This is a genomic window from Thalassospira sp. CH_XMU1448-2 (assembly GCF_037027285.1).
Taxonomy (GTDB): domain Bacteria; phylum Pseudomonadota; class Alphaproteobacteria; order Rhodospirillales; family Thalassospiraceae; genus Thalassospira; species Thalassospira profundimaris_C.
Genome location: NZ_JAYMEA010000005.1, coordinates 173014 through 230684 on the forward strand (window position 1 = coordinate 173014; position 57671 = coordinate 230684).

Below are 57671 nucleotides of genomic sequence, written 5' to 3' on the forward strand. Positions count from 1 at the left end.
TTGAAGCCGAGATTGCGGTTGAAGGTCGCGATGCCTATGGCGCGCCAGAAGGTACTGGCACCACAGCTACGCTCAGCCCGGAGGCCGGCAAATGAACCAGTTCCCTGATCTGACAAGTTTCAGCCTTGAAGCCGTTCTGACCATCCTTGGCATGGCCGCCGTGACCTATGGCATGCGCCTTGGCGGGCTTTTGATGGCGGATCGTTTGCCACAACATGGTCGCTGGGCGCATGTGCTTGAACGTCTTCCCGGTGCGGTTCTGATTTCGGTCTGGGTGCCCAGTGCGCTGTCGGCAGGCGCCATCGGAATTGCCGGTGCGGCGGCAACAGTCGTTACCATGGCCCTTGCACGTAACCTGTTTGCCGCAATGGCAGTCGGGATGGTTCTGGTGGGACTTGGCCGATATTTCATCAGTTGATGGTCGTAGCCGTTACGCAGGCTGTTTGGCCAACCGGTTTAGCTTGAGGATAGAGAATATCTTTTCAAACAGCTGGTTGGCCCGTTTGCGCATGGTGCGATTTTCAAAGACGAAATACAGCATCATCGACAGAGCAAGCGTTCCGATCACAGCAATTGTAACGGCAAGTGCATCGCCAATTCCCGCATTGGTCGCCGCACGAATGATCAGCAGACCAATATTTTGATGAAGCAGATACCAGCTGTAAGAAATCAGACCAACCGGCCACAAGATGCTCAAAACCGGTAACCGTCGCGTTGCAATGACGATGATACCGACCAGCAACGTCACGGCGGCATATGGCACCACAACGTCATAAGCCCCGGTCGTAAAACTTGCGAGATACGCACAAACGGCAAGCAGGTAATAGGGGCGTTGTTGCGCACCTGAATTCTGCGTATGGGCAAAGAACAGCGCCGCCCCGATCAGGAACAGAATGATATGTTCCGGCCGGATAATCCGGTCGAAATGATCAATCCCGACCAAGCGCAATCCAAGTCCAAGCAAGAACAAGCCAACCATTCCGCCCAGAATGATCGATGGACGACGGCTGATGCAAAGCAGGAAGCCATAGATAAAGTAGAATTTGAGTTCGACGATCAGGCTCCAATAGACACCATCGACTGGTGGCATGGCGACAGCATTGAGAAAGAGCAGATTTCCCAAGGCCTGAAGAACGGTGACTTCCTTGCCAGGCAGACCGAAATAGCTGACCAGTGCAAAGGTCAGAAATACACCGGTGACATATGCCGGGTACAACCGCCCGAAACGCCGCCCCCAGAATGTCGCAAGTGATCCGGTCCGTTCGGCGGTCATGGCAATGCAATAGCCGCTGATCACAAAAAACAAATCAACGCCGAGCCAACCAAACTCGAACATCGGCGCGAATGACAATCCGGTATAGTCATTGGGCCAGCGACCCAGATAGTGGAATGCGACGACCATCAAAACAGCGATGGCGCGCAACCCGTCGATTGCCGCCATCCTGTTTTGGTGTGTCTGAACCGGCATGTTCATGCCTAGGCAGCGACCATATTCTGTTCGCGGGTGGCTTCGAATTTCAGGTTCGGCCAGTCGCGTTGCGTGGTTTCAAGATGCCAGGCGTTCCGCGCGATGAAGACAAGCGTCTGATCATGATCTTCAAAAAGGGCCGACTGGTTGGAATCGCGGAACTTTTTGATTTCAAGGGGATCATCACCGACGACCCAGCGCGCAGCATAGGCCGGGGTCTGTTCGAAATGCACCTTGATGCCATATTCGGCCGAGATGCGTTCTTTCAGAACTTCAAACTGAAGCTGACCGACCACGCCGACGATCCAGTCTGCGCCCATCATAGGCTTGAAGACCTGTGATGCGCCTTCTTCGGCAAGCTGTTCGAGTGCACGCTGAAGATGCTTGCCCTTGAGTGGATCATCAAGACGGACTTTCTGCAGCAATTCCGGGGCAAAGGCCGGAACACCGCGGAAGCGAAGATCTTCGCCCTCGGTCAGGGTATCGCCGATACGAAGCGTCCCGTGGTTTGGGATGCCGATAATGTCACCCGGCCAGGCTTCTTCCGCAATGTCACGTTCATTGGCAAAGAACAGCATCGGGTTATGCACCGCCATCTGTTTGCCTGCACGCACATGTTTAAGCTTCATGCCGCGCTTGAAATGACCGGAACACAGACGAATGAAGGCAATGCGGTCGCGATGGTTCGGGTCAATATTCGCCTGCACCTTGAACACAAAGCCCGCAACCTTTGGCTCGACCGCGTCAACCAGACGCGTTGCCGCTTCCTGCGGGCGCGGGGTCGGTGCGATTTCGCCAATTCCGCGCAACAGTTCACGCACGCCAAAGTTATTGACGGCCGAACCAAAGAAGACCGGCGTCAGATGCCCCTCGCGATAGCTTTGCAAATCAAATGGTGGGCAAATTTCGCGCACCATTTCGACTTCTTCGCGCAGCTTTTCCAGAAGGTAATCCGGGATCAGTTCATCAAGCTTGGGATCATCAAGACCTTTGATCGGAATGGCTTCCTTGACGACATTACCGCCTTTTTCCATGAACAGAAGCTGATCATTGACCAGATCGTAACAGCCATGGAAATCACGGCCCGAGCCAATCGGCCAGGTCACCGGCGACACATCAAGTGCCAGATCCTGTTCGATCTGATCAATCAGTTCGAACGAATCACGGGCTTCACGGTCAAGCTTGTTTACAAAGGTCGTGATCGGCACGTCACGCAGACGGCAGACCTCAAACAGCTTGCGCGTCTGGGCCTCGATGCCCTTCGCACCGTCAATCACCATGACGGCAGAATCAACTGCGGTCAGAACGCGATAGGTATCTTCGGAAAAGTCTTCGTGGCCCGGCGTATCAAGCAGGTTGAAGATGTTTTTTTCAAACTCGAAGGTCATCACAGCCGAAGACACGGAAATACCGCGATCCTGTTCGATCTTCATGAAGTCCGAACGTGCGCCACGCTGTTCCTTTTTCGCCTTCACCGCACCGGCCATCTGAATGGCCCCCCCGAACAGCAACAGCTTTTCGGTCAGGGTGGTTTTACCCGCATCCGGATGGGCAATGATGGCGAAGGTACGGCGACGCGATACCTGCTGGTCAATCATCGACATGGTTATCAACTTTAATCCGATATGAAATCTTGGCGCGCAATGTAGCGATTTTTACCGCTATTGCCACCGTGAATTCGTCATATCGGGCATGTATTGCCATGTTCAGGCCAGCCAAACCTGCGAAACAACCCCGATTGCAAACGATCCAGCCAGCGCATATGCCAGATAAAGGGCGAAAACCGGCTTCTTGACCAGCGCAAAGACCGCAATCGCCGCCGGGATCGACGAAACCCCGCCCGCCACCAGAAACGCCATTGCGGCCCCTGATTGCATACCCTGTGAAATCAGGCCCTGCATCACCGGAAGGGCGGCATAACCATTCAAATAGGCCGGAACACCAACAAGGGTTGCAATGGCAATCGGCCCGACACCTTCGCCACCAAGCAAACCGCTGACGCTTTCTGCCGGGATATAGGCAACCATCATGCTTTCAAGCAAAAAGGCAAAGGCCATCCATTTCCCCAGAAAGATTACATTGGCGATGGCCGATTTGCGGAACTTCATCACCCGTTCGCCATCCTGCCAGAATTTCCAGACGACATCCTTGGGGGCACGGACCTTCGCCCCGCCGCATCCGCCATTCCCGACCCCGTCGCGCAAGGGATCAGACAGGAAACCGCGTCCGACCAGCCACATGGTGACAAAGCCCCCCATCAGACCAAGGAAAATGGCAGAAACCAGCTTGATCACCGCAAAGTCGGTGCCCAATGTACCAGCGGTCAGAACGAACATCGCCGGGTCGATCACAGGCGACGCCAGCCAGAACGCCATAACCGGAGCAAGCGGAACCCCCATGGCCAACAGGGCAGCGATCAGCGGGATCACACCGCACGAACAGAATGGCGACAAAGCCCCGAAGGCCGCGGCGGTAAAGACCATCCGCACCGGATGCCCGGCAAAGGCGCGCGAAATCAGGTTATCCGCCCCGCTTGCCGTCGCATAGGCGGCGATCCCGATGGACAGCAGCAAATAGGGCGCGGTCCCGATAAAGGCATCAAGGGTAAAGGTGATACTGGGCACAAGCCGGGCGGGATCAAACAAATAGACCGCCAGCAATATGGCCAAGGCCGCCAACAGAACCCGGTCAATTTGACGGGCCGATACACCAATACGGCGAAGTTGCATGGTCAGGGCAGTCATATCTATATCCCTAGAAAATTGGTTATATTATCGCAAATGAAAGACCCGCGTCTGCAAGCCCCTGAATTACTGCTGGTTTATTCCGCCTCGGCGGCAGATGTCAGAACGGAAAGATCAACACCACTGCAACATTCATCAGCAATGAAGCCGACAATATTTTGCATCACATCAAAATCGGCGCGGTTGCGGGTTTCGCGGCCCTGCTTTTCCTGTGTCACCAGACCGGCCTGAACCAGCGTGCCCAGATGATGGGCCAGGGTAGATGCCGGAAGTCCGAGCAAACGACCGATTTCGCCAATATTCAATCCATCCCGCCCGGCCTTGACCAGTTGACGATAGATTTTCAGTCGGGCTTCATGACCCAGTGCGGCAAAGGCAGGTGCGATGTCTTTTTCTTTCATGCATTCATTATAACTATGCTTCTAGTTATTTAAAGATATTTTCCAGCATTCCTTAATGCACTGTATATATTGAATAATCCCCATACCTGTCTGTCGAGGACGGCGGATGACACAGAATTGTCACTTGTCTTTTCCCAGATATGTCGATATTTCCCGACATATGGACACAAATAACGCAATTACCGCGCTTGCCGCCTTGGCACAGGAACACAGACTGGCTGCTTTTCGACTGCTTGCCACGACCGGAGACACCGGCATGGCCGCAGGTGAACTGGCGCGCCAGATCGGTATCCCGCACAACACAATGTCTTCACACCTGGCGACATTGAGCAATGCCGGGCTGATCAGGGCGACACGTGACGGACGATCAATGATTTACCGGATCGTGCCCGAAGAAATGCGCGATCTGCTTGGGTTTCTGACAGATGACTGCTGTCAGGGGCGACCTGAACTGTGTGGGCTTTCTCCTGCGACCAAGGGCGATTGCTGTTAATCCAACCTGTCTTTGCAAAGGACGGAAACATGTCTGGCGGTACCTATAATGTGCTTTTCCTGTGCCGGGCCAATTCGGCACGCAGCATTCTGGCCGAAGCCATCCTGAAGAAGGAAGGGTACGACCACTTCTTTGGCTATAGCGCCGGATCCTATCCGCGTGGCGAGGTCCATCCCTATGCAAAGGAACTGCTGGCAAGTCTTGGCCATGACACGGATGCCTTTTCCTCCAAGGCGATGGAGGTCTATTCCGAACAGGACATCATCAAGTTTGATTTCGTGTTCACGGTCTGTGACGCCACCGCCAATGAGGATTGCCCGATCTTTCCGGGATCGCCGATGACGGCCCATTGGGGCGTGCCCGACCCGGCCGACGCCACCGGCAGCGAAGCCGAAAAACGTCTGGCCTTTGCCGATACCTATCGCATGCTGCGCAACCGGATTTCGGTCTTTACCAGCCTGCCATTCAAATCACTGGACCGGATGTCCTTGCAGCAGGAAATCGATAAAATTGGCCAGATATCAGATCATGAGGACGCATGAACAGCGCATCAGAGAAAAGCACCATGGGATTATTTGAACGCTATCTGACGGTCTGGGTCGCGGCCAGCATCGTTGTGGGCATTATTCTGGGCCAGCTTTTGCCAGATCAGTTTCAAGCGATTGGTAATCTGACCGCCTATGAGATCAACCTTCCTGTCACGATCCTGATCTGGTTGATGATCGTGCCGATGTTGATGAAGGTTGATTTCGGCGCCCTGCACGAAGTCCGCCAGCAATGGCGCGGCATTGGTGTGACGCTTGGCGTGAACTGGCTGATCAAGCCGTTCACCATGGCCGCTCTTGGCTGGTTGTTCATCGGGTTTCTGTTCCGCCCGCTTTTGCCCGAAGCCCAGATTGAAAGCTATATCGCCGGATTGATCTTGCTTGGTGCAGCACCCTGTACGGCAATGGTGTTTGTCTGGTCGCATCTGACCAAGGGGGATGCCAACTTCACCCTGACGCAGGTGGCATTGAATGACACGATCATGATCTTTGCCTTTGCCCCGATTGTTGCACTTTTGCTGGGCATCTCGGCGATTACCATTCCGTGGGAAACACTTACGATATCGGTCATCGCCTTTATCGTAATCCCTGTGATTTTCGGGCAGGCAATTCGCCGTCATCTGATGAAGGGCGGGATTGATCACTTCAACGCCTTTGATGCAAAGCTCAAACCGCTTTCGATGATTGCGCTGCTCAGCACGCTGGTCCTGCTGTTTGCCTTTCAGGGCCAGCAGATCATTGCACAGCCGATGATCATTGCCCTTCTGGCCGTGCCGATCATTTTGCAGACCTATTTCATTGCCGCAATCGCCTATGTCGCCAACAAGTTTCTGGGTGTTGAACACAGGATCGCCGCCCCGTCTGCGATGATTGGTGCATCGAACTTCTTTGAACTTGCTGTTGCCACCGCCATCGGACTTTTCGGGTTTTCATCGGGTGCCGCCCTTGCGACCGTGGTTGGTGTTCTGGTCGAGGTGCCGGTGATGCTGTCACTTGTCGCAATTGCCAACCGGTCGCGTGGCTGGTTCGCCCCGGCCAACCAGACCCCGAACATGTAACGGGCCATCAACAGCCTTGGAAATTTCAGGATAGTGATATGACCAGAAAAATTCGCGTTGGCATTAACGGTTTCGGGCGCATGGGACGGCTGGTTCTGCGTGCCGGATGGGGACACCCGAACCTTGATTTCGTTCATATTAATGAAATCAAGGGCGGCGCCAAAACAGCAGCCCATCTTCTGGAGTTTGATTCCGTTCACGGGCGCTGGACCAACCGGGTCGATTGTATCGATGATCAGGTGGTGATTGATCAGACCCACAGAATTTCATTTAGCGACAATCCGACACCGGGTGATACCGACTGGGCCGGAATGGGCTGCGACATCGTTCTGGAATGCAGCGGCAAGTTCAAAACACCCGAAACACTTCAGCCCTATTTTGATCAGGGAGTGAAGAAGGTGATTGTCGCCGCCCCGGTCAAGGAAGGCGCACTTAATATCGTCTATGGGATCAATGATGATCTTTATGATCCGGCGACCCATCATCTTTTGACGGCGGCAAGCTGCACGACCAACTGTCTGGCACCCGTCGTCAAGGTCATGCATGAAAAGCTTGGCATCGTGCATGGATCGATTACCACCATTCATGATGTGACCAACACCCAGACCATTGTCGATTTGCCACATAATGACCTGCGCCGGGCGCGCTCATGCCTGCAATCGCTGATCCCGACCAGCACCGGTTCAGCCACCGCAATCACCATGATCTATCCGGAGCTTGCGGGCAAACTGAACGGGATTGCCGTGCGTGTGCCGCTTTTGAACGCATCGCTGACCGATTGCGTGTTCGAGGTTGCGCGCGATACCGATGTTGAAACCGTCAATCGCCTTATGCGCGAGGCATCTGAAACCTATCTGGCCGGGATCCTTGGTTACGAGGAACGCCCGCTGGTCAGTGTTGATTACCTGAACGATTCCCGCTCATCGATCATTGATGCCGGATCAACCATGGTGATCGACAAACGGCAGGTCAAAATACTGGCCTGGTATGACAATGAGTGGGGATATGTCTGCCGGATGGCTGATCTCGCTGCCAAAGTCGCACAAGGCCTGTAAGGGGACAATTGATGTCGGCTGCAATCCGCAATTACGCGCTGGTGACCGGGGCCTATTGGGGCTTTACCCTGACCGACGGGGCGCTTCGGATGCTTGTCCTGCTGCATTTCCATGCGCTGGGCTATTCCGCGTTCGAGATCGCGCTTTTATTCATTCTTTATGAAGTCGCCGGGGTCGTTACCAATCTGGTCGGCGGTTGGGTAGCACAGGCACGCGGATTGCGCTTTACGCTTTATTGCGGTCTGGTTCTTCAGATCGCATCGCTTGTAGCCCTGTCGCTGACCAGTCCGGACTGGCTTCCGGCGGTTTCGGTCGCCTATGTCATGGGGCTTCAGGCCGCATCAGGTGTCGCCAAGGACCTGACAAAGATGTCGAGCAAATCGGCAATCAAGGTTCTGGTGCCTGCCAATGCCGAGGGGGCACTTTTCAAATGGGTTGCGCTTCTGACCGGATCGAAAAATGCCCTTAAGGGTGTCGGTTTTTTCATGGGTGGCGCCCTTTTATCCGGGCTTGGCTTTTCCGGTGCATTACTTGCCATGGCCGGTGGCCTTGCCATTACACTGATCGCGGTTGCGCTTTCGCTTGGCGATGCGATGGCAGGTCCGGCAGGCAAGATAAAGCCCAAATTCCGCGATGTTTTTTCCCGCGACCGCAAGATCAATGTCCTGTCAGCGGCACGGCTGTTCCTGTTCGGGTCACGCGATATCTGGTTTGTGGTCGGCCTTCCGGTCTTTCTGGCAGCCGAACTTGGCTGGAGCCACATCGAAGTCGGCAGTTACATGGCGCTTTGGGTTATCGGATATGGCTTCATTCAGGCCATCGCCCCAAAGATGCTGCGCGCGCAATCCCATGAACCCGATGGCAGAACCGCCCGGTTCTGGATTGCCGCCCTGATCGCGGTGACAACCGCAATTGCCGCCGCCATCGTTCAGGACTTCGCCCCGGAACTTGCCGTTCTTGGCGGCTTGCTGGTGTTCGGGATTGTCTTTGCGGTCAATTCGTCACTGCATTCCTATCTGATCCTTGCCTATGCCGAGGGGGACAAGGTCGCGATGAATGTCGGCTTCTATTATATGTCCAACGCCATCGGACGCCTGAGCGGCACCATTCTTTCGGGTATTGCCTATTACTATGGCGGACTGGTCGGGTGCCTTGTGACATCGATTGCGTTTTTGACCATCAGCTGGATCATCAGCGCGGCTCTTCCGACCAGAATGACCGCCACACCGCAGAGTTGAACAAAAAGTTCCTTCGCATATGCGGGATAAATATATGAAAAGACTCATTTTCCAGATTCACGAAAATTTAATCGCGCAAAAAATCGTGACAAGACACTGCATATAGGGGTACGATTCCAATTAACGGTCAATCACTGGACCGCAGGAGGAGTTCCCGAGTGCCGCGAAAAAGCGTCTTACAACGAGAATTTTCGCCCCCCGGATCGCACATGCAACATGCTGTGACCGGCGGAAACTCCTACCGCCACTTCCATCGCAAGATGAAAATTGAATGCGCGCCTTTCCATGACGGAATGGCGCGTTTTGCTTTTTTGGCACATTTGATGAGGTGATCGTCATGGGTAAGCGCGCAGCACGCCGTCGTAACCGTCCGCAACAGTCCGACAACAATGTCCATGAACTGTTCGATGAAAAGAACGCTGACTGGCACCCGCTTCAGGGGGAAGCCGCAGAACCGAAAGGACAACGCGATCAAAGCTACCGCCGCAACATCCGCCCGAAAAGTGAAAACCAGGCCGCACTGATGGAGGCCATTGATGCCTTCAACCTTGTTCTTGCCCTTGGCCCGGCCGGAACAGGTAAAACCTATATCGCAGTCTCCAAAGCTGTCGAAGCCCTTGATAAAGGCGATATCGGCCGCATCGTTCTGGCCCGCCCGGCTGTTGAAGCAGGTGAAAATATCGGCTTCCTGCCCGGTGACGTCGAAGCCAAGATGGCCCCGTATCTTCGCCCGCTTTATGACGCACTTAATGATCGCCTCGGAACCAAACGTCTGCGCACCTATCTTTCCGATGGCACCATCGAAATTGCACCAATCGGATATATGCGCGGCCGTACGCTTAACAATGCCTTCGTCGTCATCGACGAAGCCCAGAACTGCACATACGGACAGCTCAAGATGCTGGTCACGCGTCTTGGCTGGAATTCAACCATGATCCTGACCGGTGATCCCGATCAGACCGACCTTCTGCCGGAAATGTCGGGTCTTTCGGAAATGTCCGAACGACTTGAAAATGTTGAAGATGTCGCCTGCGTCCAGTTGCGTGACAAAGACATTGTTCGCCATCCGCTGGTTGCAAGCATGCTTACGGTTCTCTGAGTTCCGACACAGCAAACCAAAGAAGAAAAGGCGGGCCCGAAAGGGTCCGCCACTTTTTTGCGCCAGTGAAACTGCTATCGCCAACAAGGCAAACTCTTTGGCGCGTCCTAGCGCCCCATCGCGGCAATCTCGCCGCCCGAATTGGAAACGGGTATGTCATGCTGACCGGCACGCTTGGCGCGCCCGGTATGCCAGAATTCCGGATCCTCGGTATAGCCGCTGAATTCATCAAGATGGATGTCTTCGGGCGGCTCCGGGTGGATGGTGATATCAAGGTCAGGATATTCGGAACGGATGCTGTCCATCACCTGATGACAAATGGTGTGGGCTTCGCGCATCAACATGCCGCCATCCATGATCAGTTCGATCTCGGCAAAGCGATGCACACCTGATGAACGGGTCCGCAGACGATGAATGCCAATCACCGATGCATTTTTCATGGTCAGTTCAATGATGCGTTGGCTGTCGGAATCGGGCAATTCGGCATCCATCAGGACCTTGACCGAATTCCGCCCGACCTTGATCGCAGCATAAAGCAGGAAACTTGCCACCAGCGCGCCAATCGCCGGATCGGCCCAGGCAAAGCCCGATACTCCGGCAAAAAGTGCAATAATGACCGCAAGGTTTGCCAATATATCACTGCTGTAATGCATGGAATCGGCATCGACCGCGACGGAGCCCGACATACGGACAGCCTTGCGCTGCAACAGCACCAGACCGACGGTCATCACCAGTGAAACCGCCATGATCCACATGCCTTCAACGGCAAAGGAAATCGGTTTTGGCGCGCTCAGACGCGAAGCGGCTTCGGCCAGAACCAGAACAGCCGCCCCGATCATGAAGGCAGACTGGAAAAGGCCGGCAAGCGGTTCGGCCTTGCCATGCCCGAAACGATGGTCATGATCGGCAGGACGCCATGCAGAACGTACGGCCATGAAGTTGATCACAGACGTACCAACATCAAGCATACTATCAATCATGGACGAAAGGAGGCTTACTGAGTCGGTCAGGAACCAGCCAACAGCCTTGATCAGGATCAGAGTCGCAGCAATGACAATGGAAGCCGTCGTCGCGCGACGCGCCCAGGTTTCCTTCTGCGCTATGTCAATGACAGGACATTGACTCATACGTTGTTGACCTCTGGCCTACCAATCTGCCACCTGACAGCGGTTTTATAGCCTGTTTGAGCATAATATGTAATGACTATTGCCACATTTTTGCCCTGCGTTGTGCAGCAAATAGCGCATATTTGATATTCCGCAAGGTTTCAAAGCCTGTTTTCAGAGATTATATCTCGCAATCGGGCGCATGAGAGAGAACCTAATGATTGTAGAAATCGGACATTACGCATTGATCTTGTCACTGGTCATCGGACTTGCTCAGGCGACCTTGCCATTTTTGGCCGCCTCGCGCCGGGACCCTGTGCTTCTTGCGGTTGCGCCACGTTTGGCCATCACCTGTTTTGCTTTGGTCGCCACAAGTTTTCTGGCGCTGACCTATGCCTATGTCGCATCCGATTTCTCGGTTCTCAATGTGCTGTCAAACAGCCACACATCCAAGCCGATGATCTACAAGATCACCGGTGTCTGGGCCAATCACGAAGGGTCCATGCTGCTTTGGGTGCTGATCCTGACCCTGTTTGGCGGGGCGGTTGCCGCCTTTGGACGGAATCTTCCGCCGCCGCTTCTGGCGCGTGTGATTGGTGTCATGGGACTGATCGGGGTTGGCTTTATCCTGTTCATCGTTCTGACATCCAACCCGTTTGAACGGGTGATCAACCCGCCCCTTGATGGCGAGGGAATGAACCCGTTGCTTCAGGATCCGGGCATCGCCATTCATCCGCCCTTCCTGTATCTGGGCTATGTCGGCTTTTCGGTTGCCTTTGCCTTTGCGGTCGCTGCCCTGATTGAAGGCCGGGTTGATCCGGCATGGGCACGCTGGGTACGTCCATGGACGCTGGCGGCGTGGGTCTTTTTGACTGCGGGGATCGGGCTGGGTTCCTGGTGGGCCTATTATGAACTCGGCTGGGGCGGCTGGTGGTTCTGGGATCCGGTTGAAAACGCATCCTTCATGCCCTGGCTTGCGGGCACAGCGTTGCTGCATTCGGCCATCGTGGTTGAAAAGCGTGATGCGCTGAAAAGCTGGACCATCTTCCTGGCCATCCTTGCCTTTTCCTTCTCGCTTTTGGGAACCTTCCTTGTGCGGTCGGGCGCGCTGACATCTGTGCATGCCTTTGCCACCGATCCGACCCGCGGGGTCTTTATCCTGTTCCTGTTGTTCATTACGGTTGGCGGGTCGCTTTGCCTTTATGCATGGCGTGCACCCAGCCTTAAGGGCGGCGGATTGTTCCAGCCGATTTCGCGCGAAGGCGCGCTTGTTTTCAACAATGTGCTTCTGTCGATTGCCGCAGCCATGGTGTTGCTCGGAACGCTTTATCCGCTGTTGCTTGAAACCCTGAATGGCGAAAAGATTTCTGTTGGTGCACCATTCTTTAATTCGACCTTTGTGCCGATCATGACCCCGGTCATCATTGCCATGGCCTTTGGTCCGTTGATGCCGTGGAAACGCGCCGACCTTCTGGGCGTTTTCAACAAGCTCAAAATCGCATTGGCTGCCACAGTGGTCATCGTCCTGATTACGATGTGGCTGTCAGGCGGTCCGGCCTTTGCCCTGTTCGGGATGGGGCTTGCAGCATGGCTGTTTGTCGGATCAATCCTTGAATGGGCCGGACGGATCAAGCTCATGCGTGAGCCGCTTGGTGTCAGTTTGCGCCGGATGCGCAATCTTCCGCGCTCGGCGCATGGTACGATGCTGGCCCATGCCGGTGTTGCCATTGTGGTTGCCGGGATTACCGGGTCACAGGCGTGGACAAACGAAGCCGTTCAGTCCCTTGCCGTGGGTGAAAGTGCGCATGTCGCAGACCATACCTTTACCCTTTCTGATATCCGTGAATATCAGGGACCAAACTTTGTTGCCCGTCAGGCAACCGTCACAATTACCACCCCGGGCGAACGCACCCTTGTCCTGACACCGGAAAAACGTGTCTATACGGTCGAAGGGATGCCCACCACGGAGGCAGGCATTCATTCAAGTTTCACCGGCGATATCTATGCCGTGATTGGTGATCAGGATGAAAGCGGCAAATGGATCACGCGTTTCTATGTCAAACCGATGATCCCCTGGATGTGGGCAGGTGGACTTATCATGGTGTTTGGTGGTCTGATGTCACTGTCTGACCGACGCTACCGGATTGGCGCCCCCACCCGTTCCCCCAAAGCAGCGGCCAAGGCCGTTCCTGCAGAATAAGCGATACGACAGGAAACCTTATGACCATCTGGATTGTTCTTGCCGCCATTACGCTTCTTGTTGCGGGTTTTGTTCTCTGGCCTGTCTTGCGACAGCACCAATCAGCAACCGGGGCTTCTGGTTCCGAAGAAACCGGCAACATCGAGCTTGATCACGACCTTGCAGTCTATCGCGATCAGCTGGCCGAGATTGACCGCGATATCGAACGCGGTGTTTTAAGTACCGAACAGGCCAATGCTGCGCGCATCGAAGTACAGCGCCGCATCCTCAATGCGGATCAGCGCATCAAGACCAGAACCGAAAATGTAACGTCGGGACTGGTCGGGTCACCAATCCGGATTGTTTCCGTCATTGCCATTCTGGTGTTCCTGACCGGCGGTTTGGGAATTTATCTTGATCTTGGTCGGCCTGACCTGCCTGATCGCCCGATTGCCAGTCGTGCCGATGAAATCGACGCCATTCGTCATGCACAGGCAACCAACAGCGAACGCACCGATGTCCTGAACCGCGCGGTCAGCGACCTTTCGCAGAAGCTGATCAATGATCCGAAAAACCTTAAAGGCTGGGAACTTCTGGGGGCCAGCCTGATGGCGCTTGGGCGCCCGGTTGAAGCCCAGACCGCCTTCCTTGAAACCGTCAAGCTTTCGGATCGGGATGGCGATTATCTTGCCATGTATGCCGAAAGCCTGATCCGCGGGGACAATGGCCAGATCAATGCCACAGCACGTGGTGTTCTGAAAGAAGCTGACACCACCGATAGCCGGGACCCGCGCATCGGATATTATCTGGGCCTTGCCGATGCACAGGATGGCAACATCGCCCTTGCCGTTGATCGCTGGATTGAACTGGTCAATGCTGCACCTGGCGATGCCAACTGGGTTCCGATGGTGGTTGAGCGCATCAATGATGCAGCCCTCGCGCAGGGTATTGATATCGAGGGCCGTCTGAAAGTTGCCACAGCCCCGCAAATGGCTGGTCCCAGTCAGGACGACGTGGCAGCTGCCCAGGAAATGACCCCCGAAGATCGGCAGGAAATGATTAACGGGATGGTTGACCGTCTTGCCGAACGCCTCGAAAGCGAACCAAATGACCCGGATGGCTGGGCGCGTCTGATGCAGGCCTATATGGTTCTGGGCAAGACAGACGAAGCACAAACCACCTATCAGAAGGCTGCCGAATTCTTTGCCGACCAGCCTGAAATGGTTTTACGGTTTGATACTCTTGCCAGGGAAATCGGAATCGCAACCAACTAGTCGCCAGGCGGGACCAGACAACAGTCTTGCTTGTTGAAGATCCCTGCACATATCCTGTTGCACGGCAAATCTCCTGTGATGGCTGCGTCAAAATGATGCAGCCATTGCCATATCCGGACTTTATCGCGAACCGTTTGCACGTAAAAACCCGGAATCACCCCCCTTTTTGCATGAAAATTTTCTACCATTTACCCTTTCACCACCCCTTATGAGACATTATGTTTCATACGTAAGGATAATGATTTCTACTTTAATACGGCCTTATTGCATTGATTTTCGTGCCAAAGTATGAGAACCAGTCTTAAGGGTAGCTAAATTAGAAAAATGCTATTCGTTAATATGGGGTGTTAGCGGTGGTTGGGGAACCACTTCTATATTTTCTTATTATAATTCAAGCGTCTCACAAAGCAGGGAACAGGGACAGGGTATAAGATAAATGCCCACCCGATTGGATAATGGGTGCAATGTCGGCTCACGCAAATGGCATAACGAATAATCTGTTGTTGATTGAAGACAATCCGGGTGACGCACGCCTTGTGCGCGAAGCATTGCGGGAATTCAAACGCCCCGTCGAGCTTCACCACGTCAAGGATGCCATGTCAGCATTACAGTTCCTTCAACAGGATGGTCCATATCGCAACGCGCCACGACCGCGTCTGATCCTTCTGGATCTGAACATGCCGCGCAAGGATGGCCGCGAAATGCTGCGCGATATTCGCAACGATCCCAATTCGGCTTCAATCCCGGTTATCGTCCTGACTACTTCGGGGGCGGATCACGATGTCGATCTTTGCTATGCCGCCGGGGCAAACTGTTATTTGCGCAAGCCCGTGGATGTGACAGAATTCATCGACCTGATGAAAATGATCGAATCCTTCTGGCTGGGGTTGGCACTTACCCCGACGCCGTAACCCACCTGCCCGCGAGACTGCCGTGTCCCGCCTGACATCACCCTCTTTCCAAATCCGGCTTTATGCTGCGGGATTGTATTTCGCGCTCCGTCAATTGCGACGCCCGGGCAGTGGCATTGGTGCGTTATTTGGCACCCTGATCTTCGCAATCACCACGCTGTCGCTGACAGTCAATCTGACCCATTCGGTACGCGATGCAATGCGTCAGTCTGCCCAGCAGACCATTGGTGGCGATATTTCACTGCGTCTGTTTCATCGCCCACCAACCGATCAGGAAAAAGTCTTTCTGACAAAGTTTGGCACAGTTGCCATCACGGCCGAACAGCGCGTCATGATCCGGTCTTCGTTACAATCACCCGCTATTCTTTCGGAATTAAAGGCCATTGACCGGTCATATCCGCTTTATGGTGACCTTCTGCTATCCCCCGGCATCACAGCACAGAACGCGCTGGAAATCCGAGACGGAGTCGGCGGCGCGATTGTTGATCCGGGCTTTCTGGAACAGTCCGGCCTGGCACTGAATGATGAAATCACTATCGGTGATCAGACCTATCAGATCCGCGCGACCTTGCTGGCAGAACCCGAACGCAAGTTTCGTCTTTTTTCGCTGGGGCCGCGTGTTCTGGTGTCTCTTGATGCCTATGGGTTAAACGAACTTCTGTCATCGGATAAACAGATTTACTGGTATAGCCGCCTGAAACGGGCGCCCGACAGCAGCATGTCGAATGCCCGGGTCATTACCGACATCGAAGAGCAGTTTCCCGACAGCGGCTGGCGTATTGTGAATGCCGATGACGGTATTCCCGGCATTGAGCGTATTGGCGATTTTGCCTCTGCCTTTGCCAGCCTGATCGGAATTGCGATTTTTGCCATCACAATGACGGCAATCGGCAATGCCCTGCGCGCGGACCTGAGCGCGCGCAGCAGTGAATTTGCCCTGATGCGCGCCGTTGGTGTCAGGCCCTCTCAGCTGATTTTTACCATCGGCTGCATGGTGGGGCTTGTCACCCTTGCCGCCGTGATCGCGGCATTTGCTCTTAGCCATGTCATCACCATCGCCCTTGCCCCGATGGTCGCAACCCGGTTCGGAATTGTCATTGCACCGGGCCCCGGCAATGCACTCCTGATCTTTGGTTTTGTGGTCTGTTTTGTCACCCTGATCGCACTTGGGCCGATCCGCAAGGCATGTCAGGTCAATGCCGCATCGCTGTTTCGCGACCAGTCCTCGCAATCTGCGCCCCCCTTTGCGATATCGGGTCCGCTTCGTTCGCCGCACCTCCTTTTGGCGGCATTGCTGATACTTGCGACAACCGGCTTTGCGGTTCGGCTGATTGATCTTGGATGGTTTTCCGTTCTGTTGATCGCGGTACTTGGTTTGTGTCTGGCATGTTTTGTCGGATTGGGCTGGCTGGTGCGCAAAGGGTCCTCCATATTGGCCCGTGGAACCAATGGTTCGGCGGCATGGCGACTTGCCTTGCGCAATATTGCCCGCCCGTCGGCGCCGACCATCACCATTGCCGCATCTTTCGGACTGGCTGTCACATGCCTGCTTGCGGTGGTCCTGTTTGGAACCATTGCCGGTCATCACCTTAAATCCGTTTTACCAAGTCAAACACCCGATCTGGTATTCTTTGATCTGCCGCCAGAGCAAAGCGATGCTTTCCGCGCCGTCGCATCCGGTGATCCGGCAATTTCATCCCTTGCCCGGATGCCATTCCTGCACGGCCGGGTTACCCGTATTAACGGACGTCCGGTCAGTCTGTCCGAGATACCCAGACGCTACCACTGGTTCATACGCGGTGATCGCGGGTTGTCCTGGACCAATGCGCCAACATCATCGATAGCGCAAAGCCGGCTAATCGCCGGGGACTGGTGGACGCGCGATAGTGTGAATGAAAGACTGGCATCGCTTGATGCCGACATCGCCGCTGCCCTTGGCATTACCATCGGCGATCAGATTACGGTAAATATCCTGGGCGAACCGATCACAGTCAAAATCGCCAATCTGCGCAAGATTGACTGGACCCGGCTTGCGCTTGATTTTCCGATTGTCCTGTCCCCCATGGACCCGCCACCCCCGTATGGTGTGATCGCGACCCTGAGCCTGCATGAACCCGACCTGGTGGCCCACCAAACGGTCACAAAGGTCGCAGACCGGTTGCAGGGTCACTTCCCCCATGTTCCGATGATCCGGGTGGCAGGGGTCCTTGAACGATTATCCGGAATGTTTGATCAGGTGCGCGCCATCCTGATTGCCCAGACCGTGCTTGCCACTCTTGGTGCCGTGCTGGTGATTGTGACCGGCCTGATCGCCTTGCGCCAGCACGCGGCGGGGGAACTTGCGATGTTACGCGCCCTTGGTATCCAGCCCCGACAGATCATCCAGACCGGCGCACTTGAAACCGGCATCGTGGTAACGGTCAGCGGGATGCTTGGCATCGTCATGGGAACCGGCATTGCACTTGCCGCAAGCTTTGCGATTGGCTCGATCAATATCAGTCAGGTTGCGCCGCTTTTCACGTCAACGGGACTGTTTGCACTTGGCGTGATTGCGCTGTTTGGTTTTGGCGGCGGCTGGATTTTGCAAATGGCATCCTTGCGGTCCCAACCCGGCTGGCGCGGATAATCTCCAGATCAAACAGGAAAACCCCGGCACAATGGCGGCAGAATCCGGTTGCCCCCAATCCGTCCGCCGCGCGAGCAGACAACAAAAAAGGCCGCCCCGAAGGACGGCCTTTTTAAAATTTCCAACTGACGATTAGTTGGTCAGGGCAGCAATCTGTGCACGGGCAATGTCAAGCGCGCGCTCGGCATTTGCCTTGTCGTGGGCAGTGCTGGCTTCCTTGAGATCGGCAGTTGCCTTCTCAAGACGTGCCTGTGCTTCGTCAGCTTTCAGATCGGCAACCGGTACCGCTTCTTCTGCCAGAATGGTGCAACGCTCGGGATTAACCTCTGCAACACCGCCAGCAACGAAGATACGTTCGGAAACCTTACCACCTGCATAGATGTCGATGACACCCGGACGAATGGTCGAGATCATCGGCGAATGCTTGGGCAGCACACCAAAATTCCCGTCCGTGCCCGGAACAACGACCATCTCGACCGGCTCGGATTTGAGCAGGGCAGACGGCGAAACAAGTTCCAGTACAGTCGTATCAGTCATGACAATCCTCGCTCCTTAGCCGGAGGGGGACCGAAACTGCCTTAGGCAGCTTCGGCCATCTTCTTGGCTTTTTCGATGGCTTCTTCGATGGTGCCGACCATGTAGAATGCCTGTTCCGGCATATGGTCATATTCACCAGCGCAGATCGCTTTGAAAGCCTTGATGGTGTCTTCGAGCTGAACGAACACGCCCGGAGTACCGGTGAAGACTTCTGCAACGTGGAACGGCTGCGAAAGGAAACGCTGGATCTTACGGGCACGTGCCACAACCAGTTTGTCGTCTTCCGAAAGCTCGTCCATGCCGAGGATGGCGATGATGTCCTGAAGACCTTTGTAGGTCTGAAGGATACGCTGAACTTCACGAGCGGTCTCGTAGTGTTCCTTGCCAATCACGCCCGGATCGAGAGCACGCGAGGTGGAATCGAGTGGGTCAACTGCCGGATAGATGCCGAGCTCGGCGATCTGACGGTTCAGCGTGGTGGTTGCGTCAAGGTGAGCAAACGAGGTTGCCGGTGCCGGGTCAGTCAAGTCATCGGCCGGGACGTAAATTGCCTGAACCGAGGTAATGGAACCTTTTTTGGTCGAGGTAATACGTTCCTGCAGCGCACCCATGTCGGTTGCCAGCGTCGGCTGATAACCCACAGCAGACGGGATACGACCGAGAAGTGCGGACACTTCCGAACCAGCCTGGGTGAAGCGGAAGATGTTATCGACGAAGAACAGAACGTCCTGGCCTTCTTCATCACGGAAGTATTCCGCAAGGGTCAGACCGGTCAGAGCAACACGTGCACGAGCTCCCGGGGGTTCGTTCATCTGGCCATAGACCAGTGCGGCTTTGGATTCGCCTTCCGGATTGATAACGCCCGATTCCATCATCTCGTGATAGAGGTCGTTACCTTCACGGGTACGTTCACCAACACCAGCGAAAACAGAGTAACCGCCGTGGCCTTTGGCAACGTTGTTGATCAGCTCCATGATCAGAACGGTTTTACCAACGCCGGCACCACCGAACAGACCAATTTTACCACCTTTGGTGTACGGAGCGATAAGGTCGATAACCTTAATGCCGGTAACCAGAATTTCGGTGTCGGTTGCCTGATCGATGAAGTCAGGTGCTTCACGGTGGATCGGAGCGGTTCTGGTTGCGTTAACCGGACCACGTTCGTCAACCGGCTCACCGATAACGTTCAGAATACGACCAAGGGTTTCCGGACCAACCGGAACCGAGATCGCATCACCGGTATCGAGAACTTCCTGACCACGCTGCAGACCTTCGGTGGTGTCCATTGCGATCGTACGGACCGCATTTTCACCAAGGTGCTGTGCAACTTCGAGAACCAGACGCTGACCGTTGTTGTCAACATGCAGCGCGTTCAGAATGGGAGGCAGTTCGCCGTCGAATTTAACGTCGACGACGGCGCCCATTACCTGGGAAATTTTCCCCGCCTTCTTGTTCGCCATAGGTATTGTCTCCTGCTCGGACAAAGCTATCCGTTAACTTCCTGCGACCCGCTTACAAAGCCTCGGCGCCGGAAATGATTTCAATCAGTTCATTGGTGATCTGAGCCTGACGTGAGCGGTTGTACTGGATGCTCAGTCGGTCGATCATGTCGCCGGCATTGCGGGTTGCGTTATCCATTGCGGACATACGCGCACCGTGCTCGGATGCGCTGCTTTCAAGCATCGCACCGAAAATCTGGACACCAACGTTACGCGGCAGCAAATCAGCCAGAATGGCTTCTTCGGACGGTTCGTAATCATAAACCGCAGAAGTAGCAGCAGCTTCTTCCTGTTCAGCAGCTTCTTCACCGACAAACGGGATCAGCTGCTGTGCCGTTGCAACCTGCGAAATCGCGGACACGAACTTGTTATAGAAGATCGTGCAGACGTCGAATTCGCCTTCTTCATACAGTGCCAGAACTTTATCGCCAACGTCGGAAGCAGAAGAGAAGTCAATGCCCTTCTTGCCTTCGATGCCGGTATACCGGGCGACAATATTGTCACCAAATTCACGCTTGAGCGCATCTGCGCCTTTGCGGCCAACACAGATCAGCTTCACCGTCTTGCCTTCGGCAACAAGTGCCTTGGCTTTCAGACGGGTTGCTTTAACGATCGACGCGTTGAAACCACCGCAAAGGCCACGGTCTGCGGTGAAGACGACGAGCAGATGCACGTTGTCCTTACCGGTACCGGCCAGAAGCTTTGGAGCGCCTTCATTGCTACCGACGGCAGTTGCAAGACGACCGAGCATCGTCCCCATGCGTTCAGCATAGGGACGGGCTGCTTCGGCTGCATCCTGTGCACGACGGAGCTTGGAGGCTGCCACCATCTTCATCGCCGAGGTAATCTTCCTCGTCGATTTGACGCTGGCAATGCGCGAGCGCAGATCCTTCAAACTAGCCATTGCGTTTCCTCCTTCGCCTAAGTTTCAGTCTTACGCGAAGGTTTTCGCGAACTTGTCGAGGAACGCTTTAAGCTTGGTTTCGCTGTCATCCGACAGAACCTTCTCGGTGCGGATCGCATCGAGGATGTCAGCACCAGCGGAACGAATTTCCGACAGGAACTGATCTTCGAAGGCGCGAACTTTGTTCACTGCGATAGCGTCGAGATAACCTTTAACACCAGCATAAATCACAACGACCTGCTCTTCGACTTTGAGCGGCGAGTACTGCGGCTGCTTGAGCAGCTCGGTCAGACGTGCGCCACGTGCCAGAAGTTTCTGGGTCGCCGGATCAAGATCCGATGCGAACTGTGCGAATGCTTCCATCTCACGATACTGAGCGAGTTCCAGCTTGATCGAGCCGGCAACCTGCTTCATCGCTTTGATCTGTGCGGCAGAACCAACACGCGAAACCGACAGACCAACGTTCACAGCCGGGCGTACGCCTTTGTAGAACAGGTCGGTTTCAAGGAAGATCTGGCCGTCGGTGATCGAGATCACGTTGGTCGGAATAAACGCGGAAACGTCGTTACCCTGGGTTTCGATAACCGGCAGAGCGGTCAGCGAGCCAGCGCCGTTTTCGTCATTCATCTTCGCAGCGCGTTCCAGCAGACGGGAGTGCAGATAGAAGACGTCACCCGGGAATGCTTCACGTCCCGGCGGGCGGCGAAGCAGAAGGGACATCTGACGATATGCAACTGCCTGCTTGGACAGATCATCATAGAAGATGGTTGCGTGCATGCCGTTGTCACGGAAGTACTCGCCCATTGCGCAAGCAACGAACGGAGCCAGGAACTGCATCGGCGCCGGGTCGGACGCGGTAGCTGCAACGACGATGGTGTTTTCCATCGCGCCGCGCTCTTCGAGAACCTTAACAACCTGAGCAACGGTCGAACGTTTCTGACCAACTGCAACATAGATGGAGAACATCTTGTCGCTGTCGGTTTTCGCTGCGTCGTTCACCGGCTTCTGGTTCAGAATGGTGTCAACGATGATAGCGGTTTTACCGGTCTGACGGTCACCAATGATCAGCTCGCGCTGGCCACGGCCAATCGGGATCAGGGAGTCGATCGACTTGATACCGGTCTGTACCGGCTCATGAACCGATTTACGCGGGATGATGCCCGGAGCCTTGACGTCAGCAAGGCGACGTTCTTTGGCACCGAGGTCGCCTTTGCCGTCGATCGGGTTACCCAGCGCGTCGACAACGCGACCGAGAAGTTCTTTACCAACCGGAACGTCAACGATGGAGCCAGTACGTTTAACCTGGTCACCTTCCTTGATCGAACGGTCAGAACCGAAGATCACGACACCAACGTTGTCTTCTTCGAGGTTAAGGGCCATGCCCTTAATACCACCCGGGAAGTCAACGAGTTCACCAGCCTGAACATTGTCCAGACCGTAAACACGGGCAATACCATCACCGACGGACAGAACCTGACCGACTTCGGCAACTTCGGCTTCAGCGCCAAAATTGGCAATCTGATCCTTAAGAATAGCGGAGATTTCCGCGGCGCGGATTTCCATCACGCAACCCCTTTCATAGCGAGCTCGAGCTTCTGAAGTTTGGTACGAAGCGAGGCATCAAAAACCCGGGAACCGACCTTGACGACAAGACCGCCAAGAACCGCCGGATCAACTTTAAGGTCCACTTTGACAGTGGCGCCAACAACTTCTTTGAGAGCGCCGGTAACGGCTTCGATTTGCTCTTGTTTCAGCTCGGATGCCGAGGTGACCTGTGCGGTTACTTCGCCATTGTGAGCCGAGAGCATGGAAAGGTAGGAATCGATAACACCCGGCAGGGCAAACAGACGACGCTTCTGAGACAGAAGTCCAACGGTCTTCTTGGTCAACTCGGAAACGCCAAGCTTGTCCAGAAGAGCCGCCATCGCCTTGGCCTGCACGTCCCGGGAAATCACGGGACTGCGGAGTACATTCCGGAGGTCATCGCTGGTTGCGATGGCCTGGTCGAGCAATTCAAGATCGCTTTTGACAACATCAAGCTGCTTGGCCGATTTGGCCAAGTCAAACAGTGCTGTGGCGTAGCGCCCTTGGAGCCCGGTCGCGGCAGTATTTTGGGACACCGGTGAAAGCCCTCAATTCTGGTTATGAGAACGACTCGGATACGTATAAAAAAATGGTCTCCCGAAAGGGTCTCCTTCCGGGAAGCGAGCGTTTGGTATCACATGTCCATGGCATGGGCAACCCCCGCGCAAGCGCATTTGGGTGCTCTTTTTCATTCTTTGGCAAAGAAGGGCCAAAACACCGCAAAAACACCCTGTTTTCAGGAGGTCGTACGACTATTTTATAAGTCGCCCTTTATCAGCAGCCGGGTTCAGATCTGCCCGGTCACGGTATTTTTGCGACGAATCCCCCGATTTCGGCAGACATTCTTTTCACCCTTCCAACCGAAATCAGACAAAAACCCGTAAAAATGTAATCAAGTTCACACCAGATTGTTTTTTCCGAACGCCTCTGCGACAGACGCATCCCCATTCAACACATCTTTTTTTCAGTGGCAATTCGCACCCGGGTGTTTGTGACACCCTATATATATGTCAAATGTGTGATCCTGTTCCGTCCCCTTTTGAAGACCATGTCCGGGACCGGTTGATCGCCATTTTCGCATCAAGCTCGGCATCAAGATCGAGATCAAACTGACTCGCCAGACGATACAGCAGGATCATGACGTCGGCGGCTTCCTTGCCGATTTCTGAAAGATCTTGGTGGTCTACAGCTTCGCCAAGCTCCTGCATTTCGAGCAAGGCCCGGTTCCAAAGCGCCTTTGGATCTTGCACCGGACCAAAAGTTGCCTCTGCCCAGTCAGACATTGTTTGCTGGGTTTCCACTCTGACGTTATTGTTTTCGCAACGGTTTTTCACTTTAAATCCCTGATGACATCAAGTTGATTGCCGAGACTGACGCCCCACAACCGGACGGCAGAAATGATTAAGCCGAACGACACAAGCCTGCAAAGACATGCCATTTATCAAATGGGCTGCGTCTTTTTTGCGCTTTGTGTCCTGCTATTTTCCTATCACACGGCTGCGGCAAGGACACTCATCATAGAATGCCTGAACGAACCGCCCCTGAAATGGTCTTCGAACAACAAGCCGCTTGGCATTGATGTCGACATCATGACCGAAGTCCTTCGCGAGATGGGTATTACGGACTTCACATTCCGCTTCGTCGATACGGGCCGCCGGTTGCTGCACAACGCCAAACAGGGCGATTCCGATATTGTCCTTACCCTGTCACTGAATGACGAACGGGCGCGCTACCTTCTTTATCCCGACGAAGCGCATTTGTTGCTCGACTGGCGTTTTGCCATTCGCAAGGAAGACAAGAACCACATCCGTTTTTCCGATTTTTCCGACCTTGCCAATCTCAGAATCGGGGCGGCTGCCGGTTATTCCTACACGCAGGCCTTCTGGAATTCCGGACTTGATATTGAAACCGTTGCGCGGAACGACCTTTTGATCCCGATGCTGTTGCAACAACGCTTTGACGCCGTTCCGGTCAATTATCTCAGCACCGTCTTTGAAACCATCCAGTCCGGCGAGCGTTCCAGAATAGCGTTTCTGTATCCACCCCTGCGCCGGGCTGCCTATTACAACCCGTTTTCAAAAGCATCCGACTACCCGGACAAAAAGCAGTTCCTGAACGAATATGACAGGGTCATTCGCGAAATGCGTTCTGATGGTCGGTTGCTCGCGATTTTTGAACGCTACCTTGGTCCGGATGGTCTGGACTGGTGGCAATCCCAATACTCCCAATAGGCATTCGGTAACAGGCCTACATAAAGCTGTAGGGATCAATATCAACCTGAATCCGGACACTGCCCGGTGTCTTGACCTTGGACAGCCAGTCATGGATCAGGGCCTGCATCTTTACCCCCTTGTCCGCACGGATCAGAAAACGACGGCGATAGCGCCCGCGCAACAATGAAAGCGGGGCCGGGGCCGGTCCCAAAACCATCAATCCGTCACCCCGTGGGGCCACGCGACCGATCCGCCATGCGGCTTCATCGACTTCGTTTTCCTTTTTGCCACTTATTATAAGTGCGGCAAGTCGACCATGCGGCGGCATCCCGTGCGTCATACGCTGGGACAGTTCCACCTCGTTAAAGGCATCCCGATCCCCCGCCGCAATTGCCTTGATAACCCGGTTTGCCGGATCCGCCGTTTGCAGGATCACCGTGCCCGGTCGATCCCCACGCCCGGCACGCCCGGCAACCTGGGTCAGCAACTGATAGCTGCGCTCTGCTGCCCGCAAATCACCACCTGCCAGACCAAGATCGGCATCAACCACCCCGACAAGGGTCAGCATGGGAAAGTGATACCCCTTGGCGAGAATCTGGGTACCGATCAGAAGATCGACTTCATGATTATGAACGCGCCGGACCAATTCGGCTGCGGCCTTGGGTCCCATGATGTTGTCAGATGTCGCCACCTCGATCCGGATATCGGGAAAAGTTTCCACCGCCTCTTCAAACAGCCGCTCGACTCCCGGCCCGCACGGGGCAAGCTTGCCCTCTGCCCCGCATTCCGGGCAGGTATCTGGTGCCTTGGCCTGATATCCGCAATGGTGACATTGAAGCTTGCCCCAGGCCCGATGTTCCACCAGCCAGGCCGTGCAGTTCGGGCACTGGAACCGGTGCCCGCAGGCCCGACACAGCGTTAGCGGCGCATAACCGCGCCGGTTCAGGAACAGCATCGCCTGTTCGCCATTGGCAAAGGTTTCCACCAGCCGCTTTTTCAGGGTCGGTGTGATCCAGCGATTGCGTTCGGGTTTGTCCGAACGGATGTCGATGATTTCGACACTTGGCAGAACAGCCACGCCATGACGATTGCCAAGTTCCACGCGCTGATAGCGGCCTGCCTCGACATTGGCCAGTGTTTCAAGAGACGGGGTCGCCGATGCCAGCACCACCGGAATGCCGCCAAGATGGGCCCGCGTCACTGCCATGTCACGCGCATGATAAATCACGCCATCTTCCTGCTTGAAAGCATGTTCATGTTCCTCATCAACCACGATCAGACCAAGATCATGATAGGGCAGGAACAAGGCCGATCGCGCCCCGACCACAAGGCGTGCCGAACCATCAGCCACCGCACGCCAGGTATCACGACGGCGCGCCTGTCCGACTTCGGAATGCCACAAGGCGGGCTTCACACCGAACCGGTCACGGAAACGCTGCAACCATTGCGCAGAAAGGGCAATCTCGGGCAGCAGAACCACCACCTGTTTGCCTTGCGCAAGGGCCGCACGGATCGGTTCAAAGTAAACCTCGGTCTTGCCCGATCCGGTAATACCATCAAGAAGCGTGCAGGAAAAACCGCCCTCCTCGACCCCCGCGCACAGCGCATCGGCGGCTTCGGTCTGTTCATCGGACAGATCGGGACGCGGGATCGAAAGATCGGGCAAGTCAAACGGGGATGGCGGCGTCACCATCAGGCGCTGCACCGCACCGGCTTCGACCAGTCCCTTGACCACGCTGGCCCCGGCCCCGGTTTCACGCAGGATATCGCCCTGTTCCATCGGGGGATGGGTACCCAAGAACTCCAGAACGCGTTTGCGCGGCGGCGTCATGCGCAGCGACGCTACGTCAAAATCACGGTTCAGGGTGAATCTGAAAATCGGTTTTGGGGCTTCGAGTGCGTCGGGGACGCTCATCGCCATGCGTAACACCGCGCCTTGCGGGGCCATGGTATAGGCCGACACCCAGTCGACGAACCGGCGCGTGACATCGGCCATCGGTTCGGTCGGCAGGACACCATAAATCTCGCGCAGCTTCGACGACTCGACATCGCCCTTCGCCGGTCCCCAGACCACACCGCGCTGTGTTTGACGCCCCAAAGGGATTTCAACGAAATCTCCGGGGGCAACAGACAGACCTTCGGGCACCAGATAATCATATGGCCCCGCCAAAGGCAGAGGCGGCAGCACGGAAATGGTCTGTGCAGTTACCTGAAAGGCCGGATCATCAGCAAACAGATTTCCAGATGTGGCCTTTGCGGCACTCATATATTATAAACCCCGTGAGATTGCCTGTTGCGCCGAACCGGAATTGCCAGTTTCGAGCCGTCAGGCAAAGACAAAACGGTCCCACAGCAAAGGGTCTGGTCCCGTCATCAGATGGCTCTGACCCTAGCAGCTAACCGCATCATTGAACAACAGGTCCTAAACAGGAAATCCAATGAAGTTTTTCATCGATACCGCTGACATCGACGCAATCCGCGAACTCGCCATGTCCGGCCTCGTGGACGGTGTCACCACCAACCCGTCGCTGGTAGCAAAGTCTGGCCGACCGTTTCTCGAACTGATCAAGGAAATTTGTGACGTCGTCGACGGCCCGGTCAGCGCAGAAGTTGCAGCGACCGACTACGAGACCATGGTCGCAGAAGGCCGCAAGCTGGCAAAGATTGCTGACAATGTCGTCGTCAAGCTGCCGCTGACCGCCGATGGCCTCAAGGCTTGCCGCACCTTCACCGACGAAGGCATCCAGACCAACGTCACCCTTTGCTTCTCGGTTGGTCAGGCGATCCTGGCTGCCAAGGCCGGTGCGACTTATGTTTCGCCGTTCGTTGGCCGTCTTGATGACATTTCGTCTGATGGCATGCAGCTGATTGCCGACATCGTCGAGGTTTACAACAACTATCCGAACTGGACGACCGAGATCCTCGTTGCTTCGGCACGTGGTCCGCAGCACGTTGTCGATTCGGCACGCCTTGGTGCAGATGTTGTCACCATCCCGCCGCAGGTTCTTGGCCAGCTGACCAAACATCCGCTGACCGACAAGGGTCTTGAGACCTTCCTTGCTGACTGGGAAAAAACCGGCCAGTCCATTCTGTAATCAGGCCCAAAGCCCGAGAAACAGATAAAAACCGGACACAGCGCCGGTTTTTAACATGCATTTAACCCGGCTGCCCGCATTGTGGCAGCCGGGTTTTTTGTTTCTCATTTTTCAAGCCGGAACCGATGGAAAAGACAGCTTTGCGCGCCGACGATGTGATGGCCTACCTTACCGAACATCCTGATTTCTTCACAACGCGCCCCGACTTGCTTGAAAGTCTTGAATTGCCGGTTCGTGAACTGGGCAATGGTGTTGCCGACATGCAGCAATATGTCGTTGCCCGCCTGCGCGACGAACGCGAAAAGCTGCGCGGGGCGACCAGCGAGCTGATCAATATTTCGAAATCCAACCTCGAAACCCAAAGCCGTATTCACCGTGCGGTGCTGGCCTTGCTCAATGCGCGCGGATTTGAAACCTTTGTCGAGGCCTTGCAGGACCTGGTTCCGGAACTGCTTGATCTTGATGCGATTGCGCTGTGCTTTGAAGAATGTGACGAGGCCCCGGTGCCAAGCTGTGACGGGCGTGTGCGCCGTCTGGTCGTTGGAGCGGTTGATCAGGTTCTGGGTGAAGAACAGGATGTCTGGCTGTTGCCCGATGATGCCGGTGACGAGGCCATTTTTGGCCCGCGCGCCGAAGATATCCGCTCAGCCGCCATCGTCCGGCTTGCACCATTTTATGGCGATCCGGTCGGACTTGTGGCCTTTGGCGTCAAGGAACCGGGTTATTTCAGCCCGGCACAGGCTAATGACCTGATCATGTTCCTGGCATCAGTGATCGAATTTGGTGTGCGCAGATGGCTGACCCAAACGGTCTGACCGCCCTTACATTGCCCAATGACCTGCGCGAAGCCATTGCCGACTGGCGGGGATGGCTTTGCAACGAACGACGGGCATCGGATCACACCACGGAAAACTATCAGGCCGATCTTTATGCCTTTCTGGGTTTTGTCACCGGCCACCTTGGCGCGGTTCCCGATCTGAAAGATTTGCTGGGCCTGAACCCGCGCGATTTTCGAAGCTGGCTGGCCCGGCGCAGCATGGATGGCATGGCCAAAACGTCGACGGCGCGCGCCTTGTCCTCCTTGCGCAATTTTTACCGTTTTCTCGAACGGTCCGGGCGCGGGCAAAATGCCGCTGTGCAGTCGATCCGCAACCCGCGTCTGCCACAATCAACGCCGAAACCACTGGCACCCGATGATGCGATGGCGGTGCTTGATAATGCCGGTGTCTGGCAAGATGAACCGTGGCTCGCCAAGCGCAATCTGGCCCTTTTCACCCTGCTTTATGGTTGTGGACTTCGTATTTCCGAGGCACTCGACCTTAACGCCAGTCAGCGCCCAAGCGGCGATTCAATGGTAATTACGGGCAAAGGCAACAAGCAACGACTTGTGCCGGTTCTACCCATCGTGCGTGACGCGATCGAGGACTATGTGCGCGCTTGCCCCTTTGCCCCGGATGGCAAGGAACCGCTTTTTGTCGGCGCACGCGGCAAGCGGCTGGTTGCCCAGGTCGCACAACGCGAAATGCGCAAGGTACGTGAACTGCTGAACCTTCCCGATACCGCCACCCCGCATGCGCTGCGCCATTCCTTTGCGACCCATCTTCTGGCAGGTGGCGGGGATTTGCGCACCATTCAGGACTTGCTGGGGCACGCGTCTCTTTCGACCACCCAGCGCTATACCGCCGTCGATACGGAACAATTGATGGCGGTTTATAATGGCACCCACCCGCGGGCCCGACGCTAGGGCCCTGTTGCGCCGGGTGGTTTTGCTCCCGGATCGGTCATTTGAGAAAATTTCAGTTCCTCCGGCTTGCAGTTCCCCCTTACACTGCGCGCAACCAGTTGCCCCCATGGAGGAAAATCATGCTTCTGCGTTCCAGTGCCCCATCGCCGTTTGGCCGGAAAGTCAAAATCGCTGCCAAGATTCTCGGTGTCTATGATCTGCTGACCGTCGAGATGTCCAACACCAATGATCCGGCTGATACCCTGCGTCAGCAAAATCCTCTGGGCAAAATCCCGATCCTGATCCTTGATGATGGTCGCAAGATTTTTGATTCGCGCGTGATCTGTGAATATCTTGATGCACAGGCTGATGGCGTATCCCTGCATCCGACCGAAAGCGATGCCCGCTGGGAAGCCCTGACCCTTCAGGCACTGGGCGATGGCATCGTCGATGCTTCGATCCTTCAGGTATATGAAGCCCGGATGCGCCCGGAAGACAAACGCCACGATGACTGGCTGTCCTACCAGTCCGACAAGGTCAAACGATCCCTTGATCATCTGAGTGCAAACGCACCGTCGCTTGAGGGTGACCTTACCATCGGTCATGTCGCGATTGCCTGTGCGCTTGGTTATCTTGATCTGCGCTTTGACGGTAAATGGCGCGAAACGTACCCGACGCTGGTCAGCTGGCTTGATGCGTTCCGTGCGCGTGTTCCGGCCTTTGATGAAACCAAGTTTGAAGGCTGATTTTCAGCGCCTTGCGCATGATGACGTGTGCAAGACGTCAATCCGATCCAATAGCATTCCAGATTTTCAAAACCCGGAGCTTCACCCGTTATGTCACGTCTGAACAGCGTTATCCGCCGCCTGCAAGCCCAACGCGACTGCCTGAATGCCGCCGCCGACATGATCAAGGATTACGACGGTATCGTACTTGAAGTCGGGCTTGGCAATGGCCGGACGTTCGACCACCTGCGTGAAATCATGCCCGATCGCGAAATCTTTGTGTTTGACCGCCAGATCGCCGCCCATCCGAAATGCATTCCCGATGACGATCATCTTTTCCTTGGTGATATTTTCGAAACCCTGCCGATGGCTGTTGAACGGTTCAAGGGCAAGGTTGCCCTTGTGCATTCCGATGTCGGCACCGGGGATGAAGCCCTGAATGCCAGGATCGCAGCCTTCATCGGTCAAACCCTGCCACCGGCCCTGATGAAGGGCGCAATCGTCGCATCGGATCAGAAAATCGACGTGCCCGGCACCATTGCCGAACCGCTGCCCGAAGGCGTTCCGCAAGATCGCTATTTCTTCCGGCGCTATCAGGGGTAATAATCCCCCTGTAATTGACCAACGCCATACCACCATCAGGATGCCAAGTCGTGACCACCCATAACGCCACCTCGCCCAGCGGATCGCAGCTTTCCGAAGCACAGGAATTCCTGGCCAAATATCCGGATGTCGAGGCCATCGACATTATCCTGACCGATTTCCACGGCATTGGTCGCGGCAAGATGATCCGCCGTCACGAACTCGAAGGCGTTTATAAATCCGGGCGTGGCTTGCCAAGTTCCCTGTTCGGACAGGATGTGACAGGCGAGGATGTCGATGATTGCGGTCTGGTCCAGACCGGCGGCGGCGGCGATTGCCGGTGTTGGCCGGTTCCCGGCACGCTGGGCTATCTGCCCCATACCGGACGCGGGCAGCTTCTGATCAGCATGTATGAAGAAGACGGCACGCCCCATGACGTCGACCCGCGCAATGTCTTTGGCGCACAGGTCAAGCGCGCCGAAAAGCTTGGCTACCATCCGATGGGCGCGTTCGAGCTGGAATTTTATCTGGTGGATCGGACACCGGATGCATCGGGCCTTTATCAACCGGCCTCCTATGCGATGACCAAGCGGCGCTCTCCGCTTCGCAATACCATGTCGGTTGACGAGATTGACGAAATGTCGCCGCTGTTTGATGCGGTTTATGAAGGGGCCAAGCATCTTGATCTGACGCTTGAAACCCTGATTTCGGAATATGGTCCGGGCCAATATGAAATGACCATCCGGTATCGCGATCTGATGCGCGCCGCCGACGATGTAATTATTGCCAAACGCCTGATCCGCACCTGCGCCCGGCGCTTCGGGATGGAGGCCGTGTTTATGCCAAAACCATTCGGCAAAGAAGCCGGATCAGGTATGCATTTGCATCTGTCGCTGGCAGATGAAAACGGCAACAACCTGTTTGCCGATCAGGCCGACGGATCGCTCAGCCCGCTGATGCTTCATGCCATTGGCGGCATTCGTGGCACGATTGGCGAAACCATGTTGTTGCTGGCCCCGTTCATGAATTCATGGCGTCGCTTTGCATCCGCCATGTATTCACCGGCATCGGATGACTGGGGTGTTGAAAACCGCACTGTGGCCCTTCGCGTACCGGGCACACCGGGCAAGACCCGGCATTTTGAACATCGCATTGCCGGTGTTGATGCCAACCCGTATCTGGTCGCAGCCGTCACCCTTGGTGCCGCCCTTGATGGCATTGAAGGCAAGATTGATCCGGGCAAGCCCAGCGAAGATGAAATCGGCCACGCCAAGGCCCCGAATGATCTTCCGCGTCACTGGCTTGAAGCCATCGACCGGTTTGGCGCATCGGATTTCAACAAACGTACCCTAGGAGCCCGGTTCCACACTGCATTCACCAAAATCAAGCAGGCCGAATACGAGCATATGGCACTTAAGGTCAGCGCCGCCGAGTGGGAATATTACGGATTTTCGGTTTAAGGTGCCGTCCGGTCAGATCGCACTGACCGGAGTCACTTCAAGAGCAGGAATCTAGAAAACCCGCTTGGCACGATTGTTCGATTTGCGCGCCGAAAACGCGACTTGCGGGCGTGCATCCATTGTTTTCTGATCGCGCAGATATGCGACTTCAAGATCGCGCGGATCGACGCTCAGCACGCGTGAGGATTCCGGGCGGTCCGAATTCGTATAAAGGTGAATCTGCGTCGACACCCATTGCCAGGTGGGATAGGTCAGTTTTTCATCCTGCGTTTCCTCGGTAATGACCTTGTAAGAGCCAGCAGGAAGAACTTCTGCAAGGCCGCGCATACTGAACGGGCGTGCAAAATTCAGAACTTTCGAAGTGGTACGATTTGTCAAAAAAGGCTCCTTGCGCGGAAACGCACGTTGGGCAGGCCAAACGAGCAGGAACATTCCCGCTGTCAAACACTTGGCTTGGATTACAGACACGTCAGAGGTCTCGAATTAACAACGGCCACATGAATTCAGGCCGTCGAAACCTCGAATTTTCGAATAAATTTTTAGAATAATTCCGGATATTTTTGAAAAATCAAAAAACACATCCAGTTTTCACTGTATGAATATTTTTCATAAATTTACAAGTTCGTTATTTTTTATTTATTTAGGGAAAATAACTATCGGGAAATTCCCAATATTAAAAAATAATTATTCGGATATTTCTTGATTTTAACACACGAGAGGAAAGGTAAAGTTACATTCCAATCCCACTTTACTGCCTAAAAATCAGTATAGATCCGCATTTCGGCGCCATATTTGCCAGAGCTCAACTATCCGAATACGAACAACGGCCGCTGAATGCTTCAACGGCCGTGAGACGATCTAAAATTTTACGGTCTGCCCCTGCGAAGCTTTCCGGTTCGTCATTTCAGTCAAACAGGCAATCTCAACGCAGGTTTCAGTTTCAGTAGCTCAAGTCCAGACCGAGCATCCTGCTAAGAACCAGAACGAGGAGCCCCACGCCCGTTAACGCGAAAACGAAGCCTGCTGTAATCTTGATTCCAGCACGCAGTACCGCCTGCCGACCCAGCTTTTCCCCTTGATCGTAATGCCACTTGATGGCGAAGAACATGGCCGTGACCAAGGCAACAACCTTAAATGTACCAAAGGCTATAGGAACCCAATCCATATCTAAAGACTCTCATGTGCATTCGTTACGGGTGTTATGATCGCATCTTGGGCAGACGCACACTTCTGATTGTGCAACGCTGATATGTAAAAGCTGATAGCGGTTTTTCACCCCGTGAATGGGCCAGCACATCAGCACCCGATCAGACCAAAATACCGCCAAAGCATTTTGCCCCTTAAAGGACGTCATGCCCCGCCCATTTTAATAAACTGCCCCCGACATAGAATGGCACAGCCACCCCTTCACTGAGATTTATCAATCAGCTTACCATTTCTGATGCATGGCGGCTCTTTCTTGCCGCCCTATTCCTTGCCATCCCGGTCTAATGGCGATATTCAGGTTCCAAACTGTCATTAACTTGCAATGCCGGGCCCCGCGACTTATCTCCGGCTTGCAAACAGGCGAGATGAGACGACGCCATGAATGAAATGATCACCATTGCCGAAGCCTCGGCTGACGCAATGTCGGAAATGCAGATTGATCCGACCCTTGATCTGGAAGCTGAGATTCAGCGTCTGAAAAAGGAAAAGAACGCGATCATTCTGGCCCATTATTATCAGGATGGGGAAATTCAGGACCTTGCCGACTTTGTTGGCGATAGTCTGGACCTGTCGCGCAAGGCTGCCGAAACCGATGCCGATGTTATCGTGTTCTGCGGCGTGCGTTTCATGGCCGAGGTTGCCAAAATCCTCAGCCCGAACAAAACCGTTCTGCTGCCGGATTCGAAAGCGGGTTGCTCGCTCGAGGATTCGTGCCAGCCAGAACCGTTCCGCAAATTCCGCGAACAGCATCCTGATCACGTATCCATCACCTATATCAACTGCTCCGCAGAGGTGAAGGCCGCGTCCGATATTATTGTGACCTCGTCTAATGCGGCCGAGATCATTGACCAGATCCCGGCAGACAAACCGATCCTGTGGGCCCCTGACCGCCATCTTGGCACCTATCTTGCCAAGAAAACCGGTCGTGACATGACGCTTTGGAACGGCTCGTGCATCGTGCATGAACAGTTTTCCGAACGCGAACTGATCCGTCTGAAGACCCAGAACCCGGATGCCAAGATCGCAGCTCACCCGGAATGTCATGACGGTATTCTGAAACATGCCGATCATATCGGTTCGACCCGTGCGATCCTTGAATATGTGATCAATGGCCCGGATCAGAAATATCTGATCGCGACCGAGCCCCACATCATCCACCAGATGGAAAAGGCCGCCCCGCACAAGGAATTCATTCCGGTGCCCGGTGCCGACGGATCATGCGCGTGCAACAACTGCCCGTTCATGGAACTGAACACGCTTGAGAAGCTTTATCTGTGTCTGGTCAATAACGGTCCGCAGATCGTGATGCCCGAAGACCTGCGTGTTGCAGCGGTCAAGCCGCTTGAACGCATGCTCGAAATGTCAAAGAACATTCCGGTCAAAAAAGACACGGCGGCCTAGGCCAAATCACCTCACAGCCCCGCAAGATTTGCGGGGCTGTTTGCCATTCCCATCGCATTAAATACGGCACCCACCATGACCGTCCTGACCCAGGCTGAAATTTCGGAATTCATTGATCGCGCCTTCTCTGAGGATATCGGTACCGGCGACATCACATCTGATAACGTCGTGCCCGCCAATGCGCGCCTGCGCGTCGCGCTTGAAACCCGCGAGGATATCGTGGTGGCCGGGCTTGATATCGCGCTTGAGTGTTTCCGCAAGCTGGTCCCCGATGCCAAAATCGAAAAGCATTGCGAAGATGGTGATGCCATTGCGGCCAAGGACGTTCTGGCCGTGGTCGAGGGTAATGCACGCGGCATCCTGACCGCCGAGCGTACGGCGCTTAATACCCTGCAGCATCTTTCGGGCATTGCCACCACTACGCGGACCTATGTGGCGGCCATGGGCGAAACAACGGCAAAGCTTCTTGATACCCGCAAGACATTGCCGGGTTGGCGCAAGATGGAAAAATATGCAACCCGTATGGGCGGGGCACAAAACCATCGCATGGGTCTGTATGACGGGGTGATGATCAAGGACAACCATATCGGTGTTGTCGGATCGATCACCAAATGCGTCGAGGCCGCCCGTGCAGCCAATCTGCCCAAGATCGAAGTCGAATGCGACACCCTTGATCAGGTGGCAGAGGCTGCAATGGCCGGTGCTGATATCATCCTGCTGGATAACATGAGCCCGGACATACTCCGCGAAGCCGTTGCCATTGTTGATGGCCGCTGCAAGACCGAGGCATCTGGCGGTGTAAACCTTCAGACCATTGGTGCAATTGCGGCAACCGGCGTTGATTACGTCTCGGTCGGGCGCATCACCCAGTCGGCCCCGGCGGTCGATATCGGACTGGATGTGGCGATCCTGTAATCGCCCCTGATTGCCAAATGGAAGATCGCGATACAGACATCCCGACCCTCAAGGTCATTGAAACCGCCAACTGGATTTTGCGCGATGGCGACAAAATCCTGTCGGTGCGCAGTCATGGTCGTGACCGGTTTTATCTGCCCGGTGGCAAGATTGATCCGGGCGAAACCGCCCGTGAGGCCATCATCCGCGAAGTTGCCGAGGAACTTGGTGTCACACTGATTGACGACAGCATCCGCGAGATTGGCACCTTTAGCGGACGTGGGCACAATCAGCCTGACGGAGCGATTGTCCGCATGACCTGTTTTAGTGCCGATTATCATGGCACCCTTGCCCCGGCACGCGAAATCGCCGAGCTGCGCTGGCTGACCCAGCGCGAGCGCGATCTGATGGCCCCGATGGGCCAAAAGATCACAGCTGCACTTTTTGATATCTAGATATTACACGCCTAGCGCGGTGCATCCCCGTCCGGATCACCACCAGCATCAGGAATGTCACGCCCGGACGCATCGCGATCACGCGAAATGTCCTTGGCCGATGATGGCGGTGCCGCCTTTTGGTCCGCGCCATGCTCGATCTCGTCATCCGAGGTCGGTGTTTCGTCAGGGACCGAGGGCGCTGGCACCGGTTTGGATCGCACCGCCCCTTTACCCGCATCGCGAATGGCATCCGTCAGCTTGTCAATATCGCGCAGATTAAGATCACGCTGCGGGAACGGAATTTCGATGCCCTCATCGCGGAAGCGCTGCACAAGCTCAAAGCGGATCGAGCTTGCCACTGCAATCACATCGCCAATATCGCGCAGGAAATAGCGCAGTTCAAAATCAAGCGAACTGGCACCGAAATCCATAAAGATAACCTGCGGGGCAGGATAACTCAGAATTTCGCGACGCTTGTCGGCCATTTCGAGTAGGATTTCGCGAACCTTGTCGACATCGGCCCCATAAGATACCCCGATCCGGATAATCCCGCGGCCCGACCGTTCCTTGAGCGTCCAGTTCAGCACCCGGTTGGAAATCAGCTCCGAGTTCGGAATGACGATGGATGAACGGTCAAAGGTTTCGATTTCGGTTGCGCGCACGCGGATGTCCTTGACCAAACCCTGATCGGCGCCGACCACAATCCAGTCACCAACCTTGATCGGACGTTCCACCAAAAGGATCAGACCCGATACGAAGTTATTGACGATACTTTGCATGCCAAAACCGATACCAACCGAAATCGCACCGGCGATGATCGCAAGGTTGGACAAGTCCATCCCGGCCGCCGAAATGGCCAGAAGCACGGCAAGACAGATCCCTGCATAGCCAAAGATCGCCGAAACAGAATGCTGCAATCCCTGATCAAGCTTGGTGTTAGGCAGGACACGGGTGCTGAGCATCCGCTGGAAAAACCGCATCAGGCCCAGCACGATCACAAACATCAAAGCCGCAAGCAGGATCGAGCGCAGCGAGAAATGAATGCCGCCAACCTGAATGCCGACAAAGGCCTGCTGAACCGCAAGGATCAGATCCGTCCAGGCAATGTCGGTAAAGATCATCACCGCGACGGGCACGGCAATCGTCACCATCACCACATCGATCAGAACCCGGAGCCAGAAATACAGCGTGCCATGTACCGCATCTGTGGTTTTGCTGTCGTCACTGGGTTCCGGACGCACCAGATAGGTATGCATCAAGGCCCGGAAATAACCGCGCAGCAGCCAGTAACAGGTCAGAAATGCCAGCCCCATCATCAGGTTTTCAAGAATGAACCGCGCCAGCGCGACATATCCCAGCACCATCAGAACCGGCATCAGGATCGCGACGGCCTTAAGAACCCGGCGGCTGCGACGCTCCAGCTTGGGCCAGAATTCATGACGATCCTTCTCGTCATGGACCCAGAACGCCCCAAGTGACGAGATGAACAGCAGGACCGAGATCACCAGAACATTCGAGATGCTCTGCACAAGGGCGATTTCAAGTGACGTTCCAAGGGTGGTCGCCCCCTGGAGCAACACCATGTCCCAGGCAAAGATCACCGCAACGACAAGCGAAGAAATCCCGACAATTCGCGCCCCGCGCGGCGTTGTGCCCGCGCGGCGCAGTGCGGGTGAAAACGGGGAATGAACACTGCGGATCGCTGCCCCGACGAACAACAGGAAAAGGGCCGCTGCAAAACATTGATGGATGAAGTCACCCATCGCCCCCTTTAACAGGGCCTGACGGGAATCAAGAATGCCGTACGCGATCAAAAGGGCAATACCGGGCACCATCGCCGTAAACAGAAAACGGGTTCCCGAAATCAACGCCACCCGGTCTTCCTGTGGCACGGTTTTCCAGCCACCGGGCATATAGCGCAAGACAATGACTTCGCCACCAATCAGCGCAGCAATCACGATCACGGTCATAAGAACGAGACCCGGCGCAATTTCGGCCAGCTCGTCAGCAGCCTGTCCGTCGACCTCAAGATTGGCATATCGGGCCTGAACCATACTGGGCAGGCGCACAATTTCACTCCACGCCGTCAGCCAGACCCCCGGATCAAGCGGCACATCAACACGCCCGAGAATGCGTCTTGTAAAGCGTTCGCGCGCCAGTCCGGCCAGTTGGTCAGAAAGCTCTGTCGCACGGAAATCAACAAGTTCCAGTTGCTTGATCACGCCGGTCACGCGCGCGATATCCTGACCGATGCGTTCACGTTCACGCGCCACAGCCGGGACTTCTTCCTGTCCCTCGGCCGGGGGATCACCCAGTTTGCCAAGGGCCGTCTTGAAACGTTTCAGGCGTTCATCGGCACGGTCCCGAAGGGTCACGATGCCAAGATGGATTGCTTCAAGTTCATCACGCCCGTCATTGATAAAGCGATTGGTGACTTCGTCCCTGGTGATGGTCTGTTCAAGGTCATCAAGGGCCCCGTCCCATTCCGATATGCGGTTCTGGGCATTTTCCAGTTCGATTTTCTGAACGGCATCCGGCCCGTTATCGTTGCTTTGCGCCGTCACATTCTGTGCCGCCATTATCGCAAACAAACAGATAACAAAACCTGCGAACACGCGACGAAGTGAAGTCATGCCTGATGATCCATAATGATATCCAAAGACCGGTATTTGAACGTTTTTCGCGATTTGTAAACAGGTTACACTGAAGACTGTAACGAATCATCTAACGTTTCGTTCCCATGGATTGATGAAAACGTCATCAGCTGTTTGCCCGGACGATGTCAGGCAAGACAATCAAGGAGCCCCCAATGAGCAAACCGGCCCTGATCAACGCATTTGAGATCAGCCACACTGGCACTGCCAAACCGGTAGAATGGGCAAACCTGCAAGACAGCCTGCCGACCCCGGACGAGAATGCCTATTTGTGGGTGCATCTTGACTGGATGGGCGACGGGGTGCGTGACTGGCTGATTAATATTGTCGGAATTGATCCCACCATTGCCGATACGCTGGCCACCCGCGGGACGCGCCCGGCGGTATTCTTCTATGATCCGGGATATTCGCTGAACCTGCGCGGGGTGAACCTGAATGCCGAAAATGATCCGGCCGATATGATTTCGGTACGTTTCTGGGTGACGGCAAACATGGTGATAACACTGCGCAACCAGTCCCTTAAGGCCTTTGATGATATCCGGGCGGCAATTGCGGAAAACAACGCACCGCGCAGCATTGATGACTTCGTTCTGACCGTTGCCGAACGGCTGGTTTTCCGGCTTGAGAATCTTGTGCGCGGCATCGAGGAAGATGTCGATGCCGTCGAGGATGATCAGGAAACCGTAGCCGAGGGCAAAACGCTTCCGCTGCGCCGTCGCGGATCGGATATCCGCAACACGGTATCGCGTTTGCGTCGGCATATGGCGCCGCAGCGCGATGCACTTTCAAACTATGTCGAACAGAAACCGGCATGGTCGGACAAACGGTTCAAGCGGCGCGCCCGCGCGCTTACCGATAAAACTGTGCGACTGGTCGAGGAATTTGATTCCCTTCGCGAACGTCTTCAGATCGTCAATGAAAACCTGATGGCGATCGAAACCGAACAGATGAACCGCACCATGTACTGGCTGACCGTGATCGCCGGACTGTTTCTTCCGATCAGTTTCGTGACCGGGCTTCTCGGGATCAATGTCGGCGGCATTCCCGCCGCAGACAGTCCGTTTGGCTTTATCGGGGTGGTGGTTCTGCTCGCTGCCTTTACGGCGTTCGAGATCTGGCTGTTCAGGAAAATGCGCCTGATCTGACAACCCTTTTGTCAAAGTCTGCGCAATCCAGGGGGCTGAAATGCAAAGCCCCTTGTTGCATTGCAATGCGTCTTGGCGCTATGACAGTTCCCGTTCTGAAGATTCCTTTCACTGCATCCGAGATTTGTTGATGACCGACGGCCCGCTTTCCCGTTATCGCGCGAAAATCACCAATGGTGAGCTGTCTCATGATCCGATGCAGGAACTCTGCGCTGAAAAGCTGCAAAGTCTGAAAAACGCATTGTCGCATTATGAACCGGCAACCGGAACGGGTGGCTGGCGTGAACGGTTTGGTCTGACGCGCCGTCGCGATGAACCGACCCCGCCGCTTGGGCTTTATATTTACGGCGAAGTGGGCCGTGGCAAATCCATGCTGATGGATTTGTTCTATGAAACCATCGACATTGAAAAAAAGCGCCGGGTGCATTTCCACGACTTCATGCAGGATGTGCATGAACGCATGCACCGGTATCGCCAGACCAAAAAAAAGGATGATGCCGACCCGATCCCGCCCATCGCCAGGGACCTGGCCGATGGTGCCTGGTTGCTGTGCTTTGACGAAATGCAGGTCACCGATATCACCGATGCAATGATTCTCGGCCGCCTGTTCGAGCAACTGTTTGAACACGGCGTGGTCATTGTCACCACATCGAACCGTGTGCCCGATGATCTTTACAAGGATGGTCTGCAACGCCAGAACTTCCTGCCCTTCATTGACATGATCAAGCGCAAGCTCGACGTCCTTGAACTGGCCAGCCCGACCGATTACCGCATGCGCAATCTGACGGCAGCAGACGTGTTTGTTTATCCTGTGGCGCGCGATGAGGCCGCTAGAAAAATTGACGAAATGTTTGCGACCCTGACGCATGGGGCGCGGGTCGCCCCCGACAGCCTGACCATCAAGGGCCGCAAGATCGAAATTTCCGCAGCCGGTGCCGGTGTTGCCAAATTCACTTTTGATGAATTATGCACCCGCCCGCTGGGTCCGGGGGACTACATTGCCCTTGCCACCCATTTCCATACGATCGTGATCGATTTCATTCCGAAGCTGCCGGACTCGCGTCGCGACTGGGCCAAGCGTTTCGGCACGCTGGTCGATGCCATGTATGAACATAAGGCCAAACTGATCTGTGCCATCGAATGTGACCCGAAAGAGATTTACACTGACGGGGATTATTCATTCGAATTCCAGCGCACCGTGTCACGACTGACCGAAATGCGCAGTCAGGAATATCTCGATATGGCGCATTTGACCTGATTCTAGCTGTCTAGCAGCCGGTCTGTATCCTGTCATTGCGCCATGTCAAAAACGACTCCACCCACCAGAGTTTAAAACCGTCGCAATAATTCGCCGCATGGTCGCACTTCATCAGGCGATTCTTGCGTGAGGCATGTCACAAACGCAAAATCACGCAAAATTCGTCGTATTAGCGTTTTTTCGAATACGTGTGCATCGCATGGCTGATGGCAGTTTCATGCAATGCTGGGGTGGCATAATCATGATCGCACGCCCGAATTCGCAGCAAACGCCCAGACTGCCTTTCCTTTAGGCAGCCCGCAATCGCAAACAGGCTTTGGTTTTGCTGCGCATTCATGCGCGTTCGCAATCGCAACATGAACGGTTTTTAAGCGTTTAGACCATAGTTGCAATAAACCGCGAACCGGCGGTTTTCCTCGTAAAAACAGCGGGGTTTCCCCTTGTAAATCGGAGCGATTCAGTTTACGACACTCGATGTTTACGAACGATTATTTCGCGTTCGCAGGTTTAAATTTTCAATCGCGCTCCCAAGTTGAGTTTCGACCCCCAGGAAGCGTAATAGGGAAGAAGGTAACGGAATGGCCCGCAACAAGATCGCGCTCGTCGGTGCTGGCAATATTGGTGGTACGCTTGCTCACCTCGTCGGCCTGAAAGAGCTTGGCGACGTCGTCCTTTTCGACATCGTTGATGGCATGCCACAGGGCAAGTCGCTTGACATTGCTGAATCCTCCCCCGTCGACATGTTTGATGCCGACCTCAAGGGTACCAGTGACTATAAAGACATCGCAGGCGCTGATGTCGTCATCGTCACCGCAGGTGTTGCTCGTAAACCGGGCATGAGCCGTGATGATCTCATCGGCATCAACACCAAAGTCATGACCCAGGTTGGTCAGGGCATCAAGGAACATGCACCGAATGCATTCGTCATTGTAATCACCAACCCGCTTGATGCGATGGTCTGGGTGATGCAGCAGGCAACCGGCTTCGACCCGAAGAAAGTTGTCGGCATGGCAGGCGTTCTGGACTCGGCACGTTTCCGTTACTTCCTCGCAGAAGAATTCAAAGTATCGGTCAAAGACGTTACCGCATTCGTTCTTGGCGGCCACGGCGACACCATGGTCCCGTCCATCCGTTACTCGACCGTTGCCGGTATCCCGGTTCCTGACCTGATCAAAATGGGTTGGACCACGCAGGAGAAAATCGACGAGATCGTTCAGCGCACCCGCGATGGTGGTGCCGAGATCGTTGCCCTGCTCAAAACCGGTTCTGCTTTCTATGCCCCGGCAGCTTCGGCTGTTGCGATGGCAGAAAGCTATCTGAAAGACCAGAAACGCGTCATGCCGGTTGCTGCTTATCTGAGCGGTGAATACGGCGTTGATGGTATTTACGTCGGCGTCCCGGTTGTTCTGGGTGCTGGCGGTGTTGAGCGCATCGTCGAGATCAATCTTGACGAGTCCGAAAAAGCAAACTTCGACAATTCCGTGAACGCAGTTCGCGGTCTCGTTGAAGCTGCCAAGGGCATGCTCTAAGAACGCGAAGCGGGCTGGTCAGTGACCGGCCCGTTTTTCAATCATTGTTGTTTTTATAACTTCAGTGATCGCGGGCCTCGCAACAAAGTCCCTCCCGCATATACGGGGACATTGAAATCCCGATTTCTGACCCACCGGAAATCGTACGGAAGGCAAGAAAGCGACCGAACATGAATATTCATGAGTACCAGGCGAAAGAAATTCTTCGCAAATACGGTGTGACCGTGCCGAATGGCAAAGTTGCATATACCGCTCAGGAAGCCATCGAAGCTGCCCAGTCCCAGGCTGGTCCGGTTTACGTGGTGAAGTCCCAGATCCATGCAGGTGGCCGCGGTAAAGGCACCTTCAAGGAAGCCAAAGCAGGCGATAAAGGCGGCGTTCGCGTTGTCAAAAGCGTCGAAGAAGTTGGCGTTAACGCCGAACAGATGCTCGGTTCGACCCTGGTTACCCACCAGACCGGTCCGGAAGGCAAAGAAGTCAAACGCGTTTATATCGAAGAAGGCTGCGACATCGCACGCGAACTGTATCTTTCGGTTCTCGTCGACCGCGCTTGCTCGCGCGTGATCTTCATGGCGTCGACCGAAGGCGGTATGGATATTGAAGAAGTTGCAGAAGCAACCCCGGAAAAGATCGTCACCGTTGACATCGATCCGGCAGCTGGCTTCTCGGGCTTCCATGGCCGTAAACTGGCATTCGCCCTTGGCCTCGAAGGCAAGCAGGTTTCCAAAGCTGTCAAATTCATGTCGGCAATGTACCAGTGCTTCCTCGACACCGATGCAGCCATGGTTGAGATCAACCCGCTGGTCGTGACCGGCGAAGGCGATATCATCGCTCTCGATTGCAAAATGAACTTCGACGACAACGCGCTGTTCCGTCATCCGGACATCGAAAACCTGCGCGACGAAGACGAAGAGAACCCGGCCGAACTTGAAGCTGCAAAACACAGCCTCAACTACATCAAGCTCGATGGCACCATCGGCTGCATGGTTAACGGCGCAGGCCTTGCCATGGCAACCATGGACATCATCAAGCTTTATGGTGGCGCACCGGCCAACTTCCTTGACGTTGGTGGCGGCGCAACCAAAGAACGCGTTACCACTGCCTTCAAGCTGATCCTGTCTGACCCGAATGTCGAAGGCATCCTGGTCAACATCTTTGGTGGCATCATGCGTTGTGACGTGATTGCAGACGGCGTTGTGGCAGCAGCCCGCGAAGTCAGCCTGAACGTTCCGCTGGTCGTTCGCCTCGAAGGTACCAATGTCGAACTTGGCAAGAAGATCCTCGAAGAATCGGGTCTGCCGATTGTTTCGGCTGACAACCTTGCCGATGCCGCCGAGAAGGTGGTCAAAGCTGTGAAGGAGGCCGCGTAACTATGGCTGTTCTCGTTGATAAAAACACCAAAGTTATCTGCCAAGGTTTCACCGGTTCGCAGGGCACCTTCCACAGCGAACAGGCAATTGCCTATGGCACCAAGATGGTTGGTGGCGTAACCCCGGGTAAAGGCGGCACCAAGCACCTTGACCTGCCGGTCTTCAACACCGTTGAAGAAGCTGTTCATGTAACCGGCGCGAATGCTTCGGTTATCTATGTTCCGCCGCCCTTCGCAGCAGATGCAATCCTCGAAGCCATCGACGCCAAAGTCGAACTGGCTGTCTGCATCACCGAAGGTATTCCGGTTGCTGACATGGTTCGCGTCAAGCGCGCGCTCGAAGGTTCTTCGACCCGCCTGATCGGTCCGAACTGCCCGGGTATCATTACCCCGGATGAATGCAAAATCGGCATCATGCCGGGTCACATTCACCGTCGCGGTAAAATCGGTATCGTTTCGCGTTCCGGTACGCTCACCTACGAAGCAGTTGCACAGACCACGGCCGCTGGCCTCGGTCAGTCGACCTGTATCGGTATCGGTGGTGACCCGGTCAACGGCACCAACTTCATCGACTGCCTCGACCTGTTCCTGAAGGATCCGGAAACCGAAGGCATCATCATGATCGGTGAGATCGGTGGTTCGGCTGAAGAAGAAGCATGTGAATTCCTGCAGGCTTCCAAAGTCAAGAAACCGGTTGCCGGCTTCATCGCCGGTGTTACTGCGCCTCCGGGTAAACGCATGGGCCATGCCGGTGCGATCATCTCGGGCGGCAAAGGCACCGCGGATGCGAAAATGGAAGCCATGCGTAGTGCTGGCGTTCTTGTTGCCGATTCCCCGGCAAGCCTCGGCTCGACGATGCTGAAGGCTTTGAAGGGCTAATCTGGGTAGTCAGAGGAAAGGCAAGGGGGGGCGTGGTCCTGTCTTGAGGACCATGCCTTCCGACCACAAATGAAACCTCAAGATCTCGACACGATTCTTAACGAGTCGAACGCAACCTACATCGCTCAAATCTATGCCCGGTATCTGGAGAACCCGTCTGCGGTAGACCAGAGCTGGGCAGAGTTTTTTGACGGGTTGCAGGACGACGCCTCCGAACTTCTCGCAGAAATGCGCGGGCCGAGCTGGCAACCACGGGAAACCAAGGTTGTTGGCGGCATGGAGGGATACGACGTCTCACAGGGACATGCCGAACGCCCGGCCCAGGTGGCCTATGCTCCGGCAGCCCTCGCAGCACCTGCGGCTGGTACGGTAAATTCCGACGCCATTCGCGCTGCGGCCAATGATTCCATTCGCGCACTTATGCTGATCCGTTCGTTCCGTGTGCGCGGCCATCTGGAAGCAAATCTGGATCCGCTGGGCCTTGCCCCGCGTGAACCGCACCCGGAACTTGATCCCAAGACCTATGGCTTCACCGAAGCCGATCTTGATCGTCCGATTTTCATCGCGAACGTTCTGGGTCTTGAAACCGCGACCATCCGCCAGATCGTTTCGCTGGCACGCAAAACCTATTGCGGGTCGATCGGTATCGAATTCATGCACATTCAGGAACCTGAACAGAAGTCATGGATTCAGCAGCGGATCGAAAGCATCGGCAACCAGACGCAGTTTACTGCACGCGGCAAGGAAGCCATCCTTGAGCGCCTGGTCGAAGCCGAAGGCTTTGAAAACTATCTGCATACCAAATATGTCGGCACCAAACGTTTCGGCGTTGACGGTGGCGAAGCCCTGATTCCAGCACTCGAACAGATCCTCAAACGCGGCAGCCAGCTTGGTATCCGCGAGGTTGTCTTCGGGATGCCGCACCGTGGTCGTCTGAACGTTCTTGCCAACGTCATGAGCAAGCCGTTCCGTGCGATCTTCTCGGAATTCATGGGCAACCCGTCCAAGCCGGACGACGTGATGGGCTCGGGTGACGTTAAGTATCACCTTGGCACTTCTGCCGACCGCGAATTTGATGGCAATGTTGTTCACCTTTCGCTGACGGCAAACCCGTCGCATCTGGAAGCTGTGAACACCGTTGTCCTTGGTAAGGTCCGCGCAAAACAGTCCCAGCGCAAAGACGTCAATCGCGAGCAGGTTATGGGTATCCTCCTGCATGGTGATGCGGCCTTTGCCGGTCAGGGTCTTGTTGCAGAAACCTTCGATCTGTCGCACCTCAAAGGCTATCGTACCGGCGGTACGATCCACTTTGTTGTGAACAACCAGATCGGTTTCACGACCAAACCGACCGACTCCCGTTCCTCGCCTTATTGCTCGGACATTGCCAAAGTCGTTCAGGCTCCGATCCTGCACGTCAATGGTGACGATCCCGAAGCAGTGGTTCATGCCGCGCGCATCGCGACCGAATTCCGTCAGGAATTCAAACAGGATGTCGTTATCGACATGTTCTGCTATCGCCGCTTTGGCCACAACGAAAGCGACGAACCGGCCTTCACCCAGCCGATAATGTATGATGTGATTGGTAAGCATCCGACCACCAAAGACATCTATGCACAGCAGCTGATCAAAGAAGGCCTTCTGACCGAAGAACGCGCCAAGGAACTGGACAAGTCGTTCCAGGATTACCTTGACGAAGAGTTCAAGGCGTCAGAAAGCTATCGTCCGAACAAGGCAGACTGGCTTGAAGGTAAATGGTCTGGTCTTGCATCCTCGCATGGCGAAGATGCCGACTGGATCGGTCAGACCGGCGTTGACAATGACCTGTTGCAGGAAGTCGGCCGCGCACTGTCCACCCCGCCAAGTGACTTTGACATCAACCGCAAAATCCTTCGTCAGTTGAAGGCCAAAGCGAAGATGTTCGAAACCGGCGAGGGCCTTGACTGGGCGACCGCCGAGGCATTGGCGTTCGGAACCCTGATGTGCGAAGGCACCCCGGTCCGTCTTTCGGGTCAGGATTGCCAGCGCGGTACCTTCTCGCAGCGTCATGCCAAGCTGGTCGACCAGACCTCCGAGGCAAAATACACCCCGCTCAACAACATCCGTACCGGTCAGGCCGAGCTTGAAGTTCTCAACTCGCCGCTGTCCGAAGCCGGTGTTCTGGGCTTTGAATACGGGATCACCCTTGCAGAACCGCATTCGCTGGTTCTCTGGGAAGCCCAGTTCGGTGATTTTGCCAACGGTGCACAGGTCATCATTGACCAGTTCATCAGCTCGGGCGAGGCCAAATGGCTGCGTATGTCGGGTCTGGTGATGCTTCTGCCGCATGGTTACGAAGGCCAGGGTCCGGAACACAGTTCCGCCCGTCTGGAACGTTACCTGCAGCTTTGTGGTGAAAACAACATGCAGGTGGCGAACTGTACGACACCGGCAAACTATTACCACATCCTGCGCCGTCAGATCCGTCGCTCGTTCCGCAAGCCGCTGATTCTGATGACACCGAAGTCGCTTCTGCGTCACAAACAGGCTGTATCGAACCTGTCCGAATTTGCGGCAGGCACGACCTTCAAGCCCGTGATCGAGGAAACCGGCAAGCTGGTGGAAAACAAAAAGGTCAAACGCGTCGTTCTGTCGTCGGGCAAGGTCTATTACGATCTTCTCGCCGAACGCGAAAACCGTGGCATCGAAGATGTTGCGCTTGTGCGTGTCGAACAGCTTTATCCGTGGCCGGAAAAAGAACTGGCAACGGAACTGGCCAAATACCCGAATGCTGATGTCGTCTGGTGTCAGGAAGAGTCCGAGAACATGGGTTCCTGGTTCTTCGTCGATCGTCGTATCGAAGCCACCCTGTCGAACATCTCGCACAAGGCGGGTCGTCCGGTTTATGTCGGTCGCGCAGCATCTGCTTCGCCGGCAACGGGTCTTCTGAAGGCCCACCTGCGTGAGCAGGCTGAACTGGTCGATGCGGCACTAAGCGTCAAATAACTTTACCGGACGGGCGAGAGATCGCCCGTCCGATACGTTCATTAGAATTCATTCGCATCATGGCAGACCCACACTGCCTGATTGAAAAAACGGTCGAGGAAAAAATGGCGACTGAAGTTAAAGTTCCCGCGCTGGGCGAGTCTGTATCTGAAGCCACGGTGGCAAAATGGTACAAAAAAGTCGGTGATGCTGTTGCTGCCGATGAACCGATTGTCGAACTTGAAACCGACAAAGTAACCGTTGAAGTCAACGCACCGGTTGCCGGCGCGATTGCTGAACTGGTTGTTGGTGAAGGCGACGAAGTCGAAGTTGGTGCCCTGATCGCCATGATCAACGAAGGTGCAGAAGGTTCTGCTGCTGCCGCTCCGGCAGAAGAAAAAGCAGAAGCCGCACCGGCCAAGGAAGAAAAGGCAGCCCCGGCTGCTGCGCCGGCACCTGCTGCTGCCCCGGCTGCGGCAACTGCTGCCAATACCGATCATCCGCTGCCGCCGGCAGTTCGCAAACTGGTCGAAGACAACAATCTGAACCCGGCAGCCATCCCGGCAACCGGCAAAGATGGCCGTCTGACCAAGGGCGACGTCATGAACTATCTTGCTGGTGGCGCACCGGCACCGCGTGCAACTGCACCGGTCGCAAGCGCACCGGCAGCTCCGAAGCCGGAACGCGAACTGCGTGACGGTGAAGAGCGCGTCAAAATGTCCAAGCTGCGCCAGACCATTGCGCGCCGCCTGAAAGAAGCCCAGAACACTGCGGCCATGCTGACCACTTACAACGAAGTGGACATGACCAACCTTCTGGCTTGCCGTAATCAGTACAAAGACGGTTTCGAGAAGAAACACGGCGTGAAGCTTGGCTTCATGTCCTTCTTCATCAAGGCCTGCACCACGGCCCTGAAAGAATGGCCGGCTGTTAACGCCGAAATCGACGGCAACAGCTTCATCTACAAAAACTACTGCGACATCGGCGTTGCCGTTGGCACCCCGCAGGGTCTTGTTGTTCCGGTCATCCGTTCGGCAGAAGAAAAAACCTTTGCCGATCTGGAAAGCACCATTGTCGATTTCGGCAAGCGTGCCCGTGACGGCAAACTCGGCATGGACGAAATGACCGGCGGTTCCTTCACCATCTCCAACGGTGGTGTGTTTGGTTCCCTGCTGTCATCGCCGATCCTGAACGCTCCGCAGTCCGGTATCCTCGGCATGCATAAAACCCAGATGCGCCCGGTCGCAATCGACGGCAAAGTCGAAATCCGTCCGATGATGTATCTGGCACTGTCCTATGACCACCGTATCATTGACGGCCGTGAAGCCGTTTCCTTCCTGGTACGCGTCAAGGAATGCATCGAGAACCCGGAACGCATCCTGCTCGACATCTGATCAGACAAAAGGATCAAAGAACTCATGAGTGAGAACTACGACGTTGTCGTGATCGGTGGCGGTCCTGGCGGTTATGTTTGCGCCATCCGCGCCGCACAGCTTGGTCTTAAAGTTGCCTGCGTTGAAAAACGTGGTGCACTTGGCGGTACCTGCCTGAATGTCGGTTGCATTCCGTCCAAGGCCCTGCTGCATTCCTCGCACCTGTTCGAAGAAGCTTCGGAACATTTCGATACCCACGGCATCGAAGTTTCCAAGCCGAAGGTCAATCTTGAAAAGATGATGGCCCGTAAGGACAAGGTCGTTGACAGCAATGTCAAAGGCATCGAATTCCTGTTCAAAAAGAACAAGGTTACCTATGTCAAAGGCGCCGGCGAGATTACCTCGCCGACCTCGGTCAAGGTTGCCCTTCTTGATGGCGGCGAAGAAACCCTGAATGCCAAGAACATCGTCATTGCGACGGGTTCGGAAGTCACCCCGCTGCCGGGTGTTGAAATTGACGAGAAAAACATCGTCTCTTCGACCGGCGCGCTGACCCTTCCGAAAGTGCCGAAGAAGATGGTTGTCATTGGTGCTGGCGTCATCGGTCTGGAACTTGGTTCCGTCTGGCGTCGTCTGGGTGCCGAAGTCACCGTTGTTGAATTCCTTGACCGCATTCTGCCGGGCATGGATGGCGAGCTGGTCAAACAGACCCAGCGCATCTTTGCCAAGCAGGGCCTGGACTTCAAACTCGGTCACAAGGTTACCTCTGCCAAAACCACCAAGTCCGGTGTGACCCTGACTGTTGAACCGTCCAAGGGCGGCGAAGCAGAGGAACTCAAGGCCGACGTGGTTCTGGTTGCCATCGGTCGTCGTCCCTACACCACCGGCCTTGGCCTGGATAAAGTTGGCGTTGAACTCGACGAACGCGGTCGTGTCAAAACCGACGAATACTTCCAGACCAATATCGGCGGCATCTTTGCAATCGGCGATACCATCGTCGGTCCGATGCTGGCCCACAAGGCTGAAGAAGACGGCGTTGCCCTTGCAGAAATGATTGCCGGTGAAGAAGGCCATGTCGATTACGGCAAGGTCCCGGGTGTTGTTTACACCTGGCCGGAAGTTGCTTCTGTTGGCAAAACCGAAGAACAGCTTAAGGAAGAAGGCGTCGAGTACGCTGTCGGTAAATTCCCCTTCACCGCCAATGGCCGTGCGAAGGCAATGGAAAGCACCGATGGTTTCGTCAAGCTGCTTGAAGACCAGAAAACGCACCGTGTCGTCGGCGCGCATATTGTCGGTCCGGCTGCTGGCGATCTGATTGCCGAAGTGGTTCTGGCGATGGAATACGGCGCATCTGCCGAGGACATCGCACGCACCTGCCACGCCCATCCGGCCCTTGGCGAAACCGTCAAGGAAGCCGCACTGGATGCCGGCAAGCGCGCGATCCACATGTAATTGATCAGTTTTCTGATCTGCAAACGGCCGTCCCATTCACTTGGGGCGGCCGTTTTGTTTTGGGGCATCGCCAAGCCGCACAATATGGGCCAAGTCCCATTCCGGCAGGGCAGCTTTGCACATTTGTCCGATGATTGGCGCGTGACGCCAGACGGCATTGCGGATTAGTATGATAAATCAATGCCAAAGGCCGGGAGACCACAAATGACCTTATCCATCGGCGTCGTTGCCCATGATCGTCGCAAACGCGAAATGGCCGACTGGCTGGCCAAGCATCAGGCGAGCTTTGCCAATACCCGTATCTTTGCCACCGGCACCACCGGGCGCGTGTTGCAGGAACGGTTTCCGGACTTTGATATTCATCCGCTTAAAAGCGGGCCGTTTGGCGGTGATCAGCAATTGGGATCGATGATTGCCCATGGGCAGTTGCAGGCCATGTTCTTCTTTACCGATCCGATGACCCCACACCCCCATGATGTGGATGTGCGTGCCCTGATTCGTCTGGCAAACCTCTATGAGGTTCCGATTGCGTGCAACCAAAGCACGGCAGACCTTCTGATCAGCAATCCCCGGTTCGAGGAAATCTGCGAGCAATATCGCAATCATTCCCCCGAACAGGTCTTTGCCGATTACAACAATCGAAAAGTTTGAGGATTGCCGGGGAATATTCCCCCGATATCTGCCCACCCATTTCAGAGCGCCCCGTCCGTCATGCAACTTGCCTATGAACTGATCGCTGCGATCTTTCCGATTTTTGCTGCCATCCTCGTTGGGGCAGCACTAAAGCGCTATCTGATCAAGGGGTCTGACATCTGGGCGGGGATTGACCGGCTGACCTATTACCTGCTGTTGCCATCCCTTCTGATTGTCGAGATTTACCGGGCAGATTTTTCAAGTGGCAATGCCGGAACGGCTGTGGGTGTCACCCTTGCCGCGACGCTTGGAATGTCGGCAGCTTTGTTGCTGCTGCGCCCGTTGATCACACGTGACACGCCCCTGTTCACATCCATTTTTCAGGGATCGGTTCGCTATAACAGCTATGTCCTGCTTGCGGTTGCCGATGCACTTTACGGGGCCGAGGGACTGGCACTTGCCATTGTCTTTGTTGCAGTCATGGTGATTGCCACCAACATGCTCGGTGTTGTCGTCCTAAGCGCCTTTAGTGGCGGCAAAAGCAGCCTGACCCGGATCATCAACGGGATTGTCAAAAACCCGATCATCATTGCCGCCGGTGCGGGTGCGATCCTGAATGTGAGTAACATTCACGTTCCGCTGCCCATCGAAAATACCGCTGCTCTATTCAAGACCGCGGCCCTGCCGCTAAGCCTGCTTTCGGTTGGGGCGGGACTTCGATTTATCCTGAGCAAAAAGGCCATCTGGGCCATCACATTGGCCACCACCATCAAGCTTGCCATCCTGCCGCTGATTACCGGCATCTGCCTGCATCTGGCGGGCGTTGATGGCATGGTTCTGGCGATGGGGGTGTTTTATGCCGGAATGCCGTGCGCGGGGAATGCCTATATCCTTGCGCGTCAGCTTAATGGCGATCCCGATGCCATGGCATCGATCATCACGCTTGAGACATTACTCTCCGCCTTCAGCGTCGCTATCATCGCCGGTATATTGAGCATCAATTGAGCTCGCATGCGCGGCATAATCCCCGTCATAACCACAGGCCGAAAGCCCGGCCCGCATCAATTCGGGCGGCGGGGCATCAACCACGACCGGATCGCGATCAGCATGGAACGGCACGATGATCTGACGCGATAACAGCATCAGGGTCGGCGGCGCGCCGAAGATCGGCGGTTCATCCCCGCGCCCATAGAACGGATCCCCGACCACCGGATGCCCGATATGATCAAGATGAACACGCAACTGATGGGTCCGTCCGGTATGCGGGACGAGTTCGAGCCATGTAATGTCCTGACCATCGGCATCCTTGCCGCGTCCCAGTACCTTGTATTCGGTCTTTGAGGGCTGTCCGTCTTCGTGGACAACCATTTGCCAGCCGCTTTCATCATTGGTCTTGCCAATCGGCGCATCAATAAAGCCGTGATCGTCCTCCATCGCACCGCGCACAATCGCCCAATAGGTTTTGCCGATTTTCTTTTCGGTAAACAGGCGGGTAATTTTCTTGGACGATTTCGGATGACGGCACAGCAAAAGGCAGCCCGCCGTATCACGGTCAAGACGATGCGCCAAAGTCGGTTCAGACTGAATGCCGAATTTCAGATCCGGCAGATAGGCATCAACATGAAAATAGGTCTTTGGCCCGCCATGCGACGCCAGTCCCGGCGGCTTGTTCAAAACGATGACATTTGAATCGCGATGCAGGACATGCGCGATGAGGTCTTCGGCAATTGGATGGGGCATGGCTTGGCCTTTCATGTAAGCCCCTGCTTTACCCCATCGGACGGCCCCCGGCAATGCCGATGACGTTTGATCCGGCGATCAGCATTCTTCGTAACAAGAACATACAACCCGTTGTTCAACCCGTATCGATGCAACCCGGAATGCCCAAACAATGGACCAGATTCCCAAGCCTGTTCGATCCGCCCTTCTCGCGGCAAGCCTGATTTGTGCTGCGGGCTTTGCCATGCTGCCTGCATCGCAGGCCAGTCCGCTAACGCAAAAAGATGCGGAAAATCCAGCAGCAACGCCATCTGCGGCACGGGAAAATGATCGGTTGCGTAATGTCGCACTTTCAGATGCGTTCGAGCGTCCCGATACCTGTCGCGGGTTTGATCCGGTAAAACGGTATGGTCCTGAACTGCAATTCCAGATCCGCCGCAATGATGCCCCAGTCGGGCGCCATAGTGTGACCTTCAATCAGGGCCGTGACGGACTTCAGGTCATTGCCCAAAGCAATATCGATATCAGTTTCCTTGGCTTTAACGCCTATAGCTTTGCCTATCGATCCGAAAGCATGTGGCAGGGCAATCAATTGACCAGGCTGTCTGTTACCGTTGATGACGATGGCAAGAAAACATCGGTTCGTGCAACCCGAGATCAGGACCACCTGATTGTCGATGGTCCCGACGGGATACAAACAATGCTGGCGGGAATTTTCCCGACCGATCACTGGCATTGCGGGGTTCTGGCCGGGAAGTCGGTGCTCAATACCATCACGGGCAAGGCAAACGCGGTCGATATCACACCATATGGCAGCGAAATGCTGCGCACAACAAACGGGACGATTCAGGCAACGGAGTTTACCTATGACGGTGAGCTTGAAACCAATGCCTGGTACGACCATCAGGGTCGCTGGGTCGGATTGCAATTCAAGGCGCGCGATGGTTCAACCATCACCTATCGCTGCATGAATTGCCAGACCCGGACCGCCCGAAAGGATCAGGGATGACCAAGTCGTTCAAGACCATCTGGATTGTCGGGGCATCAGCAGGGATTGGTGCCGCATTGGCCCGTAAATTCCATGATGAACCGACATCAGACGGCCAAAAAATCATCATTTCGGCACGAAATTCGGACAAATTGCGTGATTTGGCGACCGAAATGCCCGGCATTACCCCCGTTTCGATTGATGTTACCGATCCGAATGCGGTTAAAACCGCCCTTAACACCATCGAACAGCAATTTGGCCTGCCTGATCTGGTTGTTCTGGCGGCCGGGATCTATTCCCCGATGAAGGTTTCGGGGTTCTCCGCAGAAACCATCCGAAGCCATATCGACACCAACTATATGGGGATCGTCAATTGTCTGGAGCCGCTTTTGGCCCGCATGCGGGTGCGCAAGTCGGGTGAAATTGCCGTGGTTGCCTCGGTTGCAGGATATCGCGGATTGCCCAATGCTGCGGCCTATGGCCCGACCAAGGCCGCACTTATCAATCTGTGTGAGACGCTTCATACCGAACTGACCGGTACTGGCGTTTTGCTGCGCGTGATCAATCCGGGATTTGTCAAAACGCGCCTTACAGACAAGAATGATTTCGAGATGCCCTATTTGCTAACACCCGAGCAGGCGGCAAACTTCATGTATCGGGATTTGTGCAAAAGCAATGATTTCGAAATTGCCTTTCCACCGCCCTTTGTCCGACAACTGAAACTGACGCGAATTCTACCCTATGGGCTGTTTTTCAAACTGATGCGCAAACTGGTGAAGGCATGAACGAGATCGCAAACAGGAAACGTCATTTGCTGGCTGCCTATGGCGCCTATTTTGAAAACCTGTCGCCTGATACGGTCGATGAATTGTCGAGCATGGTGACGGAGGATTTTACGTTTTCCGATCCCTTCACCACATTGCACGGGCCAGATAATGTGTGTGCCTATCTGGGCAAAACGTTCCGTGAAACCCAACACCCGAATTTTGTGGTTACCCATGAAGCACTTGACGGTGATCTGGGGTTCCTGCGCTGGCAATTTAGCGCAAAAATCCCGGTCATCGGTTTGTGGGAATTCACCGGCATGACCGAAGTCAGCTTTAATCAGGATGGCAGCCTTCTGGAATCCCATATTGATTACTGGGATTCGGGCCAGCATTTTTATGGCAAACTGCCTGTCCTTGGATGGATTATTCGGCGGCTTGCGCGACGTGTTGCGGCTTTCTGAAGAACAAAGTCACTTCGCCGATCTCCAAACCCCACTTCTTGACCCGCGCACGATTAACCAGAACCCCGTCCGGTTGCAGGAACATCCAGTCATTGAAACTGACCCGCCAGGTACCATCCCCAACCTTGAGATCCATGTCATATGTCCAGTTCAAGGCATTGCCATACTGGCTTCCGATGGCAGTACCGATAACGTCATCTGCGCGGCCCTCATAGGTGTGATCCGCCAATTTGGTGATCACCCAGACCCGACGATCCGTTTCGCCATCGTCATACAGAAAATCTTCCTGGAGAGTCAGAACACCGTCCGTCACTGTCCCGGTGATATCAACGGTAAACTGACGACGCAATTTGCCAAATCGATCTTCAAATATTCCCCAAGCGCGGCTGCTGCCTTCGAAATAATCGAATACATCGAAGACGGGTTCTTTTTGCGCAAAATCCTGCGGTTTCATTGACCCACATCCGGTTACAAGCAACAACAAACACAACGCGATTGTTTTACGCAGCACGAACTTGCTCCTGACTATCTGGCCCCAAGATCAAACAGTGCGGCGTGACAGGCGCCGACATATTGCAATCTGATGCGATGCCCCCAAAGGAAAGCGCCACATCATCCCGATTGCTCCTGATTTCAGTACGATGGGGATGACCGCATAGATCAAAACAAGCACGACCAATGCGCCGCTTTTTTGCCCCGCGTCATCCGTTAGTCCAAATGCCCCCAGAATTGGCAAGGCAATCCCGGCGGCAAGCGCCATGGCAAGCTTGTTGGTCATGTTCCAAAGGGCAAAAAGCAATGCGGTCCGTCGCGTCCCAAAACGGTAATGATCCCAGTCATCCACATCGGCCTGAATGGCCGGTGGCAGGGCAAGATCAGCCCCCAGTGCCGCACCTGTCACAAGACAGATCACCCCGAACCCGACCGCATCCCCAACCGAAAGGAACGGCACAAAGCCAAAGGCAATGATGGCGATTGCCATCGCAAGGCACCAGACGCGATGCTTTCCAAACCGGGCCGACAGAAAAGCCCAAAGCGGAATGGCGATGATTGCCGCAAGGAAATACAACAGGATCAGAACGTTTTCCGTGCCTTGATCAAGTTGCAGATAATAGCGTACGAAAAGCGGGAAACACACAGCTGGCAACCCGGCAGCAAGACCATTGATCATCCAGGCTGCAAGCAACCGCACAAAAAGCCGATTATCGCGCAAGCTGCGCAATCCGAGACGGATGGCAACTGTTGGCCTTGCAATGGCAATCGATTTTGGACGTTTACGCTGCGCAACAGGATCAGGCACCTGCCAGATCAGAAGCGCGACAAAGACGGCACCCAAAACAAGTGTGACGACCGCAAGCATCCTGATTTCATCAGCGCGATCCGTTGCATGGATCAGAACCGGAATACCACCGGCCAGAACGATACCAATCAACCCCGCCCCTTCACGCAGGGCCGTCAGAGATGTTCGGGTCTTGTAATCGCCAGACAGGTCCGCCCCCCAGGCCAGATAGGGCACCTGAAAAAGGGTCCATCCCAGAAACAGGACACTGGCCCAGACAAAAAGATAAACCGCATCCGGAATGTCGGGTGGCGTGAACAGATACCATAATCCGATACCGGCAAGCACGGCCCCGAAACCGACCCAGATTTTGCGCCTGCCCGTGACATCAGATAACCAGCCGATCAGCGGATCGGTTGCCATATCAATTACCCGCACCAGCAAAAGCACCGCACCCGTGATGGCAAGACCAAGACCGAGATCATCACCATAGTAGCTGGGCAATAATACATAGGCCGGGATGGTCGGCACGGCAGCCGCCATCGCCGGAAGGGCATAAAAGATTGCCGTGTGACGGGAAATATCAGGCTGGGGCATCGTTGGGATGTTCAATAACGAACAGACCCACATCGATCGAGCCGCACTCAAACCCGGTTTCGCAATAGGCGAGATAATATTCCCACATGCGTTTGAAGCGCGGATCAAATCCCTGTTTGGCAATTGCATCCCAGCCATGCTGGAACCGGC

Annotated in this window: 54 protein-coding genes (2 of these 54 only partly in view); 35 read left to right on the forward strand and 19 right to left on the reverse strand. The window is 55.0% G+C overall.

Annotated elements, in window-relative coordinates; all coding sequences use genetic code 11:
- Both WA318_RS17385 and WA318_RS17390 read left to right on the forward strand, forming a co-directional pair.
- On the forward strand, positions 1 to 95 hold the end of the coding sequence (locus WA318_RS17385; RefSeq protein ID WP_114097199.1) for an AzlC family ABC transporter permease. Its footprint begins 718 nt before the window's first position; only the last 95 of its 813 coding nucleotides appear in the window; its start codon lies beyond the left edge, outside the window; its stop codon occupies positions 93 to 95.
- A complete protein-coding gene (locus tag WA318_RS17390) occupies positions 92 to 418 on the forward strand; it encodes an AzlD family protein (RefSeq protein ID WP_336083168.1) in 327 nt (108 codons plus the stop codon). The genes WA318_RS17385 and WA318_RS17390 overlap by 4 nt, the downstream gene beginning before the upstream one ends.
- A gap of 12 nt (positions 419 to 430) precedes the next feature.
- Here the strand turns inward: WA318_RS17390 and WA318_RS17395 are convergent, their stop codons facing one another.
- From WA318_RS17395 to WA318_RS17410, 4 genes are all read right to left on the reverse strand, one after another.
- Complete coding sequence (locus tag WA318_RS17395) at positions 431 to 1468, reverse strand: acyltransferase family protein (protein WP_336083170.1); 1038 nt, start codon at positions 1466 to 1468, stop codon at positions 431 to 433.
- An 8-nt stretch (positions 1469 to 1476) separates the two neighbouring features.
- Positions 1477 to 3072 (reverse strand): peptide chain release factor 3, encoded by a 1596-nt coding sequence (locus WA318_RS17400; RefSeq protein WP_114097037.1) that lies wholly within the window; start codon positions 3070 to 3072, stop codon positions 1477 to 1479.
- A 102-nt stretch (positions 3073 to 3174) separates the two neighbouring features.
- Positions 3175 to 4212 (reverse strand): permease, encoded by a 1038-nt coding sequence (locus WA318_RS17405; RefSeq protein WP_336083173.1) that lies wholly within the window; start codon positions 4210 to 4212, stop codon positions 3175 to 3177.
- Between the two features lie 77 nt (positions 4213 to 4289).
- Positions 4290 to 4613: an ArsR/SmtB family transcription factor gene (locus tag WA318_RS17410; RefSeq protein ID WP_114097035.1), complete on the reverse strand. Its 324-nt coding sequence runs from the start codon at positions 4611 to 4613 to the stop codon at positions 4290 to 4292.
- Positions 4614 to 4773: 160 nt separating this feature from the next.
- Here WA318_RS17410 and WA318_RS17415 point away from each other — a divergent pair, with 160 nt between their 5' ends.
- The 6 genes from WA318_RS17415 to WA318_RS17440 all read left to right on the forward strand — a co-directional run bounded on the left by WA318_RS17415 (position 4774) and on the right by WA318_RS17440 (position 10101).
- Positions 4774 to 5106: an ArsR/SmtB family transcription factor gene (locus WA318_RS17415; protein ID WP_114097034.1), complete on the forward strand. Its 333-nt coding sequence runs from the start codon at positions 4774 to 4776 to the stop codon at positions 5104 to 5106.
- 29 nt (positions 5107 to 5135) lie between these two features.
- Positions 5136 to 5648 (forward strand): arsenate reductase ArsC, encoded by a 513-nt coding sequence (locus WA318_RS17420; protein WP_336083178.1) that lies wholly within the window; start codon positions 5136 to 5138, stop codon positions 5646 to 5648.
- A gap of 23 nt (positions 5649 to 5671) precedes the next feature.
- The gene (gene arsB / locus WA318_RS17425) at positions 5672 to 6709 is read left to right on the forward strand and encodes an ACR3 family arsenite efflux transporter (RefSeq protein ID WP_114097198.1); all 1038 of its coding nucleotides are present in this window, start codon (positions 5672 to 5674) and stop codon (positions 6707 to 6709) included.
- A gap of 38 nt (positions 6710 to 6747) precedes the next feature.
- A complete protein-coding gene (locus WA318_RS17430; RefSeq protein ID WP_336083179.1) occupies positions 6748 to 7764 on the forward strand; it encodes an ArsJ-associated glyceraldehyde-3-phosphate dehydrogenase in 1017 nt (338 codons plus the stop codon).
- An 11-nt stretch (positions 7765 to 7775) separates the two neighbouring features.
- A complete protein-coding gene (gene arsJ, locus WA318_RS17435) occupies positions 7776 to 9002 on the forward strand; it encodes an organoarsenical effux MFS transporter ArsJ (protein WP_336083180.1) in 1227 nt (408 codons plus the stop codon).
- A gap of 337 nt (positions 9003 to 9339) precedes the next feature.
- Positions 9340 to 10101, forward strand: a complete 762-nt coding sequence (locus tag WA318_RS17440; RefSeq protein ID WP_114097030.1) for a PhoH family protein — start codon at positions 9340 to 9342, stop codon at positions 10099 to 10101.
- Positions 10102 to 10208: 107 nt separating this feature from the next.
- Here the strand turns inward: WA318_RS17440 and WA318_RS17445 are convergent, their stop codons facing one another.
- Complete coding sequence (locus WA318_RS17445; protein ID WP_114097029.1) at positions 10209 to 11228, reverse strand: cation diffusion facilitator family transporter; 1020 nt, start codon at positions 11226 to 11228, stop codon at positions 10209 to 10211.
- 196 nt (positions 11229 to 11424) lie between these two features.
- Between WA318_RS17445 and WA318_RS17450 the strand changes: the two genes are divergently transcribed.
- The 4 genes from WA318_RS17450 (at position 11425) to WA318_RS17465 (ending at position 18197) form a co-directional block, all read left to right on the forward strand.
- Complete coding sequence (locus WA318_RS17450; protein WP_336083182.1) at positions 11425 to 13407, forward strand: heme lyase CcmF/NrfE family subunit; 1983 nt, start codon at positions 11425 to 11427, stop codon at positions 13405 to 13407.
- Between the two features lie 20 nt (positions 13408 to 13427).
- Positions 13428 to 14660 carry a c-type cytochrome biogenesis protein CcmI gene (gene ccmI / locus WA318_RS17455; protein WP_336083184.1) on the forward strand — a complete coding sequence of 411 codons (1233 nt, stop codon included), beginning with the start codon at positions 13428 to 13430 and terminating at the stop codon, positions 14658 to 14660.
- 464 nt (positions 14661 to 15124) lie between these two features.
- Positions 15125 to 15571, forward strand: a complete 447-nt coding sequence (locus tag WA318_RS17460; RefSeq protein WP_114097197.1) for a response regulator — start codon at positions 15125 to 15127, stop codon at positions 15569 to 15571.
- Positions 15572 to 15593: 22 nt separating this feature from the next.
- A complete protein-coding gene (locus WA318_RS17465; protein WP_336083187.1) occupies positions 15594 to 18197 on the forward strand; it encodes an ABC transporter permease in 2604 nt (867 codons plus the stop codon).
- 132 nt (positions 18198 to 18329) lie between these two features.
- On the opposite strand, the gene atpC is transcribed toward WA318_RS17465, so the two are convergent.
- From atpC to WA318_RS17495, 6 genes are all read right to left on the reverse strand, one after another.
- Complete coding sequence (gene atpC / locus WA318_RS17470; RefSeq protein WP_114097025.1) at positions 18330 to 18734, reverse strand: ATP synthase F1 subunit epsilon; 405 nt, start codon at positions 18732 to 18734, stop codon at positions 18330 to 18332.
- A 41-nt stretch (positions 18735 to 18775) separates the two neighbouring features.
- Complete coding sequence (gene atpD / locus WA318_RS17475) at positions 18776 to 20194, reverse strand: F0F1 ATP synthase subunit beta (protein ID WP_114097024.1); 1419 nt, start codon at positions 20192 to 20194, stop codon at positions 18776 to 18778.
- 52 nt (positions 20195 to 20246) lie between these two features.
- The gene (locus WA318_RS17480; protein WP_114097023.1) at positions 20247 to 21137 is read right to left on the reverse strand and encodes a F0F1 ATP synthase subunit gamma; all 891 of its coding nucleotides are present in this window, start codon (positions 21135 to 21137) and stop codon (positions 20247 to 20249) included.
- 30 nt (positions 21138 to 21167) lie between these two features.
- Entirely contained in the window at positions 21168 to 22700 is a 1533-nt protein-coding gene (atpA, locus tag WA318_RS17485; RefSeq protein ID WP_114097022.1) for a F0F1 ATP synthase subunit alpha, read from the reverse strand.
- Positions 22700 to 23257: a F0F1 ATP synthase subunit delta gene (locus WA318_RS17490; protein ID WP_114097021.1), complete on the reverse strand. Its 558-nt coding sequence runs from the start codon at positions 23255 to 23257 to the stop codon at positions 22700 to 22702. The genes atpA and WA318_RS17490 overlap by 1 nt, the downstream gene beginning before the upstream one ends.
- A 474-nt stretch (positions 23258 to 23731) precedes the next feature.
- Positions 23732 to 24004 carry a MazG nucleotide pyrophosphohydrolase domain-containing protein gene (locus tag WA318_RS17495; protein ID WP_114097196.1) on the reverse strand — a complete coding sequence of 91 codons (273 nt, stop codon included), beginning with the start codon at positions 24002 to 24004 and terminating at the stop codon, positions 23732 to 23734.
- A 114-nt stretch (positions 24005 to 24118) separates the two neighbouring features.
- Between WA318_RS17495 and WA318_RS17500 the strand changes: the two genes are divergently transcribed.
- A complete protein-coding gene (locus tag WA318_RS17500; RefSeq protein ID WP_336083191.1) occupies positions 24119 to 24952 on the forward strand; it encodes a substrate-binding periplasmic protein in 834 nt (277 codons plus the stop codon).
- 16 nt (positions 24953 to 24968) lie between these two features.
- Here WA318_RS17500 and WA318_RS17505 read toward each other — a convergent pair whose 3' ends face one another.
- Positions 24969 to 27200 (reverse strand): primosomal protein N', encoded by a 2232-nt coding sequence (locus tag WA318_RS17505; protein WP_336083193.1) that lies wholly within the window; start codon positions 27198 to 27200, stop codon positions 24969 to 24971.
- Between the two features lie 172 nt (positions 27201 to 27372).
- Here WA318_RS17505 and fsa point away from each other — a divergent pair, with 172 nt between their 5' ends.
- The 6 genes from fsa (at position 27373) to WA318_RS17535 (ending at position 32519) form a co-directional block, all read left to right on the forward strand.
- Complete coding sequence (gene fsa, locus WA318_RS17510) at positions 27373 to 28029, forward strand: fructose-6-phosphate aldolase (protein ID WP_114097018.1); 657 nt, start codon at positions 27373 to 27375, stop codon at positions 28027 to 28029.
- Between the two features lie 125 nt (positions 28030 to 28154).
- Entirely contained in the window at positions 28155 to 28844 is a 690-nt protein-coding gene (locus tag WA318_RS17515) for a DUF484 family protein (RefSeq protein ID WP_114097017.1), read from the forward strand.
- Positions 28823 to 29773, forward strand: a complete 951-nt coding sequence (locus WA318_RS17520) for a tyrosine recombinase XerC (protein ID WP_336083196.1) — start codon at positions 28823 to 28825, stop codon at positions 29771 to 29773. Before WA318_RS17515 ends, WA318_RS17520 begins: the two co-directional genes overlap by 22 nt.
- Before the next feature lie 119 nt (positions 29774 to 29892).
- On the forward strand, positions 29893 to 30498 hold the full coding sequence (locus tag WA318_RS17525; protein WP_336083198.1) for a glutathione S-transferase: 606 nt from the start codon (positions 29893 to 29895) through the stop codon (positions 30496 to 30498).
- A gap of 90 nt (positions 30499 to 30588) precedes the next feature.
- Entirely contained in the window at positions 30589 to 31080 is a 492-nt protein-coding gene (locus tag WA318_RS17530; RefSeq protein ID WP_336083200.1) for a class I SAM-dependent methyltransferase, read from the forward strand.
- Between the two features lie 50 nt (positions 31081 to 31130).
- Positions 31131 to 32519, forward strand: a complete 1389-nt coding sequence (locus WA318_RS17535) for a glutamine synthetase family protein (protein WP_336083202.1) — start codon at positions 31131 to 31133, stop codon at positions 32517 to 32519.
- Between the two features lie 51 nt (positions 32520 to 32570).
- Here the strand turns inward: WA318_RS17535 and WA318_RS17540 are convergent, their stop codons facing one another.
- Together WA318_RS17540 and WA318_RS17545 are read right to left on the reverse strand one after the other, a co-directional pair.
- The gene (locus WA318_RS17540) at positions 32571 to 32897 is read right to left on the reverse strand and encodes a hypothetical protein (RefSeq protein ID WP_114097195.1); all 327 of its coding nucleotides are present in this window, start codon (positions 32895 to 32897) and stop codon (positions 32571 to 32573) included.
- A gap of 562 nt (positions 32898 to 33459) precedes the next feature.
- Positions 33460 to 33684, reverse strand: coding sequence for a hypothetical protein (locus tag WA318_RS17545; protein WP_114097012.1), 225 nt, complete (start codon positions 33682 to 33684; stop codon positions 33460 to 33462).
- A gap of 419 nt (positions 33685 to 34103) precedes the next feature.
- Between WA318_RS17545 and nadA the strand changes: the two genes are divergently transcribed.
- From nadA to WA318_RS17560, 3 genes are all read left to right on the forward strand, one after another.
- On the forward strand, positions 34104 to 35126 hold the full coding sequence (gene nadA / locus WA318_RS17550) for a quinolinate synthase NadA (protein ID WP_220150277.1): 1023 nt from the start codon (positions 34104 to 34106) through the stop codon (positions 35124 to 35126).
- Positions 35127 to 35201: 75 nt separating this feature from the next.
- Positions 35202 to 36041: a carboxylating nicotinate-nucleotide diphosphorylase gene (gene nadC / locus WA318_RS17555; protein ID WP_336083203.1), complete on the forward strand. Its 840-nt coding sequence runs from the start codon at positions 35202 to 35204 to the stop codon at positions 36039 to 36041.
- A 17-nt stretch (positions 36042 to 36058) separates the two neighbouring features.
- Positions 36059 to 36475 (forward strand): NUDIX hydrolase, encoded by a 417-nt coding sequence (locus tag WA318_RS17560; RefSeq protein WP_336083206.1) that lies wholly within the window; start codon positions 36059 to 36061, stop codon positions 36473 to 36475.
- A gap of 11 nt (positions 36476 to 36486) precedes the next feature.
- Here the strand turns inward: WA318_RS17560 and WA318_RS17565 are convergent, their stop codons facing one another.
- On the reverse strand, positions 36487 to 39090 hold the full coding sequence (locus tag WA318_RS17565) for a mechanosensitive ion channel family protein (RefSeq protein WP_336083209.1): 2604 nt from the start codon (positions 39088 to 39090) through the stop codon (positions 36487 to 36489).
- A gap of 176 nt (positions 39091 to 39266) precedes the next feature.
- On the opposite strand from WA318_RS17565, the gene WA318_RS17570 reads away from it, so the two are divergent.
- The 10 genes from WA318_RS17570 to WA318_RS17615 all read left to right on the forward strand — a co-directional run bounded on the left by WA318_RS17570 (position 39267) and on the right by WA318_RS17615 (position 52715).
- The gene (locus WA318_RS17570) at positions 39267 to 40256 is read left to right on the forward strand and encodes a CorA family divalent cation transporter (RefSeq protein ID WP_336083214.1); all 990 of its coding nucleotides are present in this window, start codon (positions 39267 to 39269) and stop codon (positions 40254 to 40256) included.
- A 130-nt stretch (positions 40257 to 40386) separates the two neighbouring features.
- Complete coding sequence (gene zapE, locus WA318_RS17575) at positions 40387 to 41514, forward strand: cell division protein ZapE (RefSeq protein ID WP_336083217.1); 1128 nt, start codon at positions 40387 to 40389, stop codon at positions 41512 to 41514.
- 578 nt (positions 41515 to 42092) lie between these two features.
- Positions 42093 to 43043: a malate dehydrogenase gene (gene mdh / locus WA318_RS17580; RefSeq protein ID WP_114097006.1), complete on the forward strand. Its 951-nt coding sequence runs from the start codon at positions 42093 to 42095 to the stop codon at positions 43041 to 43043.
- 140 nt (positions 43044 to 43183) lie between these two features.
- On the forward strand, positions 43184 to 44413 hold the full coding sequence (gene sucC, locus WA318_RS17585) for an ADP-forming succinate--CoA ligase subunit beta (RefSeq protein WP_258548629.1): 1230 nt from the start codon (positions 43184 to 43186) through the stop codon (positions 44411 to 44413).
- 2 nt (positions 44414 to 44415) lie between these two features.
- A complete protein-coding gene (sucD, locus tag WA318_RS17590; RefSeq protein WP_336083220.1) occupies positions 44416 to 45291 on the forward strand; it encodes a succinate--CoA ligase subunit alpha in 876 nt (291 codons plus the stop codon).
- Positions 45292 to 45360: 69 nt separating this feature from the next.
- Positions 45361 to 48273 (forward strand): 2-oxoglutarate dehydrogenase E1 component, encoded by a 2913-nt coding sequence (locus WA318_RS17595; protein ID WP_114097003.1) that lies wholly within the window; start codon positions 45361 to 45363, stop codon positions 48271 to 48273.
- A 104-nt stretch (positions 48274 to 48377) separates the two neighbouring features.
- Complete coding sequence (odhB, locus tag WA318_RS17600) at positions 48378 to 49646, forward strand: 2-oxoglutarate dehydrogenase complex dihydrolipoyllysine-residue succinyltransferase (protein ID WP_336083334.1); 1269 nt, start codon at positions 48378 to 48380, stop codon at positions 49644 to 49646.
- Positions 49647 to 49670: 24 nt separating this feature from the next.
- On the forward strand, positions 49671 to 51077 hold the full coding sequence (gene lpdA / locus WA318_RS17605; protein WP_336083222.1) for a dihydrolipoyl dehydrogenase: 1407 nt from the start codon (positions 49671 to 49673) through the stop codon (positions 51075 to 51077).
- A 204-nt stretch (positions 51078 to 51281) separates the two neighbouring features.
- The gene (locus WA318_RS17610; RefSeq protein WP_114097001.1) at positions 51282 to 51728 is read left to right on the forward strand and encodes a methylglyoxal synthase; all 447 of its coding nucleotides are present in this window, start codon (positions 51282 to 51284) and stop codon (positions 51726 to 51728) included.
- 60 nt (positions 51729 to 51788) lie between these two features.
- Positions 51789 to 52715 carry an AEC family transporter gene (locus WA318_RS17615; protein WP_336083225.1) on the forward strand — a complete coding sequence of 309 codons (927 nt, stop codon included), beginning with the start codon at positions 51789 to 51791 and terminating at the stop codon, positions 52713 to 52715.
- Here WA318_RS17615 and WA318_RS17620 read toward each other — a convergent pair.
- Positions 52662 to 53465 (reverse strand): RluA family pseudouridine synthase, encoded by an 804-nt coding sequence (locus WA318_RS17620; RefSeq protein ID WP_114096999.1) that lies wholly within the window; start codon positions 53463 to 53465, stop codon positions 52662 to 52664. The genes WA318_RS17615 and WA318_RS17620 overlap by 54 nt on opposite strands.
- 136 nt (positions 53466 to 53601) lie before the next feature.
- On the opposite strand from WA318_RS17620, the gene WA318_RS17625 reads away from it, so the two are divergent.
- The 3 genes from WA318_RS17625 to WA318_RS17635 are packed head-to-tail and all read left to right on the forward strand — an operon-like array spanning position 53602 to position 55645.
- The gene (locus WA318_RS17625) at positions 53602 to 54438 is read left to right on the forward strand and encodes a DUF6134 family protein (RefSeq protein WP_336083230.1); all 837 of its coding nucleotides are present in this window, start codon (positions 53602 to 53604) and stop codon (positions 54436 to 54438) included.
- Positions 54435 to 55202, forward strand: coding sequence for an SDR family NAD(P)-dependent oxidoreductase (locus WA318_RS17630; protein WP_336083232.1), 768 nt, complete (start codon positions 54435 to 54437; stop codon positions 55200 to 55202). The genes WA318_RS17625 and WA318_RS17630 overlap by 4 nt, the downstream gene beginning before the upstream one ends.
- Complete coding sequence (locus tag WA318_RS17635) at positions 55199 to 55645, forward strand: nuclear transport factor 2 family protein (protein ID WP_336083234.1); 447 nt, start codon at positions 55199 to 55201, stop codon at positions 55643 to 55645. Before WA318_RS17630 ends, WA318_RS17635 begins: the two co-directional genes overlap by 4 nt.
- On the opposite strand, the gene WA318_RS17640 is transcribed toward WA318_RS17635, so the two are convergent.
- The 3 genes from WA318_RS17640 to WA318_RS17650 all read right to left on the reverse strand — a co-directional run.
- Positions 55608 to 56099 (reverse strand): DUF3833 domain-containing protein, encoded by a 492-nt coding sequence (locus WA318_RS17640; RefSeq protein ID WP_258548616.1) that lies wholly within the window; start codon positions 56097 to 56099, stop codon positions 55608 to 55610. The genes WA318_RS17635 and WA318_RS17640 overlap by 38 nt on opposite strands.
- Before the next feature lie 87 nt (positions 56100 to 56186).
- A complete protein-coding gene (locus WA318_RS17645; RefSeq protein ID WP_336083237.1) occupies positions 56187 to 57521 on the reverse strand; it encodes an MFS transporter in 1335 nt (444 codons plus the stop codon).
- Positions 57508 to 57671: the 3' end of a cyclopropane-fatty-acyl-phospholipid synthase family protein gene (locus tag WA318_RS17650; RefSeq protein WP_336083239.1), read on the reverse strand. Its footprint extends 1072 nt past the window's final position; the window shows 164 of its 1236 coding nt (coding positions 1073–1236); the start codon falls outside the window, past its right edge — the gene reads right to left on this strand; its stop codon occupies positions 57508 to 57510. Before WA318_RS17650 ends, WA318_RS17645 begins: the two co-directional genes overlap by 14 nt.

Bases quoted from the DNA above. Each gene is read 5' to 3' on its own strand.
- WA318_RS17390 (WP_336083168.1), top strand. From the start codon at position 92: ATGAACCAGTTCCCTGATCTGACAAGTTTCAGCCTTGAAGCCGTTCTG.
- WA318_RS17395 (WP_336083170.1), bottom strand. From the start codon at position 1,468: ATGCCGGTTCAGACACACCAAAACAGGATGGCGGCAATCGACGGGTTG.
- WA318_RS17400 (WP_114097037.1), bottom strand. From the start codon at position 3,072: ATGTCGATGATTGACCAGCAGGTATCGCGTCGCCGTACCTTCGCCATC.
- WA318_RS17405 (WP_336083173.1), bottom strand. From the start codon at position 4,212: ATGACTGCCCTGACCATGCAACTTCGCCGTATTGGTGTATCGGCCCGT.
- WA318_RS17410 (WP_114097035.1), bottom strand. From the start codon at position 4,613: ATGAAAGAAAAAGACATCGCACCTGCCTTTGCCGCACTGGGTCATGAA.
- WA318_RS17415 (WP_114097034.1), top strand. From the start codon at position 4,774: ATGGACACAAATAACGCAATTACCGCGCTTGCCGCCTTGGCACAGGAA.
- WA318_RS17420 (WP_336083178.1), top strand. From the start codon at position 5,136: ATGTCTGGCGGTACCTATAATGTGCTTTTCCTGTGCCGGGCCAATTCG.
- arsB (WP_114097198.1), top strand. From the start codon at position 5,672: ATGGGATTATTTGAACGCTATCTGACGGTCTGGGTCGCGGCCAGCATC.
- WA318_RS17430 (WP_336083179.1), top strand. From the start codon at position 6,748: ATGACCAGAAAAATTCGCGTTGGCATTAACGGTTTCGGGCGCATGGGA.
- arsJ (WP_336083180.1), top strand. From the start codon at position 7,776: ATGTCGGCTGCAATCCGCAATTACGCGCTGGTGACCGGGGCCTATTGG.
- WA318_RS17440 (WP_114097030.1), top strand. From the start codon at position 9,340: ATGGGTAAGCGCGCAGCACGCCGTCGTAACCGTCCGCAACAGTCCGAC.
- WA318_RS17445 (WP_114097029.1), bottom strand. From the start codon at position 11,228: ATGAGTCAATGTCCTGTCATTGACATAGCGCAGAAGGAAACCTGGGCG.
- WA318_RS17450 (WP_336083182.1), top strand. From the start codon at position 11,425: ATGATTGTAGAAATCGGACATTACGCATTGATCTTGTCACTGGTCATC.
- ccmI (WP_336083184.1), top strand. From the start codon at position 13,428: ATGACCATCTGGATTGTTCTTGCCGCCATTACGCTTCTTGTTGCGGGT.
- WA318_RS17460 (WP_114097197.1), top strand. From the start codon at position 15,125: ATGTCGGCTCACGCAAATGGCATAACGAATAATCTGTTGTTGATTGAA.
- atpC (WP_114097025.1), bottom strand. From the start codon at position 18,734: ATGACTGATACGACTGTACTGGAACTTGTTTCGCCGTCTGCCCTGCTC.
- atpD (WP_114097024.1), bottom strand. From the start codon at position 20,194: ATGGCGAACAAGAAGGCGGGGAAAATTTCCCAGGTAATGGGCGCCGTC.
- WA318_RS17480 (WP_114097023.1), bottom strand. From the start codon at position 21,137: ATGGCTAGTTTGAAGGATCTGCGCTCGCGCATTGCCAGCGTCAAATCG.
- atpA (WP_114097022.1), bottom strand. From the start codon at position 22,700: ATGGAAATCCGCGCCGCGGAAATCTCCGCTATTCTTAAGGATCAGATT.
- WA318_RS17495 (WP_114097196.1), bottom strand. From the start codon at position 24,004: ATGTCTGACTGGGCAGAGGCAACTTTTGGTCCGGTGCAAGATCCAAAG.
- WA318_RS17500 (WP_336083191.1), top strand. From the start codon at position 24,119: ATGATTAAGCCGAACGACACAAGCCTGCAAAGACATGCCATTTATCAA.
- WA318_RS17505 (WP_336083193.1), bottom strand. From the start codon at position 27,200: ATGAGTGCCGCAAAGGCCACATCTGGAAATCTGTTTGCTGATGATCCG.
- fsa (WP_114097018.1), top strand. From the start codon at position 27,373: ATGAAGTTTTTCATCGATACCGCTGACATCGACGCAATCCGCGAACTC.
- WA318_RS17515 (WP_114097017.1), top strand. From the start codon at position 28,155: ATGGAAAAGACAGCTTTGCGCGCCGACGATGTGATGGCCTACCTTACC.
- WA318_RS17520 (WP_336083196.1), top strand. From the start codon at position 28,823: ATGGCTGACCCAAACGGTCTGACCGCCCTTACATTGCCCAATGACCTG.
- WA318_RS17525 (WP_336083198.1), top strand. From the start codon at position 29,893: ATGCTTCTGCGTTCCAGTGCCCCATCGCCGTTTGGCCGGAAAGTCAAA.
- WA318_RS17530 (WP_336083200.1), top strand. From the start codon at position 30,589: ATGTCACGTCTGAACAGCGTTATCCGCCGCCTGCAAGCCCAACGCGAC.
- WA318_RS17545 (WP_114097012.1), bottom strand. From the start codon at position 33,684: ATGGATTGGGTTCCTATAGCCTTTGGTACATTTAAGGTTGTTGCCTTG.
- nadA (WP_220150277.1), top strand. From the start codon at position 34,104: ATGAATGAAATGATCACCATTGCCGAAGCCTCGGCTGACGCAATGTCG.
- nadC (WP_336083203.1), top strand. From the start codon at position 35,202: ATGACCGTCCTGACCCAGGCTGAAATTTCGGAATTCATTGATCGCGCC.
- WA318_RS17560 (WP_336083206.1), top strand. From the start codon at position 36,059: ATGGAAGATCGCGATACAGACATCCCGACCCTCAAGGTCATTGAAACC.
- WA318_RS17565 (WP_336083209.1), bottom strand. From the start codon at position 39,090: ATGACTTCACTTCGTCGCGTGTTCGCAGGTTTTGTTATCTGTTTGTTT.
- WA318_RS17570 (WP_336083214.1), top strand. From the start codon at position 39,267: ATGAGCAAACCGGCCCTGATCAACGCATTTGAGATCAGCCACACTGGC.
- zapE (WP_336083217.1), top strand. From the start codon at position 40,387: ATGACCGACGGCCCGCTTTCCCGTTATCGCGCGAAAATCACCAATGGT.
- mdh (WP_114097006.1), top strand. From the start codon at position 42,093: ATGGCCCGCAACAAGATCGCGCTCGTCGGTGCTGGCAATATTGGTGGT.
- sucD (WP_336083220.1), top strand. From the start codon at position 44,416: ATGGCTGTTCTCGTTGATAAAAACACCAAAGTTATCTGCCAAGGTTTC.
- WA318_RS17595 (WP_114097003.1), top strand. From the start codon at position 45,361: ATGAAACCTCAAGATCTCGACACGATTCTTAACGAGTCGAACGCAACC.
- odhB (WP_336083334.1), top strand. From the start codon at position 48,378: ATGGCGACTGAAGTTAAAGTTCCCGCGCTGGGCGAGTCTGTATCTGAA.
- lpdA (WP_336083222.1), top strand. From the start codon at position 49,671: ATGAGTGAGAACTACGACGTTGTCGTGATCGGTGGCGGTCCTGGCGGT.
- WA318_RS17610 (WP_114097001.1), top strand. From the start codon at position 51,282: ATGACCTTATCCATCGGCGTCGTTGCCCATGATCGTCGCAAACGCGAA.
- WA318_RS17615 (WP_336083225.1), top strand. From the start codon at position 51,789: ATGCAACTTGCCTATGAACTGATCGCTGCGATCTTTCCGATTTTTGCT.
- WA318_RS17620 (WP_114096999.1), bottom strand. From the start codon at position 53,465: ATGAAAGGCCAAGCCATGCCCCATCCAATTGCCGAAGACCTCATCGCG.
- WA318_RS17625 (WP_336083230.1), top strand. From the start codon at position 53,602: ATGGACCAGATTCCCAAGCCTGTTCGATCCGCCCTTCTCGCGGCAAGC.
- WA318_RS17630 (WP_336083232.1), top strand. From the start codon at position 54,435: ATGACCAAGTCGTTCAAGACCATCTGGATTGTCGGGGCATCAGCAGGG.
- WA318_RS17635 (WP_336083234.1), top strand. From the start codon at position 55,199: ATGAACGAGATCGCAAACAGGAAACGTCATTTGCTGGCTGCCTATGGC.
- WA318_RS17640 (WP_258548616.1), bottom strand. From the start codon at position 56,099: ATGAAACCGCAGGATTTTGCGCAAAAAGAACCCGTCTTCGATGTATTC.
- WA318_RS17645 (WP_336083237.1), bottom strand. From the start codon at position 57,521: ATGCCCCAGCCTGATATTTCCCGTCACACGGCAATCTTTTATGCCCTT.